Genomic DNA, 57,671 nt, shown 5'->3' with positions numbered 1-57,671 from the left:
CGGGCCGCTGCCGCCCGTACTCAACATCGGCAGCGGCCGCGCCACCGCGGTACGCGAACTGGCGGACTCACTGATGCGGGTGGCCGGCTTCCGCGGCCGCCTCGAGCAGACGGGCGACGGCTCGGCGCGTTCGACGGCCGTGTCCTGGCAGTGCGCGGACATCGCCGCGGCGCGTGCCGCGCTGGACTGGCGACCGGAACGCACCTTGGACGACTCCCTCATCGCCTTGTGGGAGTCATCGGCCCCGGCCGGGGCAGCCCGATGACCGGGGCGACGGGGCGGGTCGCGTGCTTCGATGTCCGGGCCGCAGAGAAGCGCGCACCGGCGGCGAGCATCCGGCCCGCGCCCGGCAACCACCTGCCGCACCGCGGCGATCCGGGCTCCACCGGCACGGCATCGGAGGGCCGTCACGCATGACACTCCTCGTGCCGATGTATGTCCACCCCGCCGTCAACCCCGACGCCTGGAACGTCCTCGTCGCCTCCGCACCACTCCTCTACGGCGTGGTGCTCAATATCGATGACGGACCCGGCAACGCCCCCGACCCGGCGTTCGCCGCCGCCGTCCACGCGCTGCGGGCGGCCGATGTACGGGTGCTGGGATACGCGGACACCGATTACGGGCGCCGCCCGGCCCGGGCGGTCGTGCACGACTTCGAGCGCTACCGCGACTGGTACGCCACGGACGGGTTCTTCCTCGACCAGGTCGCTCCCGACGCGGCCGGGCTGCGCCACTACCGGCGGCTGACCCGTGCCGCCCGGGCGCGCGGCGGGCAGACGGTCGCGCTCAACCCGGGCGTCCATCCCACCGCCGGCTACGCGGCGCTCGCCGATCTGCTGGTCACCTTCGAGGGCGGCTGGGACGCCTACCGGGCGGCCCCGGCCGCCCCGTCCTGGACGGCCGGTCATCCGCCGGCCCGCTTCTGTCACCTGGTGCACGGGGTGCCGGCCGGGCTCTGCGGGCTCGCCGCCCGTACCGCGGAACTCCGACGTGCCGCGGTGCACTGCGCCGTACCCGGCCACGGGCCCAACCCGTGGTCGGCCCTGCCGCCCGTTCTCCGGAAGGCCTCATGAATTGCACGACCCGGCCGCGGACCGTGATCCTCGGCCTCGCTCTTCTGCTGCTGGCAGCCTGCTCGGCCCCACCTCCGGACCCCTCCCCGGATCACCCCACTCCGGGACCGCGCTGGCTGCCGCGGCCCGGTACCGCCTGGCAGTGGCAGCTCGACGGCCCGATCGACGACCGGGTCGACGTGCCGGTCTACGACATCGACGGCTTTGAGAACGACGCGGCGACCGTCCGCCGGCTCCACCGGGCCGGCCGCAAGGTCATCTGCTACATCAACGCCGGGGCATGGGAGTCCTTCCGCCCCGACCACAGGAACTTCTCCGCCGCCGTCCTGGGCGGCCAGAACGGCTGGGAGGGCGAACGCTGGCTGGACATCCGCCGTCTCGACACCCTCCGCCCGCTGATGGCCGAGCGCATGGACATCTGCCGGTCACGCGGCTTCGACGCGGTCGAACCCGATCTACTGGACGCCTATCTCAACGAGACCGGCTTTCCGCTGACCGCCGCGCACCAGCTCGCGTACAACCGCATGATCGCGCGTCTCGCGCACGAGCGCGGCCTGTCGGTGGGGCTGAAGAACGATCTGCCTCAAGTGCCCCAGCTGGTGGGCGATTTCGATTTCGCCGTGAACGAGGAATGCGCGCAGTACGGCGACTGTGCGGCGCTGACACCTTTCGTGAAGGCCGGCAAGGCGGTCTTCCATGTCGAGTACGCGCTCCCGGTCGACAAGTTCTGCAAGCGTGCTCGCCGGCTGGGGCTCAGTTCCATGCGCAAGAAGCTCGATCTGGGGGTTTGGCGCCAGCCGTGCTGAGGGCACGGCTCGAGGAGAGTCGCTCTCCTTCAGCTCGAGGCGAGTACGGCCTGTACGGTCTTGCCGCCGCCGGGTCCGCCGCGCACGGCGAAGTGCTGCGCGAGCTGACGCACCAACGCGATGCCCCGCCCGCCCTCCTCCGTCTCCTGCGGTGAACACAACCGCGGCGGTATGGGACTGCTGTCCTCCACTTCGACGGTGACCAGTCCGGTGTCGATGTGCAGCCGGAGCCGGCAGCCGCTGCGGCCGTGCCGGGTGGCATTGGTGACGAGCTCCGAGACGACCAGGGTCACGTCTTCCACCTGGTCCCCGGACACCTCCTCGCCGCGTCCGCTGGTGAGGAAGGCGGTCGTCAGATGCCGCGCCCAGCGGGCCGATGTCTCTGCCTGTGGCAGGGTGTACGTCGCGCATGCGGCTCGCCGACGGGCTTGCCTGTGCGCACGCATGGGATCACTCCGTTCTTCACTGGGCGGTCTTCACTCGGCAGCCGGTTCAGGCCAAGAAAACCGACTGGGGCAGCCGTCGGAGGCGTCCACGCAACGACAGGCCCCTCACCCCTGTGATTCCCGGTTGGCACGATCGGCAATCAGCCGCGGGGCCTGTCTTTGGGCCGGCAAGCCTCACAGCACGCGCCGGCCCTTCCCCAGCGCGATGACTCCGTTCTTCGAGACGGTGTAGAGCTCCTGGTCGCGCTCGGGGTTGACGCCGATCGTCGCGCCGGGCGGGACATCCACGTTCTTGTCCAGGATCGAGCCACGCACCACCGCACCCCGACCGATGCGAACGTTGTCGTGGAGGACCGAGCCCTGCACCACCGCCCCCTCTGCGACGACAACGCCGGGCGAGAGCACGGACCGGGTGACCTGGCCGCGGACGACACAGCCGGGGCTGATGATCGACTCGCTCGCGATGCCCGCGCCGATGAGGCGAGCGGGCGGCAGCTGGCCGGAGTGGGTGTAGAGGGGCCAGCGCCGGTTGTCGAGGTCGAAGACCGGACGGTCCGGAATCAGATCCATATGGGCTTCGTAGTACGTGTCGATGGTGCCCACATCACGCCAGTATCCGTGCTCGCGCGTACTCTCACCGGGCACATGGTTCTCATCGAAGTCGTAGAGCTGTGCCACACCGCGCTCGGTGAGCATCGGCAGTATCGAGCCGCCCATGTCATGGACCGAGCGCTCGTCCTCGGCGTCCCGGTGGAGAGCGTCCACGAGCACCTTGGTGGAGAAGAGGTAGTTGCCCATGGAGGCGAATACCCGGCCGGGGTCGCCCGGCAGCCCCGGCGGGTCGGCGGGCTTCTCCAGGAACCGCTCGACCCGGGCGCCGTCGGAGGCGGGTGTGATGATCCCGAAGGAGGACGCTTCGGCGCGCGGCACCTTGATCCCGGCGACGGTGACACCGGCGCCGCTCTCGATGTGCCGCTGCAGCATCTGCCGCGGGTCCATCCGGTAGACGTGGTCGGCGCCGAACACCGCGATGTAGTCGGGCTGTTCGTCGTTGACGAGGTTGAGTGACTGCAGGATGGCGTCCGCACTGCCGAGATACCAGCGCCGGCCGAGCCGCTGCTGGGCCGGTACGGGTGTGACGTAGTTGCCGAGCAGACTCGACATCCGCCAGGTGGTGGTCACATGGCGGTCCAGCGAGTGCGACTTGTACTGGGTCAGTACGCAGATACGCAGGATGTCGCCGTTGACGAGGCTGGAGAGGACGAAATCGACGAGCCGGTACATGCCGCCGAAAGTCACCGCCGGTTTTGCCCGGTCGGCGGTGAGCGGCATCAGCCGCTTGCCCTCCCCGCCGGCCAGTACGATTCCGAGCACCGAAGGTCCACCGCGCATCGCGCCCCCTCTATGCGTGCCATGCCCGCCATGGCCGCTATGACTGTTTGAGCAACTCCTCGTACACCTCGTACGTGCGCCGGGCCACCTGTTCCCAGCCGAACTCACGTACCGCGCGATCCCGTCCGGCCGCGCCCATCCTCGCTGCCTCCCCGGCGTCGTCGAGTACCCGGTTCACCGACTGGGTGAGGCCCGACTCGAAGGCTTCCGGGTGAGCGGCGTCGTAGGGCACGAGCAGTCCCGTGCGTCCGTCGTCCACGACCTCGGGGATGCCGCCGACCGCCGACGCGACGACGGCAGTTCCGCAGGCCATGGCCTCCAGATTGACGATGCCCAGCGGCTCGTACACCGAGGGGCAGACGAACACCGCGGCATGGCTGAGGAGTTGGATGACCTGCGGACGCGGCAGCATCTCGGGAATCCAGTGCACCCCGTCGCGTACGCGGTCCAGCTCCTCGACCAGCTCCCGGAACTCATGCCCGATCTCCGGGGTGTCGGGGGCGCCGGCCGCCAGCACCAGCTGGGCGTCCGGGTCGAAGGAGCGGGCGGCGCGCAGCAGATGCGGGACGCCCTTCTGCCGGGTGATACGGCCGACGAAGAGGACGAACGGGCGGTGCGGGTCGAGGCCGATCCGCTCGAGTGCGGTCGTCTCGTGGTCGGGACGGTACATACGGGTGTCGATGCCGTTGTGGACGACATGCACCCGGTCCGGGTCGAGGGCGGGATAGCAGGCGAGGATGTCGGCGCGCATACCGCGGGAGACGGCGATCACCGCGTCCGCGGCCTCGATCGCCGTGCGCTCGGCCCAGCTGGAGAGGGCGTAGCCGCCGCCCAGCTGCTCGGCCTTCCAGGGGCGCAGCGGCTCCAGCGAGTGCGCGGTCATCACATGCGGTACGCCGTGGAGCAGCTTCGCGAGATGACCGGCGAGATTGGCGTACCAGGTGTGGGAGTGGACCAGTTCGCGACCCTGGAGCTCGGCGGCCATCGCGAGGTCGACGGAGAAGGTGCGCAGTGCGTCGTTCGCGCCGTCGAGTCCGGCGAGCGGCAGGTGGCGCAGGACCCCTTCGGCCGCGCCCTCGCCCCAGCAGTGCACCTCGATGTCGGCGAGAGCTCGTAACTCCCGGGCCAGGAACTCCACATGGACCCCGGCGCCCCCGTAGACGTCCGGCGGAAACTCGCGCGTGAGCAGTCCCACCTTCACGGAGACTCACCTCGCGAAGGCGGTTGGTTCAGCCCCGATGGCCTGCTTTTCGGCCGGGGGGCCGGCCCGCGGCGGAGCCGCAATCGGGGACTGCGTCCCCCGGGAAGAAACAGCACCCCATGATGGTCACTCACATACGGCGTGCGCGGAAGACCGCGGTCAGGACCGCTGCGCGGAGCGCCGCGGCGGACGGTCGAAGACGCAGTCGCCGCACAGCCCGCCCCCCGGGCAGCGGTAGTAGAGACAGCAGCTGCGGCGCCGCAGCGCGGGACCGTGGACCGTGCCGGACAGATCGGGGTGGGTGAAGAGTCCGGCGGCGAGCGCCGATGCCCGTTCGCCCACTTCCGGCCGGCCACTGCGCCGCGCCCAGGCGTGGAGCTCGCGTACGGCCCCGGCGAGTGCGGAGCCCGCGTTGCCCCACAGCAGTTGCCGGGAGATCCGTACGTCGCCGTGGAGCGCGTCCGCCAGGGGGACGAGGTGGCCGTACTGCACCACCTCGCGGACCGTTTCCGCGGTCGCCGGCAGCGGATGTGCGACGGTCAGCCGCAGATCGTCGGGCGCGCTGCGGTCCGGGTCCCAGTGCAGCCGCGCGGGGTCGAGGTCGGGCAGCTGTCCGTGCAGCGCGGCAGAGCCCAGCGCGACCGACCAGAGCCGGGCCGCGAGTCCCAGGTGGGCGATGGAGGCGGCGACCCTGCGCTCGGGGGCGCGAAGGCGGGCTGCGACCGTGTCGATACGGGCCGTGAGCGGCGCGGTGTCGCCCGCGTACAGCCGCGCCAGCGGGAGCTGCCGCTCGCCCGGTGTGCCGGTCTGCAAGGCGAAGAAGCCACCGACGGAGCCCACCTCCTCCAGATCCACGCCCACGCTCCCGCTCTCTGTCATCACCCGTACGAGGTGTTCTGCCCCTGACATGCGGCATGCCCGCACCAGGTCACCGTAGTCACGGCTCGCGATGCCCGGCCGGGGCGGGGACACTGGACGGAGAACGCCGTATGCGTCCATATGGGTGATTACGTCCTGGAACCGAGCCGGTCGATCTCCCCCTCGCCGACGTGCGCCCCCGCCGAGAGGGGGATTTGACCGACGCGCGTACTACTTCGGCAGTAGGTCCAAGTGCCTGCTCAAGGACGACGACGTGAACGCTGAAGCGGGAGATCGTGGTCTCTATGAGTTCCCTCGCGCTGGCCGTGGTGCTGTCACTGGTCTCCGCGGTCGCTTATGCGGCCGGGGCGATCACGCAGGAGCATGTCGCTGCCTCCACCTCGGCCCGGCCGTACGCACCGCTGCACCACGCCGCGTGGTGGGGCGCCGTCGCTCTCAACGGGCTCGGCGCCGTGCTGCATGTGATGGCGCTGGCGTACGGGCCGCTGAGCCTGGTCCAGCCGCTCGGCGCGCTGACAATCGTCTTCGCGCTGCCGATGGCGGCGCTGTTCGTACGGCGCCGGGCGGGGGCCGCCGCCTGGCGCGGCGCGATCATGGCGACGGCGGGGCTGGCCGGGCTGCTGGCGCTGACCGGCACATCCACCTCCCACTCATTGGACGGCGGGCAGCGCGGGGTGCTGGCCGGCGCGACCTTCGGCGGTGTGGCGCTGCTCTTCCTGGCCGCCCAGACCGTGAACCGGCCGATCATCCGCAGTGTGCTGCTCGCCGCCGCCGCGGGTGTGGCCTTCGGTATCGCCTCGGTGTTCACCAAGACGGTCGCGGTGGACTGGACGTGGTCCGCGCCGCTCGACCAGTGGCCGAGCCTGCTGGTGATCGCCGCCCTGGCCTGCGGTGGTCTGCTGCTCTCCCAGTCCTCCTACCACGGCGCGGGACTCGCTGCCCCGCTGGCCACGGTCACGGTCGTCAATCCGGTGGTGGCGGCCGCTGTCGGCATCACGATGTTCGGTGAGACCTTCCGGTACGGCGTGCCGGGCACCGTGTTCGCGCTCGGCTTCGGTGTCGTGGCGGCGGGCGGGCTGATGCTGCTGACGACGGAGCGGATCAAGGCGACGCGCGCGGAGGCGGAATCACCGGCGGAGGCGGCCGCGCGGATGCGCCCCTCGCAACAGCCGATCCGCCGATCGGAACCGCGGATGCGCCACGTGGAACCCCGAGGGCGCCACGTACCTCCGCACGGGCGCCCGTCAGACGGAGACGCCGCCCGATCTGAGGTAGGCGACGGGATCGATGTCGGACCCGTATCCGGGACCCGTACGCACCTCGAAATGGAGATGCGGCCCTGAGCTGTTGCCGGTGGACCCCGAGCGTGCGATCCGCTGACCGCTGCTGACCTGCTGGCCGGAGCGCACGGTGAGCGCCGACAGGTGCGCGTACTGGCTGTACTTGCCGTCCGCGTGGCGGATGACCACCTGATAGCCGTACGCGCCGCCCCAGCCGGCCGAGACGACGCGGCCGGAGGCGACGGCCTTCACCGAGGTGCCGGTGGGGACCGGGAAGTCCACGCCGGTGTGGTGGCCACTGGCCCAGGAGGAGCCGGGCTTGCCGTAGGGGGTGCCGGGGTTCGCTTGCACGGGGGCGTTGAAGCCGCTCCGGTGCGCGGGCTTGGCCGCGTGCACCTGCTTGGGCGCCTGCTTCTTGGGAGCCTGCTGCTTGGGAGCCTGCTGCTTGGGCCGCTCCTGCTTCGGTGCCTGCTGCTTGGGCTGGGCCTGCTTCGGTGCCTGCTGCTTGGGCTGGGCCTTCGGCTTCTGCTTGGCCGGCGCAGCGGTCGGGTCGGGCCTCGGGTCGGGCTTGGGAGCCTCGACGCGCAGGATCAGCTTCTGGCCCGGGTGGATGAGGTCGGGGTCCGGGCCGACGACGGTGCGGTTCTGTGCGTAGAGCTGATGCCAGCCGCCCCTGACCTGCTCGGAGTCCGCGATCTTGGAGAGTGAGTCGCCGCGGGCGACCGTGTAGCCCTCGCGATGTGTGGGCACGGTGGTCGGCGTGGCCTTCTTCGGCGCTGCCTTGCGTTCGTATCTGTGCTCACTCTGCGGCGCTAATCGCCTCTCCGGTGCGATGTCGGGGGCGTCACCGCCACGGGTGAGCCCGGCGCGGGCGGAACAGACGGGCCAGGCCCCGGGGCCCTGGCCCCCCAGGACCCTCTCGGCGATGGCTATCTGCTGGTCCTTGCCGGCGAGATCCGCGCGCGGGGCGAACTCCCTGCCCCCGTACGCCTCCCAGGTGGACTGGGTGAACTGCAGCCCGCCGTAGTAGCCGTTGCCGGTGTTGATCTTCCAGTTGTTCGTGGACTCGCAGGACGCGACCTTCTCCCAGACGTCCACCGAGGCAGCATGGGTCGTGCCCGCGCCGATGAGCGGCAGAGCCATGCCCGCACCGCCCGCCGTGACAGTGAGAGAAGCACGGTTGATGCGGCTCGGCTGGTATCGACGGTGCCGACCGGTTGCGGCCATCTTGGGACTCCCCCACTGATATGCAGGTCACCTCACAAGCGGCCAAACTAGGTGCACGGCACGCACCATGACAAGGGGTCAGCTCCCGCGCACTGTGGCCCGGCTGACGGCCGGCGGCCGACTGCCGCCGCGCGCCAGGAAGTCGGCGAGCGGCAGTGTCGCAGCTCCGACGGTGACCGCGTCCGGACCGAGCTGTCCCAGTTCGACGGTGGTGCGGGCGCCCGCGTGGCGCAGGGCGTACTCCCCCGCGTACCGGCGCACTTCGGGGAGGAGATGCGGGCCGAGCAGCAGTCCGGCCCAGCCGCCGAGCAGGATGCGTTCGGGCCGGAAGAGGTTGATCAGGTCGGCGACGGCCGCACCCAGATACTCGGCGGTGTCGTCGAGCAGCGAGAGTGCCACCGGGTCGGGCTCGGGGCCGTCCGGGCCGGGGAAGGCCGCGGCGAGCAGCGCGGCCAGCGCGGTCTCGTCGTCGACGTCGGCCGCCGGCGGTCCGCCCGCCTCCTGCCAGCGCTCGCGCAGCGCTTCCGCGCCCGCGTACGCCTCCAGACAGCCGAGAGAGCCGCAGCGGCACCGTCGTCCCCGGATCCGTACGGTCGTATGGCCCCATTCGAGCGCACTGCTGCTGGCGTTCTCGTCGGGCGTGGCGGCGTGCACGACACAGGCGCCGACTCCGGAGCCGATGAGCGCGACGGCGGCCTCGCGGGCGCCGCGGCCGCCGCCGAACCACATTTCGGCCTGGCCGAGCGTCTTGGCGCCGTTGTCGATGAACAGCGGTACTTCCGGGGGCAGTTCGACGGCGGCGCGGAGGAGCTTCTCGAACGGCACGGCGCTCCAGCCGATGGTCTGGCCGTGTACGACCGCGCCGTCGGGGGTGTCCTGTTCGATGATTCCGGGGACGCCGATCCCGATGCCGAGAAGACTCGTCACGTCTGCGCCCGCGTCCCGCAGAACGTCGGAGACGCCGGTGCGGACATGGGCGACGATGCGCTCGACGTCGTAGCCGTGCTGGGCCAGCGGGCGTTCGGTGCGGGCGAGTTCGGTGAGCGAGAGGTCGAAGAGTTCGACGCGTACGCGGGTCTCGCCGATGTCGATGCCGATCACCATTCCGCCGCCGGGGGCGACCCGCAGCAGGGTGCGCGGCCGGCCGCCGTCGGAGTCGACCACTCCGGCCTCCTCCAGCACTCCCTCGGCGACGAGCTCCGAGACGACGTTGCTGATGGATCCTGAACTCAGCCCGGTAGCGGGGCCGAGCTCCTGGCGGCTCAACGGGCCGTCGAAATACAACCGTTGCAGTACCCGGGCGCGGTTGCCGCGCCGCAGGTCGCGCACTGTCCGTCTGTTGCGCTCCGCCATGGTGCTCCTTCCCTGGACGCAACATACCCCGGCCGCAGACCTTGACGCGAACTTCCCTCACCTCTTAAATCACGACATGAATTAAGCCAGGGAGATCTTTCGGGAACCGAACGCAGCCACCCCCGGGAAGGGGCCACCTCTCATGCGCACGATCAGAGCCGCAGCAGCCGTCACCGCCGTCACCGCACTCGCCGCCGTCACAGGCTGCGGCGGAGGCACCTCCGCCGACGGAGGCGGCAGCAACGAATCGCCCAAGACGCTCACGTACTGGGCCTCGAATCAGGGCCCCGACGTCGAAGCCGACAAGAAGATCCTCACACCCGAACTCAAGAAGTTCGAGCAGCAGACGGGCATCAAGGTCAAGCTCGAGGTGGTCCCCTGGTCCGATCTCCTCAACCGGATCCTCGCCGCCACCACGTCCGGCCAGGGCCCCGACGTCCTCAACATAGGCAACACCTGGTCGGCCTCCCTCCAGGCGACCGGCGCGCTGCTGCCCTGGGGCCGGAAGAACTTCGACGCGATCGGCGGACGTGACCGCTTCGTCGGTTCGGCTGTCGCCTCGGCCGGGGCGGAGGGCAAGGACCCCGCGGCCGTACCGCTGTACTCGCTCGCGTACGCGCTCTACTACAACAAGAAGATGTTCGCCGAGGCGGGCATCTCGCAGCCGCCGGCCACCTGGGACCAGCTGGTCGCGGACGGCAAGAAGCTCTCGAAGAACGGGAAATGGGCCCTGGGCGCCGAGGGCGGAAACCTCGCGAACAACATCCACCAGGTCTTTGTCCTCGGAAAGCAGCACGGCGCGGACTTCTTCGACTCCTCGGCCAAGCCCACCTTTACCTCGGACGGCGCAGTCGCCGCGGTGAAGCAGTATGTCGACTTCATGGCCAAGGACAAGATCATCGCTCCCGGCAACGCGGAGTACGCCCAGAACCAGTCCCTCCAGGACTTCGCACGCGGCAGGACGGCCATGGTGCTGTGGCAGGCTGCCGCCTCGACGTTCGCCGCGCAGGGCATGAAGCCCGCGGACTGGGGCGTGGCGCCCGTACCGGTCCCGGCCGGCGCTCCCGGCACCGGCCGGAACACCAACTCCATGGTCGCGGGCATCAATATGGCGGTCTTCAAGAACACGAAGAACATCGACGGCGCCAAGAAGTTCGTGAAGTTCATGACGAGCGACGCCGAGCAGAAGTTGCTCAACAAGACGTACGGATCCATTCCGCCGGTCAAGGCCGCGCAGCAGGACCCGGCGTTCTCCGCGCCCGATCTGAAGGTCCTTCGCGACACGCTGACCGCCAGCGCCGCCCCGCTGCCCCAGGTGCCGACCGAGTCGCAGTTCGAGACGGCTGTCGGCACCGCCGTCAAAGAGCTGTGGGCGGACGCCGCAGCCGGACTGCCGGTGACGACCGAGTCCGTCAAGGCACGCCTGGCCAAGGCCCAGCAGCAGATGCAGCAGTGAGGGCTTCCCCATGACCATCGTGGCTCCCGGCCGGACGGACCGGGCCGACAGCGGTGCGAGCTCGGGCAAGGGGGACGCGCGCAGACGCCGTCCGCGTATCCCGGACCGTATCCGCCACGGCGGCCTGCCCTATCTCCTGCTCCTGCCGGCCGTCGTGCTCGAACTGCTCGTCCATCTCATTCCGATGGTCATGGGCATCGTGATGAGCTTCCGCCGGCTCACGCAGTTCTACATCCGCAACTGGGGCGAGGCCCCCTGGGCGGCGCTCGACAACTACAAGGTCGCCGTCGACTTCGACGCCCCGATCGGCCAGGCCCTGCTCCACTCCTTCTACGTCACCTGCCTGTTCACCGTCTTCGCCGTCGGACTGTCCTGGCTGTTCGGCGTCGGCGCGGCGATCATGATGCAGGAGAACTTCCGCGGCCGCGGCTTCCTGCGGGCCGTTTTCCTCACCCCGTACGCCCTGCCGGTGTACGCCGCCGTCATCACCTGGGCCTTCATGTTCCAGCGCGACAACGGCCTGATCAACCATGTGCTGCACGACCAGCTCGGCCTCACCGACCAGCCGTCCTTCTGGCTGATCGGCGACAACAGCTTCATCGCGCTGGTCGTGGTCGCGGTCTGGAAGTCCTGGCCGTTCGCCTTCCTCATCGTCATGGCGGGGCTGCAGAACATCCCCCGCGAGCTGTACGAAGCGGCGGCGATCGACGGCGCAGGCGTCTGGCAGCAGATCCGCAAGATCACGCTGCCGTCGCTGCGCCCGGTCAACCAGGTACTGGTGCTTGTGCTGTTCCTGTGGACCTTCAACGACTTCAACACGCCGTATGTCCTGTTCGGCAGGGCCGCTCCGGAGGCCGCCGACCTGATCTCGGTCCATATCTACCAGTCGTCGTTCGTCGCCTGGAACTTCGGCTCGGGATCCGCGATGTCCGTCCTGCTGCTGCTGTTCCTGCTGCTGGTGACGGCCGTCCATCTGCTGCTCACCTCCCGTGGAAGGAGGGGCGCCGATGCCTAGGCCGCCCAGGTCTCCGAGCGCGCCGCCGCAGTCGTTCCTCTGGACGCGCCGCGTCGTGCTGACGTTCCTGACGGCGTTCGCGCTGCTTCCCGTCTATGTGATGGTCAGCAGCTCGGTGAAGCCGCTGCAGGACGTGTCGGGGAAGTTCCAGTGGATTCCGTCGGGGCTCACGATCCGGCCGTACTTCGACATCTGGAACACCGTTCCGCTCGCCCGCTACTTCCTCAACTCACTGATCGTGGCGGGTGCGGCGACCGTCTTGTCGGTGGTCATCGCGGTGTTCGCCGCGTACGCCGTGAGCCGCTACCGATTCCGCGGCCGACGAGTCTTCACCATCACCGTGCTGTCCACCCAGATGTTCCCCGGCATCCTCTTCCTGCTCCCGCTGTTCCTGATCTTCGTCAATATCGGGAACAGCACCGGCATCGCCCTGTACGGCTCACGCGGCGGCCTGATCCTCACCTATCTGACGTTCTCGCTCCCCTTCTCCATCTGGATGCTGATCGGCTACTTCGACTCGATCCCGCGGGATCTGGACGAGGCCGCGATGGTGGACGGCTGCGGACCGCTCGGCGCGCTCTTCCGGGTCGTGGTGCCGGCCGCTGTCCCCGGCATCGTCGCCGTGGCCGTCTACGCGTTCATGACGGCCTGGGGCGAAGTCCTGTTCGCGTCCGTGATGACGAACGACGTCACCCGCACGCTCTCCGTCGGGCTCAAGGGCTACGCCACCCAGAACGACGTCTACTGGAACCAGGTCATGGCCGCTTCGCTCGTCGTCAGCGTGCCCGTCGTCGCCGGGTTTCTGCTGCTCCAGCGCTATCTCGTCGCCGGCCTCACCGCGGGCGCCGTCAAGTGATCCGTCCCCCGACCCCAGCAGAAAGGCAGTCCGTGAACGACCTCAACGCCCTTCCGGCCGACTTCACTTGGGGCGCAGCCACCGCCGCGTACCAGATCGAGGGGGCCGTGGCCGAGGACGGCCGCTCCCCGTCGATCTGGGACGCCTTCTCCCACACGCCGGGAGCGGTCGCGGGCGGCGACACCGGCGATGTGGCCTGCGACCACTACCACCGCTGGCCCGAAGACATCGGGCTGATGAAGCAACTCGGCATCGGCGCCTACCGGTTCTCGATCGCCTGGCCGCGGATCGTGCCCGGCGGAGACGGGCCGGTGAACAGGGCGGGCCTCGCCTTCTACGACCGGCTGGTCGACGGTCTCCTCGACGCGGGCATCACGCCGTTCGCGACGCTCTACCACTGGGACCTGCCGCAGACGCTCCAGGACCGGGGCGGCTGGCCGGCCCGCGAGACCGCGGAGCACTTCGCGGCGTATGCCTCCGCCGTCGCCGAACGGCTCGGCGACCGGGTCAAGGACTGGGCGACGCTCAACGAGCCACTCTGCTCGGCGTGGATCGGCCATCTGGAGGGCCGGATGGCGCCGGGCCTGACCGATCTCAGGGCCGCGGTGCACGCCTCGTACCATCTGCACCTCGGCCACGGTCTGGCCGTCCAGGCGATCCGCGCGGCCTCGTCCGACGCGCGCGTCGGCATCGTCAACAACCTCAGCCCGATCGAGCCGGCGACCGATCGCGCGGAGGACCACGCCGCCGCCGTCCGGGCGGACGGCCACACCAACCGCTGGTGGCTCGACCCGATCCACGGCCGCGGCTATCCCCAGGACATGCTCGAGCTGTACTGCGTCAAACTTCCGGAGCACGCAGGCGACTTGAAGACCATCGCGGCGCCGCTGGACTGGCTGGGGCTGAACTACTACTTCCGCCAGATCGTCACCGCCGACCCGACCGGCCCCGTGCCGTACGCCAAACAGATCTATCTGCCGGGCGCCCGGCACACCGCCATGGACTGGGAGGTCCATGCGGACGGTCTGGAACAACTCCTCCTCCGCCTGACCGAGGAATACGGCGCGCAGCGCATCCATGTCACCGAGAACGGCTCGGCCTATCCGGACGTCGTCCGGGCGGACGGGACGATCGACGACCCCGAGCGCGTCCAGTACCTGGAGGAACACCTGGCGGCCTGCGGACGGGCCGCGCGCCAGGGTGCGCCGGTCGCCGGCTACTTCGCCTGGTCGCTGCTGGACAACTTCGAGTGGGCGTACGGCTACGACAAGCGGTTCGGCCTTGTCCACGTCGACTACGCGACGCAGCGCCGCACCATCAAGGGCAGCGGGCACCGCTACGCGGACATCATCCGCGCCGCGTCGCGAAGGTCACGCAGGGCGGCGTGATCGGGGGCCTGCGCACTCGTCATGCGTACGCGCCTCTGTGCGCCCCCGCATGCAACCGAGATGCTCGGACACTCTGGTGAGCGAACGTCTGAAGACAATGTCCCGCCCCTGCCGGGGCTTGAATCTCACGGCCGGATACCACTCGCCGCCGAGCACAGGTCAAACCCTCACACCGTGCGCATCGGGTTCCGATCGTTTGACCTGGCCCGCAGGCTCGGCGTCGTCGGCGGTTAGAGTCCGTCCCGTGAGCGAGAACGAGCACGAGCACGAAGCGAAGATGGCCCACCCGCGCATGGCAGCCGGCGCTCTGTTCTTCGACGACGCCGACCGGATCCTGCTCGTCGAACCCTCGTACAAGGACTACCGCGACATCCCCGGCGGATACGTCGAGCAGGGGGAGTCACCCCTGCAGGCCTGCGTGCGCGAAGTCCACGAGGAGCTGGGCATCAAGCCCACCATCGGCTGCATGCTCGTCGTGGACTGGGCACCGAACCCAGGAGAGGGAGACAAGGTCCTCTATCTCTTCGACGGAGGCCGCCTCACCGCGGACGAATGCCGGCACATCGCGCTCCAGACCAGCGAGCTCCGCGGCTACGCCTTCCACGACACCGGAGAGTTGCCGGAACTCACCATCCCCCGCCTCGTACGCCGGATCACCGCTGGCATCGAGGCCCGTGCCAACGGTGTGACTGCCTACCTGGAGCACGGAACGGCGCCGGAAGCGGCTTCGTAGCCAGGGAGCACTGGCGCCGCCTCGTCGAAGAGGTCCGCATGACACACGGCATGCCTGGCGCGAAGGGGCGGGTCGTGACCCCGGCGGTCGAGGTCCGCTCCTGCTGCCGTCAGGGCACGCTCCGGATCCGTTGCACCAGGACAGCGCCGAGCAGCGTGAGGGCGGCGGCGAACGCGAAGAGCGCCGGGTAGCCTCCGAGGTGAGTGACCAGGACGGCGGCGATGGCCGGTGCCAGCACGTGCGGGAGGGAGTTCGCGATGTTGATGACACCGAGATCCCGTCCGCGGTCGCCCGCGGTGGGCAGCACTTGGGTGATCAGCGCCTGGTCCACCGAGACGTAGACGCCGTAACCGAGGCCCATCAGGCTCGCGGCCACCAGCGCGGTCGGCCATGTCGGCCAGATCGCCAGCAGAACCGAGCCGAGCGCAATCACCACACCGGACGCCGTGACCAGCGACTTGCGCCGGCCGAGCCGGTCGGACACCACACCGCCGATGAACGCGGTGAGCACGATGCCGACGGTGTAGAGGGCGACGAGAGTCAGCAGCCCCTGTTCGGCCTCGCGCCCGGGAAACCGCTGTTCGTAGTGCACCTCGTCGCGCAGGAAGTAGAGCAGGTACAGCGTCCCTGTGGCGTTGCCGAGCTGTACGAGCAGTCGCGTCAGCCACGCAAGGGCGAAGTCGCGGTGGCGACGAGGGCTGATCCAGAACCCGGCCAGGAATCGCGACCAGCCCACGGCGGGCACCGCGGAGCCCGGCAGCCGGGCGTCCTTGACCGACGACACAAAGGGCACGGCGAACAGGACCACGACGGCGGCGACCAGGGGGTAACCGCTGCGGGGTCCGCTCACAGCGACGGTCACCAGGACCGTACCGAGCACGACGGCCAGAGGCTGAGTGGCTCCCACCCACGCGCTCACGACGGCGCGCTGCGCGACCGGGACGTGGTCGGGCACCTCGGCGACCAGGCCTGCGAGCATCGCGCTGAGCGACAGCTGTACCAGGCACCAGCCGAGCGCGACGCCTGTCACCGTGGTCTGCGGGGCCAGGATCCCCAGGCCCAGCGCTGTGCCCAGCGCGCCGCCGGCCAGCCAGGGCCTGCGGCGGCCGAAACGCGAGGTGGTGCGGTCCGACAGGGCGCCCGCGATCGGGGTGGCGACCAGTGCGATCACCGCGCCGAGCCCGGTGACCAGACCGAGTGCCGACTCCTTGTGGCCCGGGTCGATCGTCTCCAGCTGCTGGGCGAGCAGTACCTGTATCGGGGTGTACAACGCGGTCCACATGCCCAGACTGACGAGCGCGATGCCGCCCACGAACCTTCGGCCGACCCGCGTGACCGGTTCGGCGAGCGTGTCCGGCGGAGGGGTGGTGGCAGGGGCGGACCGGGCTTCAGGGATCATCGTGGCCTTTCGGTCGGGTGGCGTATGCCCGGTCCTATGAGCCGGCGCGGCCGATCACCACGTGACCGGGCGTCTCAAGTCGCCCAGGGCCCTGCTGGAAGCGTTCGAACGGGCGATACGGCGCGAATCGCGGCCCCCTGCCGTAGAGCTGGCCGGCAGCGGTGCCGTTGGTGCGACTTGTGAATACGGACAGTTTGGTCCGGGTGGCTGACCGGACGCTGACACGGCGTTGACACCGTCCCGATGGCGCATCGTGGACATGCCTACGGCCCCGGGCCGACAAGCCCGGGGCCGTAATGCGACATCTCCGCCGCTGTTCAGCCCGTCGTACCAGGGCGTCTGGCGGCCGATGTCAGAGCAGGGTCTCCGCAACGTCGTGGAAGGCAGGGCTCCATGACGTGGGGCGCAGCGTCTTGGGGTCGAGCCGGATGTGCACCCGCTGTCCCTCGGCATGTACCACGCCGCCGTCCGCGGACAGTACGCGGAATCCGTACACCGCGCTGGAGTCGGAGAGTTTGTCTATCCAGAGGTGGATGCCGATCTCGCCGGTGCCACGAATGGGTGCCCGATAACTGATCGAGAACTCCGCCACAGCCAGGAACACGTCGGGGTGGGTGTACTTCCCGTCGGTGAACGCGAATCCCTTGCGTGCCCAGAATGTGGTCAACGCCCGTTCCACCAGCACCATGTAGCGGGCGTTGTGCACGAAGCCCATCGAATCGAGCTCGTCGAAGTGCGTGTAGCCGGGTTCGACGATGCCGCGCTCCACGGTCGTCTCGTGCTGGGTCATGCCTGCCTCCGAGGTGTGCTGGGACGAGCCGAATTCTGGACGGTAACAGTGGGGATCATCCTCGGCAGGGAGAATCAGCCACTTCCAGGTCAGACCGGAGCGACCTCCACGATGGACAGTGCTCCCGGCGTGGAGATGACCTTGAGCGACTTGAGGTCAGCGGCGGCGAGCAGCTCCTCCAGTTCCTGCTCGGTACGTTCTCGTCCTTCGAACACGGTCAGCATCAGCACGTCGGAGATGGTGACGGACGGCGAGATGTCCACGTGCGGGCGCACCGCGTCGACGATGAGGAGGCGCGACCGCTCGGTCATGGCGCCGCGTACGGTTCGCAGAATGCGCAGGCTGTCGGCGTCACTCTTGTCGTGGACGATGCGCTTGAGGACATAGAAGTCCGCACCGGGCGGTACGGCCTCGAAGAAGTCCCCCACGGCGGTCTTCCAGCGTCCCTCGATCGCGGCGTCGTCCAACTTGTGCCGCTGGAGGACAGATTCACGTTCGAAAAGGACGCCGTGCAGACCGGGGTTCTTGGTGAGCAGGGTGCGCAGGAAACCGCCCAGGCCGCCGGCGAGATCGATGACCGTTCCCGTCTCAGGGAAGTCGTAGCTGGCGACGATGCCGCTCTGCTCCGTCATGGACATGGTGTCCATCGCATCGCTGAAGAGCCGCTCGCGCTCCCCTTCGCCCTGAATGTAGTCGAAGAGGGGGGCGCCGAAGATGTCGTTGAAGACGGTGCTGCCGTCGCGGACGGTGTCCTCGAGGCGTCCGGCTGAGTGCCAGTACATCTCATCCGTGAACAGCAGGGCCGTGGAGCGTACGGAGTAGGGGGTGTCGGTGCGCAGGACGTGTGCGGCGGGAGTGAGGTGGAAGGCCGAGGACTGGTCTTCCCTGAAGATGCCGCGGGTTGCCAGGAAGCGCAGTACGCGGTGGAGGAAGGGGCCGTGTACGCCGGTGAGTTCGGCGAGTTGCTGGGCCGTCTTGGGGCCGTCGGTGAGGTGGTCGGCGATGTCGTTACGCAGGGCCACGCGCAGTGCGGCGGGGTAGAGGTAGCCGAGCGAGTCGCCGAGGACCTGCCTGACTGCCGCTGCGATCTCCGTGGCCTGGGTCGGTTGCGCATCGCTCAAGGGTTCGCCTCCCTGTGTCTTGATCACGAGCAGTTGACTGTCGGCCGCTCAGGCCGTCACGGCTTCGATGATTGACACCGTCCCCGGAGTGGGAACGACCCGGACCAGCCGCAGGCCGGCGGCACCGAGGAGTTCCTTGAACTCCGGCTCGGTGCGCTCCTTGCCGTCGAAGATCGTCATCATCGCCACGTCGTACAGCTTGGCCGGGTGCGGATCGTTGCCGGGCGGCACCACTGCGTCGATGACCAGGAGGCGGGCCTGGTCGGACATGGCCTTCCGGACGGCCTGAAGAATCCGGAGGCAGTCGTCGTCGCTCCAGTCGTGCAGAACGCGCTTGAGGATGTAGATGTCGCCGCCGGTGGGCGCGACGTCGAAGAAGTTCCCCTCGGCCGTCTCCCAACGGCCCTCGATCGCCTCGTGGTCGAGCTGATGCTGCTGGAGGACCGCGTCCTGTTCGTACAACACGCCTTGCAAGCCGGGGTTGTTGGCGAGCACTGTGCGCAGGAAGCCGCCGGGGCCGCCGCCGATGTCGACGATCTTCCCGGTCTCCGGGAAGTCGTAACTCCCGGCGATGCCGCCCTGCTCGATGGTCGACAGATCGGCGATGCCGGTGTGGAAGGTCCCTGCGCTCTCCTCGTTCTGGTCGAGATAGTCGAAGAGGGGGGCGCCGAAGATGTCGTTGAAGACGGTGCTGCCTTCACGGACGGTGTCCTCGAGGCGTCCGGTCGACTGCCAGTACATCTCATCGGTCAGCAGCAGGGCCGTGGAGCGTACGGAGTAGGGGGTGTCGGTGCGCAGGACGTGTGCGGCGGGAGTGAGGTGGAAGGCCGAGGACTGGTCTTCCCTGAAGATGCCGCGGGTTGCCAGGAAGCGCAGTACGCGGTGGAGGAAGGGGCCGTGTACGCCGGTGAGTTCGGCGAGTTGCTGGGCCGTCTTGGGGCCGTCGGTGAGGTGGTCGGCGATGTCGTTACGCAGGGCCACGCGCAGTGCGGCGGGGTAGAGGTAGCCGAGCGAGTCGCCGAGGACCTGCCTGACTGCCGCTGCGATCTCCGTGGCCTGTGTCGGTTGCGCATCGCTCAAGGGTCTGCCTCCATACGGCATCGCACTGTGGTCGCGTGACCCGGCGCGCGAGGGCTGCCTGTCACCGGTCATGAATCAGCCTGGCCCTGTGGGCTGACCGGTGGCTGACCGATTGCTGACCGCGGCGGGCTCCCGCCCCGGTCCGGCCGAGCGGTCAGCCGGGCGTCAGCGAGCTGTCAGTGGGCGCGGCGACGATGCGCCACGTATGCCCACTCGCCGATGGTGCGGGGCCCGGTATCCGAGGACGTGGAGGCAGCCTTGACGGCACTGGACGGCGCAACCGTGACCGAGGGCATGGTGGAGTGGCAGGGGCGCAAGACGTGGTACCGCGTGGTGAGTTTGCCCGGCCCTGGCTCCGGCCAAGGTTCCCAGCAGGCTCCGCTGGTGATCTGCCACGGCGGCCCGGGGCTGACCCACGACTACCTCACCTCGGTCGCCGAGCTCGTGAGCACGGGGCGGACCTGCGTGCTGTACGACCAGGTCGGCAACGGGCGCTCCGAGCACCACGGGGACGCCCCTGCCGAATTCTGGACGCCCGAGTTGTTCGTGGACGAACTTCAGGTACTGATCGGTCACTTGGGTATCGCAGACGACTTTCACCTACTGGGACACTCATGGGGTGGGATGCTGGCGCTTGAGCTGGCCGTCCGGCGGCCGCCGGGGCTGAGGTCGATCGTCGTCGCCGACGGATTCGCGTCGTCATGGACGTACCGCGAGGAAGTCGCCCGGCTACTGAGTGAACTTCCCCCGGACGTACGGGAGCCGATCGAGCGCCACGAGGCGGCGGGAACCACCGGCTCACCGGAGTATCAGGCGGCGGTACGGGCCTTCTACGGACGTCATGTGTGCCGCGCCCGTCCCGTGCCCGGTGAACTCCTTCGCACCCTTGAGTACGTGGCAACCAATCCCACGGTGTACGAAGCCATGATGGGGCCCAGTGAATTCACCATGACCGGAACACTGCGGAGCTGGGACATCCGCGACCGACTCGACCGGGTGCAGGTTCCCGTGCTGCTCGTATCCGGACGGCACGACGAAGTGACGCCCCGCGCCGTCGAGGAGATCCAACGCGGCGTGCCCCACGCCGAGTGGGTCCTCTTCGAGGAGTCGAGCCACATGCCGCATCTCGAGGAACCCGACCGCTTTCGCACGGTGGTCGAAACGTTCCTCGCACGGCAGAGCGGCCCGACGGCTGGAACAGCAACGAGCGTCGGGCGTGGTTAGCATGACCGTCATGGCATCAACCACCCCCACCGTCGGTCTGTTCGGGATGAATATGAACGCCGCGGCGGATCCGGCGGTCTCGGCCCGCATCGCCCAGCAGGCCGAACGGCTCGGCTACGACTCGCTGTGGGCGGCCGACCATGTCGTCCTGCCCCGCCCTCGTATCGAGGAGTCGCCGCTGGAGCCGGACACCCCACTGCTCGATCCCGTGGTGGCCCTGACGCATCTGGCGGCCCACACGGAGCGGATCAGGCTTGGCACCGGCTGCATCGTCCTTCCGCAGCGCAACCCCGTGGTACTGGCCAAGCAGCTGGCCAGCCTGGACGTGGTCAGCGCAGGCCGACTGATCTTCGGAGCCGCCGTCGGCTATCTGGAGCCCGAAATGAGCGCGGTGGGCGTCCCCATGGCCGGCCGCGGCACACGGGCGGATGAGTACCTCCAGGCCATCAACGCGCTGTGGTACATGGACAAGCCCGTCTTTCACGGCTCGCATGCCGACTTCGAGTGCGTCGACGCCCGCCCGCGGCCCCTGCAGCGCCGGGTGCCGCTGGCGATCGGCGGACACAGTGCCGCGGCGCATCGGCGCGCGGTCGCCCACGGCGACGAGTGGTTCGGCTATCTCGTCGGCGTACGCTCCACCGCGGAACAGGTGCGCTCGCTCAAGGAGCTCTCCGACCGCGCCGGACGGCAGGACAGACCGCTCAAGATCTCCGTGGCCCCGGCCCGGCCGCTGGACGTCGCCACGGTGAGCAGGTATGCCGAACTCGGAGTGGATCGGCTCGTCGTCGTACCGCCCATGGACCTGACGGTGCCGGAGCTCGAAGAGTTCGTGGAGCGGCACGCGCCCCACAAGCTCGGGGCGGCTCCGGCCTGAAGCGTGTTGCGGAAGGCTGTGTGCGGGCGGGGCCTCCTCGCCCGCCTTCCGCAGCCCCGTGAACGCCTCCAGCCACACCGGCTCAGCCCTCAACACCCCACACATACAGAGGAAATGCCCAGATCACAGCCTTCTGCAACACGCTTCAGGCGGCGTAGGCGGCCCAGGCCGTCCCGTGGTCGGCTGCGATGAACCGGGAGACCTGCTCCCCGACCATCATCGCAGGCGCATGAACGTTGCCCGTCGTGATCGCCGGGAACACGGAGGCGTCGGCGACCCGCAGTCCGTCGATGCCGTACACCCGCAGCCGCGGATCGACGACGGCATCGGCGTCCACACCCATCTTGCAGGTGCCTGACTGGTGGTGATAGGTCGTCACCGTGCGCCGCAGATATTCGCGCAGTTCCGGGTCGCTGACGACCTTGCCCACGTCGGGGCCCGGGTACAGCTCACGGGCGCCCCACTCCTCACGCAGGACCGAGGAGCGTCCGATGTCCCGGCACAACACCGTGGCGGCCACCAGGCTGTCCACGTCCGCTCCCGTTCGCAGCGTGCCGGGGTCGATGAGCAGCTCGTCCTCCGGTTGCGCGCCGGTCAGCCGGATCGACCCCCGGGCAGTGGGACGGACAATCCCGGCCTGCAGGGTGAAGCCACTGGGAGGCCCTGTCATCCCCGGCTGGTACATGGGGACCGGGAAGTGCAGCGGCTGGAGGTCCGGCACTGGCAGCCCCGGCCGACTGCGCCAGAACAGATGCGTCTGGGCGGGGCCGAGGCCCGGCGAGGGTCGACCGACGGGGCGCTGTGTGCTGAAGATGACGGGTGCCAGGACATGGTCGTGCAGGTTGCGTCCGACGCCCGGAAGATGGGCGACCACATCGATTCCCACGGAGCGCAGCTGGGCGGCGGCACCGATGCCGGACAGCATCAGCAGCCGGGGCGACTCGATCGCGCCTGCGCTGATCACCACCTCCGCGCGGGCGGTGGCCTTCTCGACGATCCCCTCCCGCAGCCACTCCACGCCGACACATCGGCTGCCTTCGAGGAGTACGCGCCGCACGCGGGCCCCGGTGATCACGGTAAGGCCGGGCAGGTGGGCGACCGGGTCGAGATAGGCCGCGGCCGCGCTGCACCGGCGGCCGTCGGCAATGGTGAAGTGGACCTTCGAAATCCCCTCAGGGTTGCCTGAGTTGTAGTCCGGCTGACAGGGGATTCCGGTCTCCGACGCCGCCTGGATCAGCGCGTCGTGGATCGGATCGGCGTGGTACTTGGTGAGCACCGGCAGCGGCCCGCCCGAGCCGTGCAGTTCGTCCGCCCCGGTGTCGTAGTCCTCGATGGTCCGGAAGACCGGCAACACGTCCCGCCAGGACCAGCCGTCATTGCCGAGATAGGCCCAGTGGTCGTAGTCCAGCGCCGCGCCCCGGGCGTAGATCAACGCGTTGAGCGCACTCGACCCGCCCAGCACCCGGCCGCGCGGCCAGTGCAGTCTGCGGCCGGCCGCGTGCTCCTGCGGCGTGGTGCGGTACGCCCAGTCCTGCTCGCTGAACCACAGTTCACCGAACCGCAGCGGGTCGTCGATGGCCGGGTTGGTGGCCTGGCCGCCGGCTTCCAGAAGCAGGACGTTCGCGCCCTGGTCCACCAGCCGTCGCGCTACGACACAACCGGCGGAACCGGCGCCCACGACAATGATGTCGAAGGGACCGTTGCTGAGCGATTCGGCCACGGGCCGACCTCCGTTGACGGGTCGTCGGGTTTGGGTGAGGGGCTTTTATGCCGAGGTGAAGACCAGGACCGCGTTCTGGCCGCCGAAGCCGAACGAGTTGCTCACTGCCACATCGATGTGCTGGGCTCGGGGGCCCTTCTCGACGATGTCCAGCTCGATTTCCGGGTCCAGGTTCTCCAGGTTCGCCGTCGGTGGCACGGTCTCGTTCTCCAGGGTGAGCACGGTCAGCGCCGCCTCGATCGCGCCCGCTGCACCGAGGGAGTGACCGACCACGCCCTTGGCGGACGTCACCGTCGCACGGGTACCGAGCACCTGGTGCAGAACTTTGGACTCGGCCGCGTCGTTCAGCGGCGTCGAGGTGCCGTGCGCGTTGACGTGGTCGACGTCGCCCGGGGACACGTCGGCCGAGGCCAGCGCCGCTTCCAGGGCCTGTCGGGCGCCGGCGCCCTGCGGGTCCGGGGCCGTCATGTGGTGGGCGTCGGCGGAGGCTCCGTACCCCGCGATCCTGGCGCGGACGCGCGCCCCACGGGCCCGTGCGTCCGTCTCCCGTTCCAGGATCAGTACGCCGCTTCCTTCGCCGATGACGAAGCCGTCACGATCCACGTCGAACGGACGGGACGCGGCGGCCGGTTCGTCCAGCCGTCGGGACAGAGCCCCCATCTGCGCGAACCCGGTGACAATCAGCGGACTCACACCCGCTTCGCTGCCGCCCGTGATCACCACATCGCAGCGGTCGTCGTGCAGCAGCTGTGTCGCGACTCCGATCGCGGTCGCGCCCGAGGCGCAGGCCGTCGCGGTGACGAAATTGGGTCCGCGGGCGCCGAACTCCATAGCCAGATGACCCGCGACCATGTTCGGCACCAGCAGGGGAATCAGCAGCGCGGAGACCGAGCCCGGCCCTTCGGAGAGCATGGTCCGGTGCTGCTGCTCCCAGGTCGAGACGCCGCCGAGCCCGCAGCCCATGACGACGCCGACGCGCGCGCCGTCCCACGTCTTGGGGTCGAGCCCGGAGTCGGCAACGGCCTCACGCGCGGCGACGATGGCCAGTTGGACGAACCTGTCGTGCACGAGGGTACTGCGGCGCCCGACGAGCTTGGCCGCGCTGAACCCCGGGACTGTGTACGAGATATCGACCGGCAGGCCTTCGAGGGCGGGATCGCGTTTGGCCGTCGGCAGGGCTTCGCACACGCCTCGCCAGCTCGCTTCGGTGCCGATGCCCGCGGCGGTGACCAGGCCGAGCCCCGTGACGGCGACGGGAGCAACGGTCATGACGTCTTCGCCGCGGCCGCCTGCTCCTCGATCACCTCGGCCGCCCGCCCGATGGTGTCGCGGGGGGACGCGGCGTCGTCGCTGATCTTTACGCCCAGTTCCTTCTCCACCACCAGCAGCAGCTCCACGAGGAAGAGCGAGTCCATCTCCAGGTCCTCGAAAGTCACGTCCGGTTTGATTTCCGATCGCTCGACCTCGAAGCGGTTGACCAGAATGTCGGCGAGGGTGTCGTACATGGCTGTCATCACGGATTCCCTTTCTCCGGTGGTGCTGTCCTGTGGTGGTGCGCACGAGCCAGGGCGGTGGCACCGCCCCCGGTGTCACGCCGGGCCGGTGTCACGACAGGCCGGTCTCCGGCCACGTCAGTACGGACGAGCCCCAGGTGAGACCGCCGCCGAAGGCGGTGAGCAGGATCTGGTCACCGGGGCGCAGCATCCCGGTGGCATGCGCGTGGTGGAGGGCCAGCGGGATGGACGCGGCTGCGGTATTGCCGACCTCGGCTATGTTGCTGACGGCGCGCTCGCGCGGGATGTCGAGTTCGTCGGCGAGCCGGTTGAGGATCCTCGCGTTGGCCTGGTGGGCGACCAGCCAGTCGACGTCGGTACGGCGCCAGCCGGCCCGGTCGAGCGCCGTGGTCGAAGATTTCGCCATGCGCTGTACCGCGTGCCGGAAGACCTCCTTGCCGGCCATCGCGAAGTAGCGGTCCGCGGCCTCGGCGGGCAGCCCGGTCAGACGCTGCTCCGAGCCGTCGGCACGCACAGTGATGAGATCGCGGCCCTCCCCGTCGCTGCCGAGGTCGAACGGGCCGATGGCGCCCGGTTCGTCGGGCTCCCCCGCGCGCAGCACCACCGCGCCCGCGCCGTCACCGAAGATCGCCGAAGTCGTCCTGTCCGTCGGGTCGAGAATGCTGGAGAACGTGTCCGCCCCGATGACCAGGGCGCGGGTGGACGAACCGGACGCGATCAATCCGGCGGCGTTGGCGAGACCGTAGATGAATCCCGTGCACACGGCGGAAATGTCGAACGCTGCCGCGCCGGACAGCGCGAGCCGCGTCGCCACAGTGGGCGCGGTCGCCGGACAGGGCCGGTCGGGCGTGGACGTCGCCACGACGACGGTGTCCACGTATGGGTCGCCCGAGGACTTGAGCGCCTGCTCGCCGGCCCCGACCGCGAGGTCCGAGGTGGCCGTTCCGGGCGCGGCGAAGTACCGCTGGCGGATGCCGGTCCGGGACCGTATCCACTCGTCGGAGCCACCGGACACCGCGGCGATCTCCTCGTTGGACACCGCGCGGGGCGGCAGGCAGCCGCCGATGCCCGTGAGTACCGCGGCCCGGGTCATCGGATGCCGGCCATGTGCCGAGGAGCGGTCGGCACCAGTCGGCCGAGGTGGCGTATGACCACGATCGGGTTCCCCCTGGCTCCTGGTGACGAAAGTAGCTCCCGACTCGGCATGTTCGGCATGTTCAGCACGTTCAGCCGGTTGGGCATGCCCGGCATGCTCACCGTGTTCATGCGATCTGACCGATGGCTGACGGCCGGCTGACCCCGGTCAGCGTGAGCGCGGGGTCCTGGGCCAGGATCTCGGCGTAGCGCTGTTGCAGGGGCACTCCCGGCTGTACACCCAGTTCCTCATCCAGTCGATGACGGGTGCGGTGGTACAGGGTGAGCGCCTCGCCCTGTCGTCCCGAGCGGTACAGGGCCATCATCAGCTGCGCGCAGAAGTGCTCGTTCAGGGGGTGCTGGGCGACGAGTCGGCGCAGTTCGGCGGCTGCCTGGCGGACATCGCCGACGGCCAGTCTGGCGGTGATGAGGTCTTCCCACATGGTCAGCCGACGCTCGTCGAACAGGGCGGCCGCCGCCCTGCACCGCAGGCCGTCTCCGGCGTCCAGCAGGGCCGGTCCGCGCCACAACCGCAGCCCCGACTCCAGGAGTTCGAGCGCCCGGTAGGGGTCACGGCGCAAGGCCGCCGAGCCCCGCGCCGCGAGGTCGAGGAATCGGTTGCCGTCCACGGACTCGCGCGGGATGTCCAGTACGTAGCCGTTGTGCACGGCGCGCAGCACGGTCCCGTCCGCGCGTCCCTGAGAAGGGCCGTCAAGGATTTTCCGCAAGCGCGCGGCATGCGCCTGGAGTGCGTTGTGCACATTGCCGAGAGCCTGGCCGGACCACAGCTCATGGGCGAGTTCAAGATGGGAGATCGCCCGTCCGGGTTCCAGCGCCAGGGTGGCGAACATGGCGCGTACCTTGTTCGCGCGGATTTCGCGTTCATGACCGCCCACTGTGACGGAGACGGTGCCAAGAATTTCGATGTGCACGACACTCCTAAGTCAATTCGACTCGTCGGGCGTCCAGTCGGCGGCATCGCAATGGCGTCAGTTTTACGGCTACCGCGATCTCGCGTTGATCAAATTGTTCAGACGCCAATAGTTGTCGTGCGACAGAGGGAGTGTCAAGGCAGTTCTGGCGGGTACAGGGGGCAACCCAGGGGCTCCCCCAGGGTGTCCAGGGATTCCCCCGGTGCCTTACAGGGGCAGCGGATGCAAGACTCCTGGCTCCGGAGTCCGCCGAAGAGCAACCGCGTTAATGCGATGCGCATTGACTATTCGTCGGACCGCCAATTCGGACGGGATCGGAGCAGACGCTTGACGAGTGGATCTGCAGCGAACTGGAGGCCGGTGCCTCGCCTCGACCACGTCATGGTGCTGCTCGACGGGGCCGCGCATCGCGATGTGTCGGCGAGTGGATTCCTGACACAGCGCTTCGGGAGGATCAAGCGCAAGGAGGCGGAAAGCTCGGTCGCCGGGCAGTACTCCGCACTCGGAGTGGCCGGTGAGAACACTTTGATCGAGCTGTTCGGCAGTGATCTACCCAGCGCGTCGCCGCTCACGGGCGGCCTGGTGTTCTCGTTCGAGGAGCCGGGCTCCGCGCAACGTGCCCGCGCCTTGCTGGACGCCTCCGGCGAGGTCAAGTACCACCATGACCTGGTACGTCGCTCGGTGGAAGGCACGGAAGAGCAGCAGCCCTGGTACCACCTGATCAGCGTCGACCTGGGTGAGGCCAGCCCGCTGCTGCTCTTTCTCAACGAGGTGACGCCCGAGTACTTCCAGTCCCTCGGCGCCCAGCCCGCACCGGACGGGACGCTGCCCCGGAAGAACTATCTGGACGCGGCGCTCGGGGCTCCGGCGGGGGGAAGCCGGCTGATGAGGGACGTCACCGGCGTGACGATCTCGGTTGCCGCGGAGCGCGGCCGGCGCCTCGCCGACGCGCTCGCGGTCTTCGGCTACACCGGGGCCGAAACGGCTCCCGGAGTACATGAACTGCATGGTCCCGGCCTCACCGTCCGACTGGAGACCGGCGACCAACTGGAACGCGTAACGGAAATCGAAATCGGCCTGGACCCCGAGGTATACGAATCCTCGATCCCCAGGGAATTCCGATTCGGCGAGACCTCGCGACTTGTCATCGAATCAGCAGAAACTGCGCGGTGGAGCTTCACTCCGTCGCACTGAGCGATCTTGTGCGGGATATGCCAGAAAGGCTTAGTCAGTCACCGCAGGTCGAGTGCAATCGGGGAGCCCAAAGAAATGCCTGAGACGACACCACTGTTCAGTGAGATATTCGACCAGAACGTCGCGGCGACGCCGGAAGCGATCGCGGTCGAGTTCGGTGACCAGCGGCTGTCGTACCGTGAGTTGGACGACAGATCGGCCCGGCTGGCTGCGGGGCTCATCCGCAGAGGCGTCGGCCGGGACAGTGTGGTCGGGATCGCGGCGAGCCCGTCGCTCAACCTACCGTCGGCGGTGCTCGGCATCCTGCGCGCCGGTGCGGCCTGGCTCCCTCTCGACCCCGCCTACCCGGCCGACCGGCTCCGCTACATGATCGCCGACTCCGGGCTCTCCCTGCTCGTCGCCGATCCCGACACCGCTGGTGACCCGGCGTACGACGGTCTGGAGATCATCAGCCCCGACGCGGGCCCCGCTGGCCCGACGACGCCCGCCGCCGGGGAGCCGCGGCCGCTCCCGACGCCCGGCCAACTCGCCTACGTGATCTACACCTCGGGGTCCACCGGCCGTCCCAAAGGCGTCGCACTCACCCATCGGGGGCTGGCCAATCTGGCCCGCGCGCAGATCGACACCTTCGGCGTCGAACCGGACGGCCGGGTGCTGCAGTTCGCGCCGACCAGCTTCGACGCCTCGGTATTCGAGATGACGATGGCGCTGTACGCGGGCGCCACCCTGGTGCTGGCGCCACGCGACGACATCGCGCCCGGCCCCGGCCTCGCGGACTTTCTGCGCGATCGTCGCATCACCCATCTCACGCTGCCGCCCTCGGTGCTGGCCACGCTGCCGGAGACCCCGTTGCCCGACCTGGCGGTGCTGGTGTGCGCCGGCGAGGCGCTTCCGGAGCACCTCGTCGAGCAGTGGCTGCCCGGACGCCGCATGTTCAACGCGTACGGGCCCACCGAGACCACCGTGTGGGCCACGGTCGCCGAGCTGACTGCCGACGGCGGCAAGCCTTCCATCGGCACGGCCATCCGCGACGCCCGCACCCTGGTCGTCGATGAGTCGCTGCGGCCGGTGCCCGCGGGCACGCCCGGCGAGTTGCTCATCGGCGGGGCGGGCGTGGCGCGTGGTTACCTCGGCCGGCCCGGCCTGACCGCGGAGCGGTTCATCCCCGACCCCGGCTCTGCCGAGACCGGTGCACGGCTCTACCGCACGGGTGACCGCGTGGTCGAGCGGGAGAATGGCAGCCTGGAGTTCCTCGGCCGCTTGGATCACCAGGTCAAGATCCGCGGCTTCCGCATCGAACCGGACGAGATTGCCCGGCAGCTGGCCGAGCACGCGCAGGTCACCGATGCCGTGGTGATCCCGCGTGACGACGGGACCGGGCCGCGGCTCGTCGCCTACGCGACGGGCGCCGGCCTCGACGCCGCGGGGCTGCGGGCCCATCTCGCCGAGCGTCTCCCGGAGCACATGGTGCCGGCCGTCGTTGTGCCTCTGGCGCAGATGCCTCTGACACCGAGCGGCAAGATCGACCGGGACCGACTGCCCGTGCCCGCCAGAGGATCCCGCAAATCCTCCGGCCGTACGGAGCCCCGCACCCCCACCGAACGAGCGCTCGCCGCCATGCTGGCCGACCTTCTGTCCCTCGACTCGGTCGGCGCGGACGACGACTTCTTCGCCCTCGGAGGCCACTCGCTGCTGGCCGGGCGGCTGGCTGCCCGGGTGCGCTCGGAGCTCGGCCGCGAGCTTCCCCTGCGCCGCGTGTTCGAAGCGCGCACCGTGGCGGCGATGGCCCTTCTGATCGACTCGGCTGCCGCCGGGCTGACCGTGCCACCGATCCGGGCCGGGGCGCGCGCGGACAGCGGCACGCCGGTTCCGCTGTCCTTCCCTCAGGAACGCATCTGGTTCCTGGAGAAGCTCGCGCCGGGCAACCTCGCCTACAACGCGCAAGCCACGATCCGGCTGCACGGCCCGCTCGACATCGACGCACTGCACGCCACCCTCACCGAAATCGTGCGCCGCCACGATGTGTTCCGTACCGCGTTCCGGGAGGTCGACGGTCGGCCCATGCAGTTCCCGCAGCCGACGACGCAGGTATTGCTGCCGCTGCACGACCTGGCCGGCCTCTCCGCCGACGAGGGGACGGAGCGCGCCGACGACATCATCAGGAAGACCGTGCAGGCCCCCTTCGACCTCACCACACCGCCGCTGGTCCGCTGGGTGCTGATCCGGCACGGCGAGGACGACCACACACTCGTACACGTCGAACATCACCTTGTGCACGACGGCTGGTCGTACGCGCTCTTCCTGCGTGAGTTGCAGGAGCTGTACCCGAGTCTGGCGCAGGGCAAGCCGTCGCCGCTTCCCGAGCCGGCCATCGGCTACTCCGACTTCGCCCTGTGGCAGCGGGAGTGGCTGCAAGGTGACGTCCTGGACGCGTACGTGGCGCACTGGACCAAGGAGCTCGACGGCATACCCGCCGCGTTGGAGCTTCCTACGGACCGTCCGCGACCGGTCGCGCAGAGCTTCAAGGGCTCCTCGGTGCGCATCGACCTGCCCGGGGAACTGTGCCGCAGACTGCGCGCCTACAGCCACTCCCGCGGCACCACCCTCTATTCCACGATGCTCGCCGGGTTCTCGGCGGTGATGTCGCGCTACAGCCGTCAGTGCGATGTGGTCGTCGGCAGCGGGGTCGCCAACCGGCGACTGACAGAGATCGAGCAGATGATGGGCATGGTCGTCAACACCGTGCCGTTGCGCATCGATCTGTCCGGACAGCCGGGCTTCGACGCACTGGTCCGGCGCGTCCACGACACCGTCGGACGGGCACACGAATGGCAGGACGTGCCGCTGGACCGGCTCGTCGACGCCCTGGCGCTGCCCCGCGACCCCTCACGCAACCCTGTGTTCCAGGTCATGTTCAGCTTCCACGACTCACAGATCCCGGACCTGGACTTCATGGGCATCCGCGGCTCCGTGCTGGAGCTGCACAACAATTCCGCCAAGACGGACATCAACGTGGTGGTGATCCCGCGTGCGGAGCAGCGCGCCGGGCGCGGAGTCGGTGACGACGACGCGGCCATCACCCTGATCTGGGAGTACGCCTCCGACCTCTTCGACCCCGAGACCATGCGCCGGATGGTCCAGCACTACACGACCGTCCTCGACACGGCACTCGACTCCCCCGAACTCTCCTACGAGCACCTTCCTCTGCTCACCGACGGCGAGCTGGCCGACATTCTCCGGGGAGCGCGGGGAGCGGCGACGCCGTTCCCGTACGAGCGCACTGTCCCGGAGCTCTTCGCCGAGCAGGCAGCCGCCCGGCCGGACGCGACAGCGCTCGTCAGCCGCGCGAAGTCCTACACCTACGCGCAGGTGGAGGAGCGGGCCAACCGCCTGGCCCAGCTGCTGCGGGCGCGCGGCGTCGGCAGGGACGTGCCCGTCGGCGTACTGCTCGAACGCGGCGACGAGATGGTGATCGCGCTGCTGGCGGTCCTCAAGGCCGGCGGCGGATACGTACCGCTTGACCCCGGATATCCGGCGGAGCGACTCACCGCGATGCTCGACGACGTCGCCGCGCCGCTTGTGGTGACGCGCGCGGGTCTCAAGGGGCGGCTGGCCCCGGGGGCGGTGCGGACGCTGGTCCTGGACGAGGTGGCCGAGGAGCTGGCCGACGCCCCGGCACACGCGCCGGCTGCGCAGGCTGCATCCGACAGCCTCGCGTACATCCTGTTCACCTCCGGCTCCACCGGCAGGCCCAAGGGCGTGATGGTCGAACACCGTTCAGTGCTGCGGCTGGTGTGCGGGACCGACTATGTCTCCTTCGGGCCGGACGAGCGATTCGCGCAGGTTGCCGACGCATCCTTCGACGCGCTCACCTTCGAGTTGTGGGGCGCGCTGCTGCACGGCGGTGCGCTGTTCGTCATCGACGCGGACCAGCTGCTCACCCCCGGCGGGCTGGCGGCGGCGCTGAGCGAGCACGGTGTGACGAGCATGTTCCTCACCTCGGCGCTGTTCACGGAGGTGATGACTCAAAGCCCCGCCGCCTTCGGGGGGTTGACCAATCTGCTGGTCGGCGGCGATGTGCTGAATGTGAGCCGGATACGGCAGCTGCTGGACAGTTCCGCCGCCGACCGGCCGACGCGGCTGCTCAATGGCTACGGACCCACCGAGACCACGACGTTCGCGGTGTGCCACCTGATCGAGCCGCTGCCGGACGGTGCGCCCTCGGTGCCCATCGGCCGGCCGATCGCCAACACCACGGCCCATGTGCTCGATCCGCACCTGCGGCCCGTGCCGGTCGGCGTGCCGGGCGAGCTGTACATCGGCGGACCGGGCGTGGCCCGCGGTTACGCGAACCGCCCCGGGCTCACCGCCGAGCGGTTCCTGCCCGACCCGTACGCCGGTGGCGGAGCGCGGATGTACCGCACGGGTGATGTGGCGCGCCACCGCCGGAACGGAACGGTGGAATTCCTCGGCCGGGCCGACAACCAGGTCAAGATCCGGGGATTCCGGATCGAGCCGGGGGAGGTGGAGACGGCCCTCGGCGCTCACCCCGGCGTCGGCCAGGCCGCGGTCGTCGTCGACGACGCCCCGTCCGGTCGTCGGCTGGTCGCCTATGTGGCGCGCGCGCCGGGTCGGTCCGCGCCTTCGCCGGAAGAGCTGCGGGACTTCCTCGCCCGGACGTTGCCCGTGTATCTGCTGCCCGCCGCGTATGCCGAAGTGGCGGCGATGCCCCTGACTGCCAGCGGCAAGGTCGACCGGGCCGCGCTGCCGGCCGTCGACGACAGCCGGCTGCCGCTCGACGGCCATGTGCCCCCGCGCACCGCGACCGAACGGACACTGGCCGGGCTCCTCGCGGAAATGCTCGGCGTCCCCGGAGTCGGGGTGGCGGACGACTTCTTTGTTCTCGGCGGGAACTCCCTGCTGGCGATGCGCCTGATGAGCAGGGTCAACGAACTGTTCGTCGTGGACGTGCCGCTGCGCGACTTCCTCGGCGCGCCGACCGTGGAGCGCCTCGCGTCCGCAGTGGACGCCGCGCTCGCATCCGCCGACGGCGACCGCCCGCCGCCCACGGCCCGCGGCACCGTCGGCGAGACCGATGCCGACGAGGACCTGCTCGACCGGATCGACGAACTCTCCGACGACGAGGTGAACGCACTCTTGCGTGACATGGCTGAGAACGAGGTCGAACGATGACGGACGGCGCTCTCTCCGGCGGCACGGCCGACGACCGGCGTGCCCGGCTCGCGGAGCGGCTCAAGCGGCGTATCTCGGAGCGCCATCACCCTCTCTCCTACCCTCAGCAGCGCCTGTGGTTCCTCGACCAGCTCGACCCGGGCAGCGCCGTCTACGTCGTGCCCCTGATCTACCGGATCAGCGGCCCGCTGGACGTCGCCGCCATGGAGCACGCGCTGGGCCAAGTGGTCCGCCGACATCACGTGCTGCGTACGGTCTACCGGTCGGTGGACGGCACGCCGCGCCAGTTCGTCCGGCCGGCGGAGCCCGTGACCATCCCGGTCCGCGATCTGTCCGCCCGGCCCGACCCGGCGGCCGAGGCGGAGCAGGAGTGCCGGCAGGAGGCCGGCCGACCGTTCGATCTGGCTTCGGACGTGCCCGTACGGGCCCTGCTGCTGCAGCTCGCGCCCGACGAACGCTGGCTCTGCCTGAGCCTGCATCACATCGCTTGTGACGGATGGTCGCTCGGCGTCCTTGGCAGCGAACTGTCCGCCCTGTACGGGGCTTTCAAGGACGGTCGGGAGCCGGAGCTCGCACCGGTGGAGAGGCAGTACGCAGCCTTCGCCGAGGACCAGATGGCCCGGCTCACGGGGGAGCCGCTGGAGGAGATGCTGGGTTACTGGCGGGAGCGGCTGGCCGGTGCCCCGGCCCTCGCGACGCTGCCCGCGGATCGTCCGAGGCCTCCCACGCAGAGCCACCTGGGCGACCATCTGGACTTCGCCATCGGCCCCGATGTCACCGAGCGGGTGGGCGAGTTGGCCCGCTCCAGCGGCGCCACGCCGTTCGCGGTGCTGCTGGCCGCGTTCACTGCGGTGGTGCACTCCCGGGCCGGCGGCGACGAGGTGATCGTCGGATCGCCCGTGGCGGGACGGACCAAGGCCGCTCTGCAGCCGCTCATCGGCTTCTTCACCAACACCGTGGTGCAGCGCGTTGACGTGTCCGGCGAGCCGACCTTCCAGCAGCTGGTGGCTCGCGCCCGGGATGAGAGCCGGTCCGCGGTCGCGCACCAGGAGCTGCCCTTCGAGAAGCTGGTGGAGGAGCTTCAGCCCAGCCGTGACCCGGCCCACAACCCGCTCTTCCAGCTCATGTTCAGCTATCACGAGGGTGATGCGGACGGCCTGGTCCTGCCGGGTTGCGAGGTACGGCTGGTGCCGGGCGATACCGAGACCGCGAAGTTTGACCTGACCCTGAGCCTGACCCACGTCGGCGACCGGCTGTCGGCCCGCCTCGAGTACAGCACCGACCTCTTCGAGAAGGACACGGCGCTCTCGATCGGCGATCAATTCAGCGCTGTCCTCGCCGCCGCCGTGGCCGCCCCGGACACCCCGCTGCGTCAACTGCCCGTGCTGTCACCGGACGAGACCCGCCACGTGCTCGTGGACTGGAACCCGCCCGCCGAGCCCGTACCGGACGTACTGGTTCACGAGCTGATTGCAGAGCAGGCAGTGCGGACGCCGGACGCCCCGGCGCTGCTGGGTGCGGACCAGCAGCCGCAGGACGCGATGACATACCGCGAACTGGACCGGCGCGCCGAGGCGCTGGCCGCCCGGCTGCGTGCATACGGCGTCGCCGCGGACGTTCCCGTCGGCGTCTATCTGGACCGCTCGCCCGACCTGGTCGTCACACTGCTGGCCGTCCTCAAGGCCGGCGGCGCGTATCTGCCGCTCGACCCCGGCTATCCGGCGGACCGGATCGCGTTCATGGCCGGGGATTCGCGCACGCCGGTGATCGTGACGCGAGTGTCCCTGGCCCGTCGCATCGCGGGGTTGCCCGCTTCGCTGCTGCTGCTCGATGCGCCCGGGCGGGACGTGACACCTGCCGGGCCCAGCCCGGCAGGCACCGTCTCGCCGCAGCATCTGGCGTATGTGATCTACACCTCGGGCTCGACCGGTAAGCCCAAGGGCGTGATGATTTCGCACCGCAATGTCCAGACGTTCTTCGGCGGCATGGACAAGGTGCTCGGCGGCGACTCCCCGAACACCTGGCTTGCCGTCACCAGCATGTCCTTCGACATCTCAGTGCTGGAACTGCTGTGGACGTTGGCACACGGCTACCGGGTGGTCATCCGTGGCGACGAACCGAGTGCGCACAGCGCCGGGGCGGGCGGCATGCCCGTCACCTCCTCCGTGCAGGCCCAGCCGGTGGACCTCAGCCTGTTCTACTTCGGCGGCGACCGGGGAGGCGAGCCGGGCGATGCGTACCGGCTGCTGACCGAGGGCGCCAAGTTCGCCGACCGGAACGGGTTCTCGGCCGTATGGACGCCGGAGCGGCACTTCCACGAGTTCGGCGGTCTGTACCCGAATCCGTCGGTCACCGCGTCCGCGATCGCGGCGATCACCGAGCGCGTGGCCGTACGGGCGGGCAGCGTCGTCCTGCCTCTGCACGATCCGCTCCGGGTAGCCGAGGAATGGTCCGTCGTGGACAACATCTCCCACGGAAGGGTCGGCATCTCGGTCGCCTCCGGCTGGCAGCCGGACGACTTCGTACTTGCGCCCGACGCCTACGCCGACCGCAAGAAGGCCATGATGAGCGGCCTCGACGAGCTGCGCCGGCTGTGGCGCGGGGAGACCGTACGCCGTCGCAACGGGGCCGACGCCGAGACGGACGTACGCATCTTCCCGCCGCCCCTGCAGGACGAACTGCCGGTGTGGGTCACCAGCGCGCGCAGCCCGGAGACCTTCCAGCTCGCCGGAGAGAGCGGTGCGGGGCTGCTGACCCATCTGCTCGGGCACAGCGTCGAGCAGCTCGCGGAGAAGATCCAGCTCTACCGGCAGGCCTGGCGCGAGGCCGGGCATCCGGGCAACGGCCAGGTGACGGTCATGCTCCACACCTTCGTCGGGACCGACACCGACGAGGTGCGCGAGACCGTGCGCGAGCCCCTGTGCGCGTACATCAAGTCCTCCTTCGATCTGCTGACCGGTCTCGGCCAGGCGATGGGGCGCGAGATCGATCTGCGTACGCTGCCCGAGGACGAGCTCGACCACCTCGTCGCGCAGGCCTTCGACCGGTTCTTCGAAACGTCGGGGCTGCTGGGCACGCCGGAGCACTGCGCCGATGTGATCGACCGCCTCAAGTCGATCGAGGTTGACGAGGTCGCCTGCCTCATCGACTTCGGCGTCGAGCACGAGCGAGTGCTCGCCTCCCTGGAACATCTGGCGACGACACGCGAGCTGAGCGAGTCCCGGCGTCGCACCGCGCAGGCCGACGAACCCATTGCGGCACAGCTCGTACGGCACGGGGTCACCCATCTGCAGTGCACGCCCTCGGTGGCGGGGCTGCTGGCCGAGGACGAGGAGGCCGCCGCCGCCCTGGCCGGGCTGGACCGGCTGCTGGTCGGCGGCGAGGCGCTGCCCGCCCCGCTCGCCGAGCGGCTGGCAACACTACTGCCCGGCAGGGTGCACAACATGTACGGGCCCACCGAGGCGACGGTCTGGGCGACGACGGCATCAGTGGGCGGTCCCCGGCCGGTGATGCCGGTGACGATCGGGCGGCCACTGGCCAACGTACGGGCGTATGTCGTCGACGCCTATCTGCGGCCGACGGCCGCCAACGTCCCCGGGGAGCTGCTCCTCGGCGGCCCCGGTGTCGCGCGCGGCTATCTCGACCGGCCCGCGCTCAGCGCGGAACGCTTCATGCCGGACCCTTTCTCCGCGGAGCCGGGAGCGCGGCTCTACCGCACGGGCGACCTGGTGCGTCGGCGTGCCGACGGTGAGCTGGAGTTCCTCGGCCGCCTGGACCACCAGGTCAAGGTCCTCGGCCACCGCATCGAGCTCGGCGAGATCGAGAACACGCTGGGCGCACATCCCGATGTACGAAGCGTCGTCGTCGCGGTGCGCGGGGACGACGGGCACAGCCGCCTCGTTGCCTACTGCGTGCCCGTCCCGCACGGAACGGACGCCCTGACCGGTCCCGCACTGCAGGCGTTCGGCGCCAAGTCGCTGCCGGACTACATGGTTCCCGCGGACGTTGTCTTCGTCGACGCTCTGCCGATGACGGCCAACGGGAAAGTGGACCGCGGAAAGCTGCCCGCCCTGGAGAACCGGCGGGCTGCCGTCTACCGGCCGCCGGACAACGACAAGGAGCGTCACGTGGCCGAGGCACTGGCCGAAGTGCTGCACGCGGACCGGATCGGCATGGACGACAACTTCTTCGAGGCAGGCGGAAATTCGCTGCTCGCCGTGCAGGCCAGGGCGCGGTTGCAGCCCGTGCTCGGCGATCGGCTGTCCCTCGTGGACATCTTCCGCTACCCCACCGCGCGGGCTCTGGTCGCCGCGTTCGACTCAGCGGGTGCGGCAGGCGGCGCGGGTCCGGCAGGCGCGGCGGGGGGCGGCGACGGACTGGACCGGGTGCGCAGGGCGGCGGGCAGGCGGGCCGACGCGTTGGCCCGGCAGGCGAAGCGGCGAGCGGAACGGAGCGGGGCGTGACGGGCGGCGAGGAGCTGGACGGCGTTGAGCCGGTGGCCATCGTCGGCCTGGCCTGCCGAGTACCGGGGGCCAGGACGGTCGATGACTTCTGGCGCAATATGCGCGACGGGGTGGAGTCGATCACCTGGTTCGGCCGGGAGGAGCTGGCGGCCGCGGGCATCGACGAGGAGACGCTGGCCGATCCCGACTATGTCCCCGCGTCCGGTCATCTGGAAGGCGCGGACCACTTCGACGCCTCGTTCTTCGGCTTCAACGCGGGCGAGGCCGAGACGATGGACCCCCAGCAGCGCATGTTCTGCGAGACCGCCTGGGAGGCTATGGAGGACTTCGGTCACGACCCGGCACGCTTCGACGGCACCGTCGGCGTGTTCGGCGGCTCGTTCATGAACAAGTACATGGCCCAGAACCTGAACACCAATACGCGCTTCCTGCGCTCGCCGATGGCCCCCGCGGCGCGGATGTTCAACGACAAGGACTTTCTTGCCACCCGGATCGCCTATCTGCTCGACCTGACCGGCCCGGCCTACACGGTGCAGACGGCGTGCTCGACCTCGCTGGTCGCCACCCACCTGGCCTGCCAGTCGCTGCTCAGTTACGAGTGCGATGTCGCGCTGGCCGGCGGGGTGACGGTCAATGTGCCGCTGAAGGCCGGCTATCCGGTCGCGGACAGCGGGCTCTTCAGCGGCGACGGCCGCTGCCGCCCGTTCGACGCGAAGGCCGGCGGCACGGTGCCGGGCAACGGCGCTGTGGTGCTCGTGCTGCGCAGGCTGTCCGAGGCGCTGGCCGACCGTGACCACATCTACGCCGTGATCCGGGGTTCTGCGGTCAACAACGACGGTTCGATGAAGGCGGGATTCGCTGCCCCCAGCGTCGACGGCCAGGCCCGGGTGATCGCTTCGGCGCTGGCGATTGCCAACGTCGATCCGTCCACCATCGGCTATCTGGAAGCGCACGGTACCGCCACTCAAGTGGGCGACCCGATCGAGGTCACCGCACTGACGCAGGCGTTCCAGCTGCCCGACGACGCCGTGGGCCAGTGCGCGCTGGGCTCGGTCAAGGCCAACATCGGGCATCTGGACGCGGCGGCGGGCGTCGCCGGACTCATGCGGGCCACCCTCGCCGTACATCACGCACAGATCCCTCCCACCGCGAACTTCACCCAGCCCAACCCCGAACTCCGGCTGAAACACACGCCGTTCTATGTGCCGAACGGCGCCCGCGACTGGCAGCCGGCGAGCGGACCGCGGCGGGCCGGGGTGAGCTCCTTCGGAGTGGGCGGCACCAACGCACACGTCGTCATCGAACAGGCACCGGCCACAGCCACCGAGTCCTCGCCGGCGCAGCCGCGGGAGTGGCAGCTGCTGCCCGTCTCCGGACGTGACCGGACCACCGTGGATGCCGCGACCGAGCGGCTGGCCGTCCACCTCGAGCGTGCGGATTCGTCCCAGACCCTGGCCGACGTTGCGTTCACGCTGCAGGACGGCCGACGGAGCTTCGGGCTGCGGAGGTTCACGGTCTGTACGGACACGACGGACGCGGTGCGCGCGCTGCGGGGAGAGGAGCCGGACCGGCTGATCACCAGAACCGCGCCCGACGGGAAGCACGAGGCGGTCTTCGCCTTCCCCGGCGGCGGCATGCAGCACCCGGACATGGGCCTGGACATCTACCGCTCGGAGAAGGTGTTCCGTACCGAGGTGGACCAGTGTGCCGAGCTGCTGGCGCCGAGGCTTGGGTTCGACCTGCGCAGGCTGCTCTTCCCCGCCGCCTTCACCGCGCTGAGCGGCAAGGAACTCGCCGGTGGCGCCGCCACTATGGGACGCGGCCAGGGGGCCGGCGTGGTATCCGCGCTGTTCACCATCGAGTACGCGCTGGCGCGTCAGCTGATGGCCTGGGGCGTACGCCCAGCAGCGATGATCGGGCACAGCCTCGGCGAGTACGTTGCTGCCTGCCTCGCCGGAGTGTTCACCCTCCCGGGCGCGCTCGACATCACCCTCGCTCGGGGCGAGCTGTTCGCGAAGATGCCGCCGGGCCGGATGCTCGTCGTGCAGCTGCCCGAGGAGGAGCTGCTGCCCCTGCTCTCCGACCGAGTGTCGGTCTCGGCGGTCAACGCGCCCGATCTCACGGTGGTCGCAGGGCCGGACGAGGACATCGCGGCGCTGCTCACGGACCTTCGGGCCGGCGACATCGACTGCCGCAAGGTGAGCGTGCCGGTGGCCAGCCACTCGTGGATGGTCGACCCCTATCTCGAAGAATTCACCCGCAAGGTCGAGCAACTTGCCCTGTCCAAGCCGGAGATACCGTTCGTCTCCAGCGTCACCGGCACCTGGATCACTCCGGTGGAGGCCACATCCGCCGCGTACTGGGCGCAGCATCTGCGCCGGCCGGTGCGGTTCGCCGACGGAGTGCGCAGCGTTCTCGACCGGCCCGGCCGGATGCTGCTGGAGGTCGGCCCGGGCAAGGTGCTGACGTCGCTGGCCACCGCCCAGCGGATGGCACCGGCTCCGGTCGCGGTCTCCACGATGGGGCTGCCGCGCGACCCGACGCCCGATCTGGCCCACCTGGTCACCGCCGTCGGCCAGTTGTGGCAGCAGGGGGTCCCCGTGGACTGGAACGCCTTCCACGGCGAGGCCGCCCCGCGCCGTGTGCAGCTGCCCACCTATCCGTTCCAGGGCAAGCGGTACTGGGTCGAGGCGCAGCGGACCCGGCCGCACACCGAGCCGGAGCCGGACTTCGTGGATGCGGCACCCGAGGCGGTCGGGGACCACGCCGACGGGCAGGTGGCTCCACGCACCGAGACGGAACGTCAAGTAGCCGACATCTGGTGCAGCTTGCTGGGTGTCGACCGGATCGGAGTCGACGACGACTTCTTCGATCTGGGAGCGCACTCGCTGATGGTGACGCAGGCGACCCGCCAGCTGCGGCGCATGGGCGTCACCGGCCTCGCCGCCCGGGACGTGCTGCGCGCGCCGACGGTGGCGGCGCTGGCCGCCATGGTCGAACGGGCGTTGGGCGGCACGGATGCCCCGGCTGTGCCGTCGGGCCCGGTCCTCGAGGACGAGGTGCTGCTGGACGAGGACATCCGGGCGGGCGATCTGCCCGCTCCGCACGACGGACCGCCGAGGGCCGTGCTGCTCACCGGCGTCACCGGCTTCGTCGGCGCTTTCCTCTGCGCCGAGCTGCTGGAACGTACGGACGCCACAGTCCTGTGCCTGGTACGGGCCGCGGACGTGGCGGAGGGACTGGAGCGGGTCCGCTCCGCACTGGACTCGTACGGCCTAGCGGTGCCCGGGAAGCGGCTGCGCGTGGTGACCGGCGACCTGGCCAAGCCGCTGCTCGGCCTGACGCCGGACAGCTTCGACGAGCTGGCCACAGAGGTCGACGCCATCTACCACTGCGGCGCATGGGTCAACTTCGTACGCCCCTACCGTGCCCTGAAGTCGGCCAACGTGCTCGGCACCCAGGAGATTCTGCGGCTGGCTGCCCGGTCGCGCCTCAAACCCGTGCATCACATCTCCACGCTGGCGGTCCTCGCCGGTGCGATGACCGGCGAGCTGGACACCCTCCGCGAGGACGATCCGCTGCCTCCGCCGGTCGGCCACGACACCTCGTACAGCCAGAGCAAATGGGTGGCCGAAGGCCTGGTCGGGATTGCACGGGAGCGCGGGATCCCGGTGTCCGTCTACCGCGCGGGCGGGGTGTTGTGCGACAGCCGTAACGGCGCCGCCAACAGCGAGGACTACATCACCAAAGTCATCCAGGGATGCGTCCAGCTGGGGCTTGCGCCGCTACGCGCGTACGAACTGTCCGTCGGCACGGTCGACCACCTGGCGAAGCTGGTCGTCGGACTGTCCCAGCGGCCGGAATCCCGGAACCGGACGTTCCACACCATCGACCCGCAGCCGCTCGAGTGGAACCACATCTTCCAGAGGATCAGGGAGTTCGGGTACCCCGTGCGCAGCGTGCCCTTCGAGGAGTGGCGTGCAGCGCTCATCGAGCAGGTGGACCGTGAGGGCGAGGACAACGCCCTGGCACCGCTGATGGCCATGCTCGGAGATGTGCCCGACCGGCGGATGCCCGCGATCGACTGCGGCAACGTCCTGCGGACGGTGCCGCCGAACCTGGCACCCGCACCAGCCCTGGACGCCTCCTTCTTCCAGCGGATGCTCGGGTTCTTCGTACGCCGGCAACTGCTGCCCCCGCCCGAGGGCGGCGCAACCACCACCAGGACGGAGAAGTGACGCGACATGCCTCAACTCCTGACCGGCGCCACGGTCATCGACGGACTGGGCGGCGACCCGGTGCCCCGGGGTTCGGTGCTGATCGACGGAGAACGGATCGCCGACGCGGACGTAAGGGGACCGGCGCGCGATGCCGACCTCGTCGACCTCAGCGGGCTGACCTTGCTGCCCGGCCTCATCGACGCGCATGTCCACCTCGGGCACTCCAGCGAGTCGCGGGCCATCCTCAACATGGAACTGTCCGTCGCCGAGCGGGCCGCGGACATCTTCCGCACGCTGCGCCAGACCCTCGAAGCCGGGTTCACCGCGGTCCGCGACTGCGGCGGGATCGACCATGGAGTGCTGCGCACCGTGGGCCGTGGGCTCGTGCCCGGGCCCAGGATCTGGGCGTCCGCGTCCCCCCTGGTGCAGTGCGGTGGACACGGGCACCTCGGCTCGCCGTTCCTGCCGCCGGATGAGACCTTTCACTTCCGGGTGCGCGGGCTGACCGCCGTGGGCCGTATCTCCGACGGCAGTGACGAGGTGCGCAAGGCCGCTCGTGAATGCTTCAGGCAGGGCGCGAGCTTCCTCAAGATGGCAGTCACCGGCGGGGTGGTGTCCATCGCCGATTCGCTGGAGGACACCCAGTTCACCATCGAGGAGATCGCCACCGCGGTGACCGAGGCACGGGCCCGGCACACCTACGTCACCGTCCACGCGCACAACGTCGCGGGCATCCACAACGCGGTCAAGGCGGGCGTGGAGTGCGTCGAGCACGGAACCGGGATCGACGAGGAAACAGCCGCGATGATGGCGGCCGGCAACGTCAGCCTCGTGCCGACCCTGTCCATCGCGCAGGTCCTCACGGAGAACTTCGAACAGCACGGACTGCCGCCGCAGATCCGCGAACGCGTCGGCGACACAATGCAGGGCATGACCGACGGGCTGCTGGCCGCCCGGGAGGCCGGCGTCCCCGTCGGCTCCGGCTCCGATCTCATCGGGCCGAACCAGAACCGGCGCGGCCTGGAGATCGCGCTCAAAGCCAAGATCCTCGGTGCGCGCGAGGCGATCATGTCGGCCACCTCGGTGAACGCCTCCATCATGCGCGTCGCGGACAGGATCGGCTCGATCGAGGCGGGCAAGTACGCCGATCTCGTCGCGGTGGACTTCGATCCGCTCGCCGAGCCCGAACTCTTCGACAACCCCGACCGCGTCGTCCTTGTGATGAAGGGCGGCACCATCGTCAAGGACACCCGCAAGTAGCGGGGGGAGAGGCAGCTCATGGCGGACCACGGCAGCACTCCGGAAACAGCCAGCAGCTATGCAGTAGTGCTCAACGAGGAGGAGCAGTACTCGATCTGGGACGTGTCGCTGCCGATGGCGGACGGCTGGCATGAAGAGGGGTTCTCCGGCAGCAAGGAGGACTGCCTCGCTCACATCGAAGACGTGTGGACGGATCTGCGCCCACGCAGCGTGCGCGCCGGCTGAACCGCCGGCCACGGCCGGGAAGGGAGACGATTGACTTGGCCATGTGGCCGAGCGAGTTGAAGCCATTGGTCGTCGGCATCGGCGGCACGGGACGACCTGGATCGACGACGGACAAGGCGCTGGCAATGGCGCTGCAGGGCGCGGCGGAGGCCGGTGCCCGGACCCGTCTCTTCGATGCCGGATCTCTCGGCTTGCTGCCGCTCTTCCAGCCGCAGCATACGGAGCGCAGCGAGACCACCCTCGAACTGCTGGACGCCCTCGCCCGCGCGGACGGTGTGCTGCTGGCCAGCCCCAGCTATCACGGCGGCGTCTCGGGGCTGGTCAAGAACGCGCTGGACTATCTGGAGGATCTCAGTGACGACCCGCGCCCCTATCTGGACGGGCGTGCAGTCGGCTGTGTGGTCACCGCCGCGGGGTGGCAGTCCGCCGGGACCACCCTGTGCGCGCTGCGGTCCATCGTGCACGCGCTGCGCGGCTGGCCGACCCCGTTGGGCGTCGCGCTGAACACGACCGAACATCCTCTGACCTCAAGCGACATCGAGACCGGCCGCCGATTCGAGACGCAGCTGCTGACGGTCGGCCGGCAAGTGACCGAATTCGCCATGGCGTTCGGTGGCTCGAGCGAGGCCATGGCGGGGGCAACCAGATGACCGCGCAGCCCGAGTCCACACCTCAGCCGGCACGTGCCGTACGGCACACCACCGCAGAGCGCATCGAGAAGTTCAGGGAACGGCAGCAGCTGGCACGCGAGCCGGGATCGCCACGGGCAGCGCGGCGGCAGCACGTACTGGGAAAGCTCACCGCGCGCGAGCGCATCGAACTGCTCCTGGACGACGGCTCCTTCATGGAAACCGACCCGCTGGCCCGCCATCGCTCGACCAACTTCGGCATCGACAGCCGACGCCCGATGGGCGACGGCGTGATCACTGGACTGGGAACCGTCGACGGCCGTCAGGTGTGCGTGTACGCCCAGGACGCGACCTCCTTCAACGGCAGCGTCGGCGAGGTGTTCGGGGAGAAGGTGGGCAAGCTCCTCGACATCGCCATGCAGATCGGCTGCCCGGTGATCGGCATGAACGACTCCAGCGGCGCGCGGCTCCAAGAGGGCGTGCTGGCCCTCTCCGCGTACGGCCAGGTGGCCAGGAGGGTGGTCACCGCGTCGGGAATGATCCCGCAGATCTCGGTCATCATGGGCGTGTGCGCCGGCGGCGCGGTGTACACCCCGGCCGCGACGGACTTCATCGTCATGGTCAACCGGACCTCGCACATGTTCGTGACCGGTCCCGACGTGATCCGCTCGGTGACCGGTGAGACGGTGGGCCTGGAAGAGCTCGGCGGGGCGAGCGTTCATGCGCGGCGGACGGGCAACGCGCACTACATGGCGGCCGACGAGGAGGACGCCCTCGCTTACGTCAAGGACCTGTTGTCGTATTTCCCGAGCAACAACCTGGCCGAGCCGCCGAGTTACCCCACACGTGTCGATCCGGCGGGCACGGCCCGGGACCTTGAACTGGACTCGGTGATCCCGGACGTCTCCGAGCAGCCGTACGACATGCACCAGGTGATCGAACGGCTCGTGGACGACGCGGACCTGCTCGAAGTGCACCCGCAGTTCGCGCAGAACATTCTGTGCGGGTTCGCCAGGATGGAAGGGCACACCATCGGCGTGGTGGCCAACCAGCCCATGCACCTGGCCGGCTCGCTGGACATCGACGCCGCGGAAAAGGCCGCTCGGTTCGTCCGGTTCTGCGATGCGTTCGGCATTCCGATCCTGACCCTGGTCGATGTTCCCGGCTTCCTGCCGGGCACGGTCCAGGAGTACGGGGGGATCATCCGCCGCGGCGCCAAACTCGGGTTCGCCTACATCGAATCCACCGTGCCCAAGATCACCGTCATCACCCGCAGGGCGTTCGGCGGAGGGTATGCGGTGATGGGATCGAAGGAGCTGGGCGCGGACATCTGCTTCGCCTGGCCCACCGCGGAGATTGGCGTGATGGGCGCACGCGGCGGCATCGACCTGCTGTTCCACCGCGATCTCGCCGCATCCGAGGACCCCGTGACGCTGGAACGGTCCCTCACCGAACAGTACGAGGAGACGCTGACCAGCCCCTATGCCGCGGCCGAACGCGGCTGCGTCGACGACATCATCGCACCGTCCGAAACGCGGATTTCCGTGATCAGGGCGCTGCGCGCCCTGCGGAACAAGCGGGTCGCGCCGCTGCCGAAGAAGCACAGCAATATTCCACTCTGACAGGACTGACAGGACAGGAGTTGCTGATCACATGGCGCAGGCACGGGAGGGGCTGAACGCACAGTTGCGGACGCTCATCGGGATCTCTGCCGGGATTCCGCTGGGTCCGGGCATGGGTGTGCCCGACGGGAAGGACAGCCCGGGCACAGGCGCGGATGACCCGTCCTGCCTGAGGTGTGGCCTGCCGGCCGAACACCTCGGGCAGGACGGACCGGCAAGCAGGTCCGTCCCTCCGGACCCCGTCGCGTCAGTGCCCTGAGGCGGAGTCGGGCAGGGAGTCCGGGCCCTCGCGGGTTACTGTCGCGGCGACGGCTGCCCTGTTCGACACACCGAGTTTGGCGAAGACATTGGACAGATGCATCTCCACGGTCTTCTCCGCTATATGCAGCTTCTTGGCGATCAGCCGGTTGGTCAGCCCGTCGCTCACGAGCGCGGCGATCTGCTGCTCCCGGCCGGTCAGAGCGATCACGCTGCTTTCCGAATCGGTGCTCCTGGCGTGTGGAGCACGGGCGGCCAGCCTGCGGCGCTCGACGCGCGCCGCTCGCGCCAGAGCGGAGGCTCCCAACTGCTCACAGGCCAGCTGGGTCGCCTTCAACTCCTGTGCCGCGTCGTCGAATCGGCCCTGTTGCCACAGGGCGAGGCCCACGGCCACGCGAGCGCGCAGTGCGTCGATCGCCCGGCCCGCCTCCTCCAGCCCCGCCGCGGCATGCTGTGCGGGAGCCAGTGCCGCTTCCGGGTTCTGACGAAGCAGCACCTGCGCTTCGGCCAGAGTTGCAAGAGCTATACGGCCGGGCTGCTCGAGGAGGTTCGCCGCGTGCATGGCCCGCTGCGCCCAGTCCGCCGCCCGCGCCGGTCGGCCCGCGGCGAGCTCCGCCCGGACAAGCAACTCGTACCAGGCGACTCGAGAACCGGCGTCGGCGGTCGGCAGGTCCGCACCGCCCGCGTCGGTAACCAGAGCCAGGCATCCCTCGTGGTCGCCGTTGAGCAACCTGGCTTCAGCCAGAATCCGCAGAGCGAGTGCTTCCTTCCAGCTGCTGGCCGAGTGCCGGGGCTGCAGCGTGGCAGCGAAGGAGTTCTGCAGCGCGCCGTCGAGATTGCCGAGAGCGATGTCCACGTATCCCTGCACCGCGTAGGCGTTGACGAGTTCTTCCGGGCTGTCCGTGCGCTCGGCGAGGTAGACCGCGTGCTCGACGGCGATCTGTGCCTCGGTGAGTTTGCCCCGGTCGCGGAGTACGAACGCCTTGCCGGCCAGCAAGTGCGGCATAAACAGCCGGTAACCGCTGCGCGTGGCGAAGCTGACCCCCTTGTCGAAGTGCCGGAGTGCTTCGTCCCAGCGTTCGAGCAGCACCTCGCTCCAGCCGATCCACATCACTGCATCCAGGCTCTGCGCGAGCTCGCTGTCCAGCATCCCGTCCAGGATCGTGGTTGCCTGTCCGAGCAGCTCATAAGCGAGTCCCGTCCGCCCGTTGGCGGTGTTCGCCATGGCCATGAGACCGAGGCAGGACGCCTGCAGGGGGCGGTGCCCGTGCCGCTCCACCACGGCCAGCGCCTCTTGCGCCCACTGATAGCAGCCCAACGGGTCGCCGCTGTGCAGCTGTCCGGCGGCTATTTCGAACTTGAGCGATGCGCGGACCAGGGCGTCCTCGCTGCCGAGGGCGTCGAGCTCCAGGCGCAGCATGGCGTCCGTCTCCTCGCGGCCCCCGAGCAGCCGTTGCACCATCGCGGCGAAGGCCACGGCTTGGGCGTGCTGGGGTGCCGGCTCCCGGGGCAGGATGCTCAGCGCCTCATGCATCAGATCGCGGCACTCCTGCAGCTGGCCCGTCGCCCCTCGCGCCTCTGCGAGCTGGGTCATCATCCTGGCCCGCCGGCCCTCGAAACGGGGCTGCTGCGGGAGGGCGCGAAGTGCGGTGGTGAGCCAGGCCGATGCCCTACCGGGGTCGGTGGAGGCCACGGTGCGGGCGGCTTCGTCGAGCAGTTCGACGGCGGGGAGATCGCCATGCTTGATCCATTGCTCCACATGCGGGGCGCGCTCGACGGCTGGGGCGCCACGCGTACACAGGGCTTCGTCGGCGCGGAGGTGCATGTCCACGCGCCAGCTCAGTTCGCTGTGGTTGTATACGGCCCGGTGGACCACCGGGTGACGGAAGGCGAAGTACTGGCCGGGTACCACCGGGTGAACCAGGTCCCGCCGGATCAACTCGCCGATCGTGCCCAGCACCGCGGTCTCGTTCCGGCCCAGCATCTGAGTGAGCAGCCCGGCTTCGAACTCGTGGCCGACGACCGCGGCGGCATCCGCCACCTCCCTCATCTCGGGTCGCAGGGGGGCCAGTTCCTCGGTGTACCGGGCGTAGTTTCCAAAGCGTGGGGTCTGGTTCAGCCGGGACAGATCGTCACGTGCGGTGAAGACCGGCTGTTCGGAGATGAGCGCCTTCAGATATCCCGGGTTTCCGCCGCTCTCCCGGTACAGGTGCCGGCGGTTGAACTCGGTGGCCTCACCGGCCAGCATCTCGCCCACTTCCTCTTCCAGAAGCGGTTCCAGGTGTATGTGCTCGACGATCACCTGCTCGGACCGGCCTCGGAGGGCCGCCTGCAGCGATGGGGTTGCCTGCCGATTCCGATAGGCGAGCACGAACAGCACAGGAGCCCGCGGTGGCCTGCGCAACAGACTCGCCAGGAGTTCAACGGAGGCTGGATCGGCGACGTGATAGTCGTCAAGGACAAGAACCAGCCTGGGCACGGACAGTTGATCCAGAAATTCGCGTACGGCGCGGAAGCCGGTCTGCGCCATGGACTTCACAGCGTCCGCCGCACGTTCTCGGTCGAAGTCCATGGTCAGCCGGAGCACCGTGTTCAACTCCTCGCGCTGCCAGGGGGGAAGTCCCTCCACTGCTGCGCGCACGAGATCATGCTGGTCGTCGAACGCGTCCGAGATCAGACCGAATGGTGCGTCACCATCATGTCGATTGACCCTGCCGGTGAATACATGGGAGTTTCCGGAACGGGCGATGCCGGCGAACTTGCCCAGTACCGCAGTCTTGCCAATACCTGGGTCTCCCGTTATTTTGACAAGCCGGGCAACTGGCTGCCGCGCCCCTACCTGACGGAGGGCGCCGCTCAGCGCACTTAAGACATCTCGCCGTCCGGCGAGAGTCTCTGTCTGTGCGGGAGTAGGTGCAGATTCTGCTGTATCCCACATTTCCGAATCGGGTGAAATAGCTAACTGACGCAGATTACGGCCGGTACGTGCCATCGCCCCCCCCGTCGTGGCAGTAGGGCGCACATCCGCGTCGGTGCGGACCGCTCCCCCGTGCTTCGCACACTACGCTTCGCACATTAGCAGCAGGGCGCGTGACCGCACAGGTGCTCGATGTAACATGCATATTGCCATTACCCCTGCAATCTGCATGCCGACCGCCGTCTTCGACATGAGTTCGTAGGCAGGGAGTGTTCGAAATCGCGCGCGGGGTGAGCCCCGCGGGGCACGGCATGGGCGAGGAGTTTGACCTGAACTTGCCGAAAATAATGGCTGATTCGCGGTGGCCACAGGTGTAGATCAATTGTGGGTGTCTTGTTCTGCACGGTGCCGCGGCGGCGGGGCGCCGTCGGCCCGGCCGGGTCGTCAGTATCCGGATCCGGGGGGGGGGTTGGGCTGACAAGTAGGCACGGGGAAGACTGATCGGCCCCTGTCCCTGCCCAGGGATATCCCCAGTGCCTAGCGAGCCTCGAGTGGACCAGACTTGGCGCGTACTTCCTCTGACCCGTGCACCTGCTCTGTCCGAGTGCGCGGGCTGTCGCTGTTTGGAGGAACGCGCGTGAGTACACGAATCTATGCACTCCCGGTCGAACAGACGCGGTGGCAAGTTCCCGGTGGGGGAACGACGGTGTTCGACTGGGAATACGACGAGGGCCGCGACCGGCTGCTCGGCCTGTACGAGAAGGGCAAGCAGAAACAGTGGGATGCGTCCGAGCGGATTGACTGGTCGATCGACATCGACATCAGCAACCCCATGGGTGTGCCGGAACAGACAATTGCCATCTATGGATCCCGAGTATGGGACAAGCTCAGCCAGAAGGACAAGGGCGTTATTCGCCATCACCTCGCTTCTTGGCAGTTCTCGCAATTTCTGCACGGTGAGCAGGGTGCCCTGATCTGCTCTTCGAAGATCGTTCACACTGTGCCCGATCTTGATTCCAAGTTCTATGCGGCAACTCAGGTGATGGACGAGGCCCGGCACGTCGAGGTCTATTCGCGCTACCTCAGAGAGAAACTGGGTCTGGCATACCCGATCAATCCCAGCCTCAAGTCCATCCTCAATGACGTCGTATCCGACTCCCGCTGGGACATGACATACCTGGGCATGCAGGTTCTCATCGAAGGGCTGGCACTGGCCGCGTTCGGGCTGATCCGGGACAACGCCACGGAGCCGCTCGCCCAGGCACTCAATACCTACGTGATGCAGGACGAGGCACGGCATGTCGCATTCGGCCGGCTCGCGCTTCGCGAGTACTACCCCGAACTCACCCAGGCGGAACGGGACGAGCGCGAAGAGTTCTGCATCGAGGCGTGCTACCAGATGCAGGAGCGGTTCGTCGGCGAAGAGGTCTGGCGCAATCTAGACATCGATGCGGACGAGTGCATCGAGTTCATGCGCAACTCCGAGCACTTCCGTGCCTTCCGCAGCCATCTCTTCTCCCGCATTGTGCCCACGCTCAAGGACATCGGCCTCTTCGGACCGAAGATGAAGCATGCGTTCGGTGAGATGGGAATCATCGGCTACGAGCATCACGACCTCGACTCCCTCATGGAGCAGGACGAGAAGATCGCAAGCGATCTCGACCGCACCAGGATCGAGCAGGTCGAGAAGGTGATCACGCTGGGCGGCGCCGACGTCTGACGGTGCGCAGGCTCCATATCTGAAGGCCGGATCCGGCCTTTCCACATCCAGTTTCCTCGGGAGTGCTGAGTAGTGACGACATCCGAACCGGCCCGCACGCGGCGGGGATACCTCGCGGTGACGCTGACGGCGTCAGGGGGCACCTTCCTCGCGATGCTCGACTCCACGGTCACCAACCTGGCGGTGCCGGATCTGTCCAAGGACTTCCCCACCGCCTCGTTACCCAACCTCTCCTGGGTCATCAGCGCCTACGCGGTGATGTTCGCCGCGCTCCTGGTGCCGGCCGGGCGGCTGTCGGACGTACTGGGCCGGAAACGTCTGTTCCTTCTCGGCATCGGGATCTTCACCGTGGCCTCGCTGCTGTGCGGTGTTGCGCCCAACCTCCCTGTACTCATCGCGACCCGCGGGCTGCAGGGGGTGGGCGCCGCCGCGATGATCCCGGCATCGCTGGCGATCCTGCTCCTCGACGGGCCGGCAGACCAACGGGTGAAGTCGATCGGCTTGTGGAGCGCGGCCTCGGCGTTCGCCGCGGCGGTCGGCCCCAGCGTCGGCGGGGTGCTGGTCGACCTGCTCGGCTGGCGCTCGGTGTTCTACGTCAACCTCCCCTTCGGTCTCCTGCTGATTTTCGCGGCCGTACGGCTGCTGCCCCGTCCCGCCGGCTCGGACAAGAGGCAGATTCCGGACCCGCTCGGCACCCTCCTGGTCGCTCTCGCGGTCGGTGCAATGACCGTGGGAGTCACCGAGGGCGGCACCTGGGGCTGGTGGGACGGCAGGACACTGGCCTGCCTGGTGGGCGGAGCCGCCGGTGCGGTCGTCGCCGTGCTGCGCTCCAGGAAGCATCCGGCTCCTGCCCTCGAGACGTCTCTGCTGGGCAATCGCTCCTTCGCCGTCACGAACGTGGTGTCGCTCCTGTACGGCATGGCGCAATACCCGTGGCTGCTGGTCAGCGTGCTCTACCTGACCGGCTCCTGGCACTACTCCGAGCTCAAGGCGGGCTTTGCCATGACACCGGGCGCGGTCGCGGCGTCCGTCGCCGCGCTGGCCATGAGCCGGCTGGCCCCGCGACTGGGAGGACCCCGAGGCGCCACGCTGTCCGGGCTGCTGGCCTTCGTGGCGTGCGGTCTCTGGATGGTCTTCGGGCTCACCGACACCCCCTCGTTCCTGACCTTCTGGCTGCCCGCGGGATGTCTGGTCGGCATCGGCATGGGGGCGGCCACAATGGGGACCTCGGCCGCGGCGGCGCTGAGCGCTCCGCCCACCCGGTTCGCCGCGGCAAGCGGAATGAACACCACCGCGCGGCAATTCGGCGGCGCGCTGGGCATCGCCGCACTGGCGGTGATCGTGCAGCAGCGCACCGAGGACGGCGGCGGCACGAACCTCGACGCGTATGTGGGCGTCTTCGCCTTCTCCACCGTCGCCGCCGGCGTCGCACTGCTCATCAGCCTGTTCTGGCTGCGTGTCACCCCGCCCCCGCAAGCGCAGGCCGCCCCCGCTGCCAGGCCCGGGACGGCGTCGCCCGCCGCTGAGGAACGGAGCCGAGGATGATGGACTCCGAGCGGCACGAGGACACCCCACGGCGTACGGCACTGGTGACCGGCGCCAACAAGGGGCTCGGCAAGGAGATCAGCCGACAGCTCGCGGCGCTGGGGATGAGCGTTCTGCTCACCGCCCGGGACGACGAGCTGGGCAGAGCCGCTGCGGCCGAACTCGCGGCCGAGGGCGGCGACATCCGATTCGCACGGCTGGATGTGACCGAGGAGAAATCGGTCCGGTCGGTCGCCGAGCTCGTCGACGGATATTTCGGCCGTCTCGACATCCTCGTCAACAACGCGGGAGTGAGCGGAGTGGTCCGGGGGGAACGCCTGCCCCTCGACGAGATTTCCGTCGAGACGCTGAGGAGCACGCTCGAGACGAACTTCGTCGGAGCGTTCGCGCTCACGCAGGCGTTGCTGCCCGCGCTGCGCACCGCTGGGGGCCGGGTAGTGAATGTGACCAGCGCGCTGGCCACCTTCGCACGGACCACGGGAAGCGGTCCGGCGGGACGGGCGGACCTCATTCCGTACTGTGCGTCCAAGGTGGCCCTGAACATGACCTCAGTGCTCCTCGCCGACCAGCTGAGGGAATCGGGCGTCACCGTCTGCTCGGTCTCTCCCGGATACGTCGCGACCGACATGAACAACTTCGCGGGTACGAAATCAGCTCGCGACGGCGCACGGACGGTTGTGCGCTGGGCCACCGCAGCCCCCGATGAGCCGCCCGACCGGGCCTTCATCACGGAAGAGGGTGTCGCGCCCTGGTGAGGGACCACGGGCAAGAGGCGGCCTGGTCTGCGATTTCGTGGTCGCGGGGGGGGTGGGTCGGGGCTCGCCGTAGCGGCGGCAACGATTCACCCACTTCGACGCCGTCACTCGCGATATCCCCATCTCCGCGGCAACATGCGCGACCGGACGGGTGCGACAGCGCTCGATGAGCCGGCGGCGCCCTTCCGGGGTGAGCGGGGCGTTGCGGTGAGTCATGCGACCCGGACGTCTTCGGCCGGCGCGGCGGGCTCAGGGGCGGACAAATGTATCCGTTTGGGCAGCAAGAGCGGGGTGGCGAGCAGGAGAACGCCGGACATGGTGATCGCGGCGAGCGGGCTGGTGAGTGTGGCGAGAACGCCCCAGATCACCATCAGGGCAGCTTGTAGGAGTTTGCTGATGGCACTCCATGTACTGAGGATTTGGGCGGTCTGATCCGTGGGAGTCCGTTGCAGGCGTTCTGTTGCGTAGATCGGATTGAAGATGCCCATGCAGGTGATCAGCAGGCCCTCGACGATGATCACGGTGAGTAGTCCGGGGATGCCGGGACGGACGAACGTGAGACCGAGTGGGAAGAGCGATCGCAGCCGGCCGGAGACGACCATGACCCGGTACCGGCCGTAGCGGGTCACGAGGCGCGCGGAGAGGCGGGCGCCCACGAAGCCGCCGAGTGCCGGGATGCCGAAGGCAAGACCGTACTGCCAGGCCGGGAAGTGGTACTGGCCCAGCAGGAGGACCGACAGGAGCGGGACGGTGGCCATGATGAGGCCGCCGACCAGGATTGAGTTGAGGAACAGGCGCCTTAGTGCGCGGTCGCTGAGGATGAACCGCCAGCCGCCCAGAAGGTCGGCTCCGCGCAACCTGGTGGCCCGGTCGCGGGGTGCCGCGACGTCGCCTCCGCGGATGCGGAGGACCCCGAGCGCGGACAGCAGGTAGCTGAGGGCGTCGGCCATGACAGTGATGACCGGGCCGAGCAACCCTATGAGTGCACCCCCGAGGGGCGGGCCCGCCGCGGTCGCCACCCAGCTCGTGCCCTCGAATCTCCCGTTCGCCACAAGGAGGTGATCGCTACGGACGAGATACTTCAGATACGCGCCGGATGCGGCAGTGAAGGCGATGCTCGCGGTCCCGGAGATGATCGAGACGACCAGCAGTTGGCCGTATGAAAGCAAGCCGAGGACGTACGCGATCGGGACACTTGCCATCGCGACGAACCGGATCAGGTCCATCGCGATCATCACCGGACGCTTGGCCCGGTGCTCAACCCACGGCCCGAGCGAGAACGCAACAATCGCCGCGACGGCAAGGCCGGCCGCCTCCAGGAGCGACACGGCGAATGCCGGCGAGTGCAGTACTCGAACCGCGATCAGCGGGAACGCGCCGAAGGCAATCCACGTACCGTATGTACTGACGGCGTAGGCCGACCACAGCCAACCGAAACTGCGCCCCAACTGCACGCGCATGCGACTCCCTCGCGACAACCGATGTTCGGGTCTCTGCATCACACCGGCCGCACCGTCGCGGGATCAAACAACCGACTCCCGGGCGAGCCACAACCATCAGTTGGGCACGTTTACGCTGGATCAATGGATACCGAGGCGGTGCGATCGTTCGTCCGCGCGGCCGAGCTCGGACAGCTGCAACACGCGGCCGACGAGCTCGGCGTAACGCAACAGGCCGTGTCGAAGCGGATCGCAACCCTCGAGCGCGAACTCGACGTCCGGTTGTTCACCCGCACCGCCCGAGGGGTCGAGCTGACACTCGACGGCCAAGCTTTCCTCCCGCACGCCCGGAACATCATCACGGGTGTCGATCGCGCCATCACCGCGATCAGACCGGGCACGCGGGCCCTTCGGATCGACGTTCTCGGCCTGCGATCCGCGCAGGCCGTCGTCCTGCACGACTATTGGCGGTCGCATCCCGAAACCGACCTCGACGTGGTGACCCTCAGGGTCAACGACCCGCGCGTGGCGGTCACCGCCGTCCAAGCAGGCGATATCGACGCCTCGTTCCGCTCGGTCACCGAGCCGGCCACGCTGCCGCGCGACGTGCAAATGATCCACGCGTTCGACTCCCCGCTGGAACTCCTCGTCGGCCCGAGGCACCCGCTCGCCTCCGCACGAACACTGACACCATCCCGGCTGCGCCGGCACCGGATCTGGGTGCCGGGTATCGCGCCGCGAAGCGAATGGGCAGAGTTCTACGATCAGCTCGCCACCGACTTCGACCTCCGCATTGACGCCGCGGGCCCGAACTTCGGCAACGAGGTACTCCTCGACATCCTCGCGGACTCCGCAGACGTGGCAACCCTCGTAGGCTCGCGCGACCGGTACATCTGGCCGGCGAACTACGACCTACGCCGCATCCCGATCGTGAATCCGACGCTCGCATACCCGCTCTCGCTCATCTTCCCCCGAGCGAATCCACACCCAGGACTCCGGGCAATCATCAAGCACTTCGGAAGCCTGGCACCGCTCCCCGAGACAGCCTGGCTCCCATCCTGGGCAACGACACCACGCCGCAGCGACGGAAACATCGAACACACCCGCCGCTAACGGTCGCTTCCAGCAGCACACTGCCGACACGACTGGGTCTAGAACGCGCGGGCGGCCATCCATTTGGTGAGGTCGACCGCGATCCGGTCGATACGGGTCTCGGTGGTCACGTGATGCTCGCGGCGACTGGTGTCGCGGCGGACAACCTCGTTTCCGCCCTGGTCCAGGACCGCGACAGAGGCGAACCACGCGGGATCGTCCTGCTCGGGCTGGATGACGACGAACGTGTTGTCCGTGTCGCTGCCCACAACTCGGGCCGCGCCCAGCCCCATACCTCGGCTCGCCGAGCAGCGATCGCAGTTGCTCCAACGACGACATGGCTCCCCCAACCGGCCCGACTCCGTACGGCATCATCCACTGTCCACCGGACGAGGAGAGTTCGAGCCCCTGCGCATCGCCTACTCGGCGGCCAAGGCTCGGTCGCGCGCCATAGCCGGTACCGGCAGAGCAGCATTTCCGCCGCGCCACCGGCCCGAATCACGGGAGGATCCGGCGCGGCGAGCCGTCAGGCGCGGGCGGGCGCTGTGGGTTCGGTGCCCGGTCTGGGCGACGTGTGCACGCCGAAGGAGGCACGGTAGGCGCGCGGGCTGATGGCGAGGCGCGCGGCGAAGTGCTGGCGCATCGTGATCTCGCTGCCGAAACCCGTACGGCGGGCGACCTCGGGCATGGGCAGGTCGGTGTGTTCGAGGAGCTTCTGGGCAGCGGCGATGCGCTGGTCCAGGAGCCAGCGCAGGGGCGTCGCGCCGGTGGCCGCGGCGAAGTGGCGGGCGAAGGAACGTGCCGACATGCCCGCGTGGGCGGCGAGATCAGCGACGGCAAGCGGTTCGTGGAGGTGATGGAGGGCGTATTCGCGCACGGATGCGAGGGCGTCGGCGTCGCGGTCGGTGCGCGGGGTGGGATGTTCGATGAACTGGGCCTGGGTTCCGGTACGGAAGGGGGCGGTGACCATCGAGCGGGCGATCGTCGCGGCCGCCTCGGCGCCGTGAGCCGTGCGGACCAAGTGCAGGCACAGGTCGATGCCGGCGGCCGTACCGGCGGCGGTCCAGATGCTGCCGTCCTCGATGAAGAGCGCATCGGGTTCGACGGTGATACGCGGGTGTTGGGCGCGGAGCAGATCGACGAGGTTCCAGTGTGTGACCGCGCGGCGGCCATCGAGGAGGCCCGCCTGGGCGAGTGTGAAGGCGCCGCCGCACAGGGCGGCGATGGTGGTGCCGCGGACGTGTGCGCGGCGCAGGGCCTCGAGTACTGGTTCGGGGGCGCGGGTGAGATGGTCGTCCAGGCCGGGGACCAGGATCAGGTCGGCACGAGCCAGCCAGGCGAGGGTGCGGTCGGGGGTGAGGCTGAGACCCCCGCGCATGCGGACGGGCGGGGTGTCGGCGGCGACACGGCGCAGGTCGAAGGCGGGGACGCCGCGGTCGGTCCGATCCGTGCCCCAGACCTCGGTGATGACCGAGACGTCGAAGGCTCGTATGCCCGGGAAGCTGACGAGGGCGACACGGTACGGGATGGGGTCGGCGGACACCGTGGCAGTAAACCATCGATCGCTGACTAGTGCACCTCTGGGGCCGAGCGGACCCGGACGGCAGGATCGTGGACATGAAGATTGCAGAGAGCGCAGCACTGGTCGTGGTGGACGTGCAGAAGGGCTTCGATGAGCTGGACTTCTGGGGTCGGCGGAACAATCCGGAGGCTGACGAGAACATCGCCTCGCTCATCGACGCATGGCAGGCCACGGGGCGGCCGGTCGTCTTCGTCCGGCACGACTCGTCGAAGCCGGACTCGCCGCTGCGGCAGGGACACGAGGGGAACGGCTTCAAGGAGTACGTCGAGCAGCGGCGCGGAAAGGGGGCCGCGGCGGAGCTGTTCGTGACGAAGACCGTGAATTCGGCCTTCTACGGGACGCCGGACCTGGACGCGTGGTTCAGGGCTGAGGGCATCTCACAGTTCGTGGTGGCCGGGATCCAGACCAATATGTGCGCGGAGACGACGGCACGGATGGGTGGAAACCTTGGGTACGAGGTGCTCTTCGCGCTGGACGCGACGTACACGTTCGATCTTGAGGGGCCGTTCGGCTGGCAGCGGACCGCGGACGAACTGGCGCAGGCGTCGGCCGTGTCACTGCACGGCGGAGGCTTCGCGACGGTGGTGACGACCAAGGAGCTCGTGGCCGCAGCGGCCTGAACGCGGCTGCCCCCGCACACGGACGCATCGGCGAGACCGGGAGC

42 protein-coding genes and 3 pseudogenes (1 of these 45 running past the window's edge) are annotated in these 57,671 nt (G+C 69.0%); 24 read left to right on the top strand and 21 right to left on the bottom strand.

What is annotated here, in order from left to right; translation table 11 throughout:
• The 3 genes from AB0D12_RS18320 to AB0D12_RS18310 form a co-directional block, all read left to right on the top strand.
• A protein-coding gene (locus tag AB0D12_RS18320) for an NAD(P)-dependent oxidoreductase (RefSeq protein WP_362683322.1) crosses the window boundary here: on the top strand, nt 1-265 show its 3' end. 632 nt of this gene lie to the left of the window's left edge; only the last 265 of its 897 coding nucleotides appear in the window; its start codon lies beyond the left edge, outside the window; the stop codon is at nt 263-265.
• A 148-nt stretch (nt 266-413) separates the two neighbouring features.
• Nucleotides 414-1,073 (top strand): spherulation-specific family 4 protein, encoded by a 660-nt coding sequence (locus AB0D12_RS18315; RefSeq protein WP_362683320.1) that lies wholly within the window; start codon nt 414-416, stop codon nt 1,071-1,073.
• Complete coding sequence (locus AB0D12_RS18310) at nt 1,070-1,879, top strand: endo alpha-1,4 polygalactosaminidase (RefSeq protein WP_362683318.1); 810 nt, start codon at nt 1,070-1,072, stop codon at nt 1,877-1,879. Before AB0D12_RS18315 ends, AB0D12_RS18310 begins: the two co-directional genes overlap by 4 nt.
• A gap of 29 nt (nt 1,880-1,908) precedes the next feature.
• On the opposite strand, the gene AB0D12_RS18305 is transcribed toward AB0D12_RS18310, so the two are convergent.
• The 4 genes from AB0D12_RS18305 to AB0D12_RS18290 all read right to left on the bottom strand — a co-directional run bounded on the left by AB0D12_RS18305 (nt 1,909) and on the right by AB0D12_RS18290 (nt 5,773).
• Entirely contained in the window at nt 1,909-2,325 is a 417-nt protein-coding gene (locus AB0D12_RS18305) for an ATP-binding protein (protein WP_362683316.1), read from the bottom strand.
• A 174-nt stretch (nt 2,326-2,499) separates the two neighbouring features.
• Nucleotides 2,500-3,717 carry a glucose-1-phosphate adenylyltransferase gene (gene glgC, locus AB0D12_RS18300; RefSeq protein ID WP_362683314.1) on the bottom strand — a complete coding sequence of 406 codons (1,218 nt, stop codon included), beginning with the start codon at nt 3,715-3,717 and terminating at the stop codon, nt 2,500-2,502.
• A gap of 37 nt (nt 3,718-3,754) precedes the next feature.
• Nucleotides 3,755-4,918 carry a glycogen synthase gene (gene glgA / locus AB0D12_RS18295; RefSeq protein WP_362683312.1) on the bottom strand — a complete coding sequence of 388 codons (1,164 nt, stop codon included), beginning with the start codon at nt 4,916-4,918 and terminating at the stop codon, nt 3,755-3,757.
• A 159-nt stretch (nt 4,919-5,077) separates the two neighbouring features.
• The gene (locus AB0D12_RS18290; RefSeq protein WP_362683457.1) at nt 5,078-5,773 is read right to left on the bottom strand and encodes a (2Fe-2S)-binding protein; all 696 of its coding nucleotides are present in this window, start codon (nt 5,771-5,773) and stop codon (nt 5,078-5,080) included.
• A gap of 308 nt (nt 5,774-6,081) precedes the next feature.
• Between AB0D12_RS18290 and AB0D12_RS18285 the strand changes: the two genes are divergently transcribed.
• Nucleotides 6,082-7,140, top strand: a complete 1,059-nt coding sequence (locus AB0D12_RS18285; protein WP_362683309.1) for a DMT family transporter — start codon at nt 6,082-6,084, stop codon at nt 7,138-7,140.
• On the opposite strand, the gene AB0D12_RS18280 is transcribed toward AB0D12_RS18285, so the two are convergent.
• Both AB0D12_RS18280 and AB0D12_RS18275 read right to left on the bottom strand, forming a co-directional pair.
• Nucleotides 7,042-8,304 (bottom strand): transglycosylase family protein, encoded by a 1,263-nt coding sequence (locus tag AB0D12_RS18280; protein WP_362683306.1) that lies wholly within the window; start codon nt 8,302-8,304, stop codon nt 7,042-7,044. The two genes, AB0D12_RS18285 and AB0D12_RS18280, sit on opposite strands and share 99 nt — an antisense overlap.
• Nucleotides 8,305-8,382: 78 nt before the next feature.
• Nucleotides 8,383-9,657, bottom strand: coding sequence for an ROK family transcriptional regulator (locus AB0D12_RS18275; protein ID WP_362683303.1), 1,275 nt, complete (start codon nt 9,655-9,657; stop codon nt 8,383-8,385).
• A gap of 142 nt (nt 9,658-9,799) precedes the next feature.
• Here AB0D12_RS18275 and AB0D12_RS18270 point away from each other — a divergent pair, with 142 nt between their 5' ends.
• The 5 genes from AB0D12_RS18270 (at nt 9,800) to AB0D12_RS18250 (ending at nt 15,105) form a co-directional block, all read left to right on the top strand.
• Nucleotides 9,800-11,113, top strand: a complete 1,314-nt coding sequence (locus AB0D12_RS18270) for a sugar ABC transporter substrate-binding protein (RefSeq protein WP_362683300.1) — start codon at nt 9,800-9,802, stop codon at nt 11,111-11,113.
• Nucleotides 11,114-11,123: 10 nt separating this feature from the next.
• Nucleotides 11,124-12,128: a sugar ABC transporter permease gene (locus AB0D12_RS18265; RefSeq protein WP_362683297.1), complete on the top strand. Its 1,005-nt coding sequence runs from the start codon at nt 11,124-11,126 to the stop codon at nt 12,126-12,128.
• A complete protein-coding gene (locus AB0D12_RS18260; protein WP_362683294.1) occupies nt 12,121-12,984 on the top strand; it encodes a carbohydrate ABC transporter permease in 864 nt (287 codons plus the stop codon). The genes AB0D12_RS18265 and AB0D12_RS18260 overlap by 8 nt, the downstream gene beginning before the upstream one ends.
• 32 nt (nt 12,985-13,016) lie before the next feature.
• Nucleotides 13,017-14,372, top strand: a complete 1,356-nt coding sequence (locus tag AB0D12_RS18255) for a GH1 family beta-glucosidase (RefSeq protein ID WP_362683291.1) — start codon at nt 13,017-13,019, stop codon at nt 14,370-14,372.
• Between the two features lie 277 nt (nt 14,373-14,649).
• A complete protein-coding gene (locus AB0D12_RS18250) occupies nt 14,650-15,105 on the top strand; it encodes an NUDIX hydrolase (RefSeq protein ID WP_362683454.1) in 456 nt (151 codons plus the stop codon).
• Nucleotides 15,106-15,214: 109 nt separating this feature from the next.
• On the opposite strand, the gene AB0D12_RS18245 is transcribed toward AB0D12_RS18250, so the two are convergent.
• The 4 genes from AB0D12_RS18245 to AB0D12_RS18230 all read right to left on the bottom strand — a co-directional run bounded on the left by AB0D12_RS18245 (nt 15,215) and on the right by AB0D12_RS18230 (nt 19,495).
• Entirely contained in the window at nt 15,215-16,504 is a 1,290-nt protein-coding gene (locus tag AB0D12_RS18245; protein ID WP_362683288.1) for an MFS transporter, read from the bottom strand.
• A gap of 352 nt (nt 16,505-16,856) precedes the next feature.
• Nucleotides 16,857-17,294: a hotdog domain-containing protein gene (locus AB0D12_RS18240; RefSeq protein ID WP_362683285.1), complete on the bottom strand. Its 438-nt coding sequence runs from the start codon at nt 17,292-17,294 to the stop codon at nt 16,857-16,859.
• An 89-nt stretch (nt 17,295-17,383) separates the two neighbouring features.
• Nucleotides 17,384-18,415, bottom strand: coding sequence for a methyltransferase (locus tag AB0D12_RS18235; protein ID WP_362683282.1), 1,032 nt, complete (start codon nt 18,413-18,415; stop codon nt 17,384-17,386).
• A gap of 48 nt (nt 18,416-18,463) precedes the next feature.
• Nucleotides 18,464-19,495: a methyltransferase gene (locus tag AB0D12_RS18230; protein ID WP_362683279.1), complete on the bottom strand. Its 1,032-nt coding sequence runs from the start codon at nt 19,493-19,495 to the stop codon at nt 18,464-18,466.
• 258 nt (nt 19,496-19,753) lie between these two features.
• Between AB0D12_RS18230 and AB0D12_RS18225 the strand changes: the two genes are divergently transcribed.
• Both AB0D12_RS18225 and AB0D12_RS18220 read left to right on the top strand, forming a co-directional pair.
• Entirely contained in the window at nt 19,754-20,719 is a 966-nt protein-coding gene (locus AB0D12_RS18225) for a proline iminopeptidase-family hydrolase (RefSeq protein WP_362683276.1), read from the top strand.
• Nucleotides 20,720-20,729: 10 nt separating this feature from the next.
• On the top strand, nt 20,730-21,593 hold the full coding sequence (locus AB0D12_RS18220; protein ID WP_362683273.1) for a TIGR03619 family F420-dependent LLM class oxidoreductase: 864 nt from the start codon (nt 20,730-20,732) through the stop codon (nt 21,591-21,593).
• 145 nt (nt 21,594-21,738) lie between these two features.
• Here the strand turns inward: AB0D12_RS18220 and AB0D12_RS18215 are convergent, their stop codons facing one another.
• The 5 genes from AB0D12_RS18215 to AB0D12_RS18195 form a co-directional block, all read right to left on the bottom strand.
• Nucleotides 21,739-23,313, bottom strand: a complete 1,575-nt coding sequence (locus tag AB0D12_RS18215) for a GMC family oxidoreductase N-terminal domain-containing protein (protein ID WP_362683270.1) — start codon at nt 23,311-23,313, stop codon at nt 21,739-21,741.
• Between the two features lie 45 nt (nt 23,314-23,358).
• Nucleotides 23,359-24,582, bottom strand: a complete 1,224-nt coding sequence (locus tag AB0D12_RS18210; RefSeq protein ID WP_362683267.1) for a beta-ketoacyl-[acyl-carrier-protein] synthase family protein — start codon at nt 24,580-24,582, stop codon at nt 23,359-23,361.
• The gene (locus tag AB0D12_RS18205) at nt 24,579-24,827 is read right to left on the bottom strand and encodes a phosphopantetheine-binding protein (protein ID WP_362683264.1); all 249 of its coding nucleotides are present in this window, start codon (nt 24,825-24,827) and stop codon (nt 24,579-24,581) included. The genes AB0D12_RS18210 and AB0D12_RS18205 overlap by 4 nt, the downstream gene beginning before the upstream one ends.
• 91 nt (nt 24,828-24,918) lie before the next feature.
• Nucleotides 24,919-25,920 (bottom strand): beta-ketoacyl-ACP synthase III, encoded by a 1,002-nt coding sequence (locus AB0D12_RS18200; protein WP_362683261.1) that lies wholly within the window; start codon nt 25,918-25,920, stop codon nt 24,919-24,921.
• A 169-nt stretch (nt 25,921-26,089) separates the two neighbouring features.
• Nucleotides 26,090-26,893: an AfsR/SARP family transcriptional regulator gene (locus AB0D12_RS18195; protein WP_362683258.1), complete on the bottom strand. Its 804-nt coding sequence runs from the start codon at nt 26,891-26,893 to the stop codon at nt 26,090-26,092.
• A 360-nt stretch (nt 26,894-27,253) separates the two neighbouring features.
• Here AB0D12_RS18195 and AB0D12_RS18190 point away from each other — a divergent pair, with 360 nt between their 5' ends.
• The 8 genes from AB0D12_RS18190 (at nt 27,254) to AB0D12_RS18155 (ending at nt 45,699) form a co-directional block, all read left to right on the top strand.
• Nucleotides 27,254-28,087, top strand: a complete 834-nt coding sequence (locus AB0D12_RS18190) for a DUF5829 family protein (RefSeq protein WP_362683255.1) — start codon at nt 27,254-27,256, stop codon at nt 28,085-28,087.
• A gap of 75 nt (nt 28,088-28,162) precedes the next feature.
• A complete protein-coding gene (locus AB0D12_RS18185) occupies nt 28,163-33,280 on the top strand; it encodes an amino acid adenylation domain-containing protein (RefSeq protein ID WP_362683252.1) in 5,118 nt (1,705 codons plus the stop codon).
• Complete coding sequence (locus AB0D12_RS18180; protein ID WP_362683249.1) at nt 33,277-37,743, top strand: MupA/Atu3671 family FMN-dependent luciferase-like monooxygenase; 4,467 nt, start codon at nt 33,277-33,279, stop codon at nt 37,741-37,743. The genes AB0D12_RS18185 and AB0D12_RS18180 overlap by 4 nt, the downstream gene beginning before the upstream one ends.
• Nucleotides 37,740-41,981: a thioester reductase domain-containing protein gene (locus AB0D12_RS18175; protein ID WP_362683246.1), complete on the top strand. Its 4,242-nt coding sequence runs from the start codon at nt 37,740-37,742 to the stop codon at nt 41,979-41,981. Before AB0D12_RS18180 ends, AB0D12_RS18175 begins: the two co-directional genes overlap by 4 nt.
• A gap of 6 nt (nt 41,982-41,987) precedes the next feature.
• Nucleotides 41,988-43,223, top strand: coding sequence for an amidohydrolase family protein (locus AB0D12_RS18170; RefSeq protein ID WP_362683243.1), 1,236 nt, complete (start codon nt 41,988-41,990; stop codon nt 43,221-43,223).
• Nucleotides 43,224-43,241: 18 nt separating this feature from the next.
• Nucleotides 43,242-43,448 (top strand): MbtH family NRPS accessory protein, encoded by a 207-nt coding sequence (locus tag AB0D12_RS18165; RefSeq protein WP_362683240.1) that lies wholly within the window; start codon nt 43,242-43,244, stop codon nt 43,446-43,448.
• Nucleotides 43,449-43,489: 41 nt separating this feature from the next.
• On the top strand, nt 43,490-44,098 hold the full coding sequence (locus tag AB0D12_RS18160) for an NAD(P)H-dependent oxidoreductase (RefSeq protein ID WP_362683451.1): 609 nt from the start codon (nt 43,490-43,492) through the stop codon (nt 44,096-44,098).
• Nucleotides 44,095-45,699: an acyl-CoA carboxylase subunit beta gene (locus tag AB0D12_RS18155; protein WP_362683237.1), complete on the top strand. Its 1,605-nt coding sequence runs from the start codon at nt 44,095-44,097 to the stop codon at nt 45,697-45,699. Before AB0D12_RS18160 ends, AB0D12_RS18155 begins: the two co-directional genes overlap by 4 nt.
• A gap of 247 nt (nt 45,700-45,946) precedes the next feature.
• On the opposite strand, the gene AB0D12_RS18150 is transcribed toward AB0D12_RS18155, so the two are convergent.
• Together AB0D12_RS18150 and AB0D12_RS18145 are read right to left on the bottom strand one after the other, a co-directional pair.
• Entirely contained in the window at nt 45,947-48,205 is a 2,259-nt protein-coding gene (locus tag AB0D12_RS18150; protein WP_362683448.1) for a LuxR C-terminal-related transcriptional regulator, read from the bottom strand.
• A 180-nt stretch (nt 48,206-48,385) separates the two neighbouring features.
• Nucleotides 48,386-48,895, bottom strand: a pseudogene (locus AB0D12_RS18145) (ATP-binding protein); the annotation flags it as partial.
• Between the two features lie 616 nt (nt 48,896-49,511).
• On the opposite strand from AB0D12_RS18145, the gene AB0D12_RS18140 reads away from it, so the two are divergent.
• The 3 genes from AB0D12_RS18140 (at nt 49,512) to AB0D12_RS18130 (ending at nt 52,894) form a co-directional block, all read left to right on the top strand.
• Nucleotides 49,512-50,594 (top strand): ferritin-like domain-containing protein, encoded by a 1,083-nt coding sequence (locus AB0D12_RS18140; protein WP_362683234.1) that lies wholly within the window; start codon nt 49,512-49,514, stop codon nt 50,592-50,594.
• A gap of 72 nt (nt 50,595-50,666) precedes the next feature.
• Nucleotides 50,667-52,139, top strand: coding sequence for an MFS transporter (locus AB0D12_RS18135; RefSeq protein ID WP_362683231.1), 1,473 nt, complete (start codon nt 50,667-50,669; stop codon nt 52,137-52,139).
• Complete coding sequence (locus tag AB0D12_RS18130; protein ID WP_362683228.1) at nt 52,136-52,894, top strand: SDR family NAD(P)-dependent oxidoreductase; 759 nt, start codon at nt 52,136-52,138, stop codon at nt 52,892-52,894. The genes AB0D12_RS18135 and AB0D12_RS18130 overlap by 4 nt, the downstream gene beginning before the upstream one ends.
• Nucleotides 52,895-52,957: 63 nt before the next feature.
• On the opposite strand, the pseudogene AB0D12_RS18125 reads toward AB0D12_RS18130, so the two are convergent.
• Together AB0D12_RS18125 and AB0D12_RS18120 are read right to left on the bottom strand one after the other, a co-directional pair.
• A pseudogene (locus tag AB0D12_RS18125) lies at nt 52,958-53,110 on the bottom strand (leucine zipper domain-containing protein); the annotation flags it as partial.
• Nucleotides 53,107-54,354, bottom strand: coding sequence for an MFS transporter (locus tag AB0D12_RS18120; protein WP_362683225.1), 1,248 nt, complete (start codon nt 54,352-54,354; stop codon nt 53,107-53,109). The pseudogene AB0D12_RS18125 and the gene AB0D12_RS18120, both read right to left, overlap by 4 nt.
• A gap of 123 nt (nt 54,355-54,477) precedes the next feature.
• Between AB0D12_RS18120 and AB0D12_RS18115 the strand changes: the two genes are divergently transcribed.
• Nucleotides 54,478-55,446, top strand: coding sequence for a LysR family transcriptional regulator (locus tag AB0D12_RS18115; protein WP_362683222.1), 969 nt, complete (start codon nt 54,478-54,480; stop codon nt 55,444-55,446).
• A 38-nt stretch (nt 55,447-55,484) separates the two neighbouring features.
• On the opposite strand, the pseudogene AB0D12_RS18110 reads toward AB0D12_RS18115, so the two are convergent.
• Together AB0D12_RS18110 and AB0D12_RS18105 are read right to left on the bottom strand one after the other, a co-directional pair.
• Nucleotides 55,485-55,688, bottom strand: a pseudogene (locus AB0D12_RS18110) (hypothetical protein); the annotation flags it as partial.
• A gap of 263 nt (nt 55,689-55,951) precedes the next feature.
• A complete protein-coding gene (locus AB0D12_RS18105) occupies nt 55,952-56,968 on the bottom strand; it encodes a helix-turn-helix domain-containing protein (RefSeq protein WP_362683219.1) in 1,017 nt (338 codons plus the stop codon).
• Between the two features lie 74 nt (nt 56,969-57,042).
• Between AB0D12_RS18105 and AB0D12_RS18100 the strand changes: the two genes are divergently transcribed.
• Nucleotides 57,043-57,627 (top strand): cysteine hydrolase family protein, encoded by a 585-nt coding sequence (locus AB0D12_RS18100; RefSeq protein ID WP_362683216.1) that lies wholly within the window; start codon nt 57,043-57,045, stop codon nt 57,625-57,627.
• Nucleotides 57,628-57,671 lie beyond the last annotated feature (44 nt).

It is taken from the genome of Streptomyces sp. NPDC048479, from assembly GCF_040651435.1.
In the GTDB taxonomy this organism is placed as follows: Bacteria; Actinomycetota; Actinomycetes; order Streptomycetales; family Streptomycetaceae; genus Streptomyces.
Note: the sequence above shows the minus strand (reverse complement) of the source record. Positions and strands in the feature narration are given on the sequence as shown.

What these genes read in the sequence shown, in the direction of transcription:
- AB0D12_RS18305 (WP_362683316.1), bottom strand. Translation starts at nt 2,325, where the DNA reads ATGCGTGCGCACAGGCAAGCCCGTCGGCGAGCCGCATGCGCGACGTAC.
- AB0D12_RS18250 (WP_362683454.1), top strand. Translation starts at nt 14,650, where the DNA reads ATGGCCCACCCGCGCATGGCAGCCGGCGCTCTGTTCTTCGACGACGCC.
- AB0D12_RS18265 (WP_362683297.1), top strand. Translation starts at nt 11,124, where the DNA reads ATGACCATCGTGGCTCCCGGCCGGACGGACCGGGCCGACAGCGGTGCG.
- AB0D12_RS18150 (WP_362683448.1), bottom strand. Translation starts at nt 48,205, where the DNA reads ATGCTGGCCGGTGAGGCCACCGAGTTCAACCGCCGGCACCTGTACCGG.
- AB0D12_RS18180 (WP_362683249.1), top strand. Translation starts at nt 33,277, where the DNA reads ATGACGGACGGCGCTCTCTCCGGCGGCACGGCCGACGACCGGCGTGCC.
- AB0D12_RS18220 (WP_362683273.1), top strand. Translation starts at nt 20,730, where the DNA reads ATGGCATCAACCACCCCCACCGTCGGTCTGTTCGGGATGAATATGAAC.
- AB0D12_RS18155 (WP_362683237.1), top strand. Translation starts at nt 44,095, where the DNA reads ATGACCGCGCAGCCCGAGTCCACACCTCAGCCGGCACGTGCCGTACGG.
- AB0D12_RS18285 (WP_362683309.1), top strand. Translation starts at nt 6,082, where the DNA reads ATGAGTTCCCTCGCGCTGGCCGTGGTGCTGTCACTGGTCTCCGCGGTC.
- AB0D12_RS18100 (WP_362683216.1), top strand. Translation starts at nt 57,043, where the DNA reads ATGAAGATTGCAGAGAGCGCAGCACTGGTCGTGGTGGACGTGCAGAAG.
- AB0D12_RS18160 (WP_362683451.1), top strand. Translation starts at nt 43,490, where the DNA reads ATGTGGCCGAGCGAGTTGAAGCCATTGGTCGTCGGCATCGGCGGCACG.
- AB0D12_RS18170 (WP_362683243.1), top strand. Translation starts at nt 41,988, where the DNA reads ATGCCTCAACTCCTGACCGGCGCCACGGTCATCGACGGACTGGGCGGC.
- AB0D12_RS18275 (WP_362683303.1), bottom strand. Translation starts at nt 9,657, where the DNA reads ATGGCGGAGCGCAACAGACGGACAGTGCGCGACCTGCGGCGCGGCAAC.
- glgC (WP_362683314.1), bottom strand. Translation starts at nt 3,717, where the DNA reads ATGCGCGGTGGACCTTCGGTGCTCGGAATCGTACTGGCCGGCGGGGAG.
- AB0D12_RS18120 (WP_362683225.1), bottom strand. Translation starts at nt 54,354, where the DNA reads ATGCGCGTGCAGTTGGGGCGCAGTTTCGGTTGGCTGTGGTCGGCCTAC.
- AB0D12_RS18130 (WP_362683228.1), top strand. Translation starts at nt 52,136, where the DNA reads ATGATGGACTCCGAGCGGCACGAGGACACCCCACGGCGTACGGCACTG.
- AB0D12_RS18185 (WP_362683252.1), top strand. Translation starts at nt 28,163, where the DNA reads ATGCCTGAGACGACACCACTGTTCAGTGAGATATTCGACCAGAACGTC.
- AB0D12_RS18245 (WP_362683288.1), bottom strand. Translation starts at nt 16,504, where the DNA reads ATGATCCCTGAAGCCCGGTCCGCCCCTGCCACCACCCCTCCGCCGGAC.
- AB0D12_RS18310 (WP_362683318.1), top strand. Translation starts at nt 1,070, where the DNA reads ATGAATTGCACGACCCGGCCGCGGACCGTGATCCTCGGCCTCGCTCTT.
- AB0D12_RS18210 (WP_362683267.1), bottom strand. Translation starts at nt 24,582, where the DNA reads ATGACCGTTGCTCCCGTCGCCGTCACGGGGCTCGGCCTGGTCACCGCC.
- AB0D12_RS18270 (WP_362683300.1), top strand. Translation starts at nt 9,800, where the DNA reads ATGCGCACGATCAGAGCCGCAGCAGCCGTCACCGCCGTCACCGCACTC.
- AB0D12_RS18200 (WP_362683261.1), bottom strand. Translation starts at nt 25,920, where the DNA reads ATGACCCGGGCCGCGGTACTCACGGGCATCGGCGGCTGCCTGCCGCCC.
- AB0D12_RS18205 (WP_362683264.1), bottom strand. Translation starts at nt 24,827, where the DNA reads ATGACAGCCATGTACGACACCCTCGCCGACATTCTGGTCAACCGCTTC.
- AB0D12_RS18115 (WP_362683222.1), top strand. Translation starts at nt 54,478, where the DNA reads ATGGATACCGAGGCGGTGCGATCGTTCGTCCGCGCGGCCGAGCTCGGA.
- AB0D12_RS18240 (WP_362683285.1), bottom strand. Translation starts at nt 17,294, where the DNA reads ATGACCCAGCACGAGACGACCGTGGAGCGCGGCATCGTCGAACCCGGC.
- AB0D12_RS18260 (WP_362683294.1), top strand. Translation starts at nt 12,121, where the DNA reads ATGCCTAGGCCGCCCAGGTCTCCGAGCGCGCCGCCGCAGTCGTTCCTC.
- AB0D12_RS18280 (WP_362683306.1), bottom strand. Translation starts at nt 8,304, where the DNA reads ATGGCCGCAACCGGTCGGCACCGTCGATACCAGCCGAGCCGCATCAAC.
- AB0D12_RS18165 (WP_362683240.1), top strand. Translation starts at nt 43,242, where the DNA reads ATGGCGGACCACGGCAGCACTCCGGAAACAGCCAGCAGCTATGCAGTA.
- AB0D12_RS18315 (WP_362683320.1), top strand. Translation starts at nt 414, where the DNA reads ATGACACTCCTCGTGCCGATGTATGTCCACCCCGCCGTCAACCCCGAC.